The 56584-nt window shown below is 72.1% G+C and carries 54 protein-coding genes (1 of these 54 cut by a window edge); 21 read left to right on the top strand and 33 right to left on the bottom strand.

Annotation, left to right across the window (positions count from 1 at the left end; all coding sequences use genetic code 11):
* From ABZ193_RS19200 to infC, 4 genes are all read right to left on the bottom strand, one after another.
* On the bottom strand, positions 1-173 hold the 5' end (the start) of the coding sequence (locus ABZ193_RS19200; protein ID WP_354710845.1) for an RNA methyltransferase. It extends 646 nt beyond the left edge of the window; the window shows 173 of its 819 coding nt (coding positions 1-173); it begins with the start codon at positions 171-173; its stop codon lies off the left edge, out of view.
* A 14-nt stretch (positions 174-187) separates the two neighbouring features.
* Entirely contained in the window at positions 188-574 is a 387-nt protein-coding gene (gene rplT / locus ABZ193_RS19195; RefSeq protein ID WP_017981981.1) for a 50S ribosomal protein L20, read from the bottom strand.
* A gap of 72 nt (positions 575-646) precedes the next feature.
* Positions 647-841, bottom strand: coding sequence for a 50S ribosomal protein L35 (rpmI, locus tag ABZ193_RS19190; protein ID WP_020420415.1), 195 nt, complete (start codon positions 839-841; stop codon positions 647-649).
* A gap of 75 nt (positions 842-916) precedes the next feature.
* Positions 917-1531 carry a translation initiation factor IF-3 gene (gene infC / locus ABZ193_RS19185; RefSeq protein WP_017981979.1) on the bottom strand — a complete coding sequence of 205 codons (615 nt, stop codon included), beginning with the start codon at positions 1529-1531 and terminating at the stop codon, positions 917-919.
* 207 nt (positions 1532-1738) lie between these two features.
* Between infC and ABZ193_RS19180 the strand changes: the two genes are divergently transcribed.
* Positions 1739-2107, top strand: coding sequence for a DUF1844 domain-containing protein (locus ABZ193_RS19180; protein ID WP_027930669.1), 369 nt, complete (start codon positions 1739-1741; stop codon positions 2105-2107).
* A 97-nt stretch (positions 2108-2204) separates the two neighbouring features.
* Here the strand turns inward: ABZ193_RS19180 and ABZ193_RS19175 are convergent, their stop codons facing one another.
* Both ABZ193_RS19175 and ABZ193_RS19170 read right to left on the bottom strand, forming a co-directional pair.
* On the bottom strand, positions 2205-2585 hold the full coding sequence (locus ABZ193_RS19175) for a Rid family detoxifying hydrolase (protein ID WP_354710835.1): 381 nt from the start codon (positions 2583-2585) through the stop codon (positions 2205-2207).
* 15 nt (positions 2586-2600) lie between these two features.
* Positions 2601-3344: an IclR family transcriptional regulator gene (locus tag ABZ193_RS19170; RefSeq protein ID WP_020420412.1), complete on the bottom strand. Its 744-nt coding sequence runs from the start codon at positions 3342-3344 to the stop codon at positions 2601-2603.
* 91 nt (positions 3345-3435) lie between these two features.
* Here ABZ193_RS19170 and ABZ193_RS19165 point away from each other — a divergent pair, with 91 nt between their 5' ends.
* From ABZ193_RS19165 to ABZ193_RS19130, 8 genes are all read left to right on the top strand, one after another.
* The gene (locus tag ABZ193_RS19165; RefSeq protein WP_354710834.1) at positions 3436-4737 is read left to right on the top strand and encodes an amino acid deaminase; all 1302 of its coding nucleotides are present in this window, start codon (positions 3436-3438) and stop codon (positions 4735-4737) included.
* A 9-nt stretch (positions 4738-4746) separates the two neighbouring features.
* A complete protein-coding gene (locus ABZ193_RS19160; RefSeq protein ID WP_354710833.1) occupies positions 4747-6327 on the top strand; it encodes a D-aminoacylase in 1581 nt (526 codons plus the stop codon).
* Positions 6324-7706: a gluconate:H+ symporter gene (locus tag ABZ193_RS19155; protein ID WP_237338664.1), complete on the top strand. Its 1383-nt coding sequence runs from the start codon at positions 6324-6326 to the stop codon at positions 7704-7706. Before ABZ193_RS19160 ends, ABZ193_RS19155 begins: the two co-directional genes overlap by 4 nt.
* A 10-nt stretch (positions 7707-7716) precedes the next feature.
* Positions 7717-8760: a lactonase family protein gene (locus ABZ193_RS19150; RefSeq protein ID WP_354710832.1), complete on the top strand. Its 1044-nt coding sequence runs from the start codon at positions 7717-7719 to the stop codon at positions 8758-8760.
* Positions 8761-8870: 110 nt separating this feature from the next.
* Positions 8871-10157 (top strand): extracellular solute-binding protein, encoded by a 1287-nt coding sequence (locus tag ABZ193_RS19145; protein ID WP_354710831.1) that lies wholly within the window; start codon positions 8871-8873, stop codon positions 10155-10157.
* A 1-nt stretch (position 10158) separates the two neighbouring features.
* Positions 10159-11118, top strand: a complete 960-nt coding sequence (locus ABZ193_RS19140) for a sugar ABC transporter permease (RefSeq protein ID WP_020420406.1) — start codon at positions 10159-10161, stop codon at positions 11116-11118.
* Entirely contained in the window at positions 11115-11963 is an 849-nt protein-coding gene (locus tag ABZ193_RS19135) for a carbohydrate ABC transporter permease (RefSeq protein ID WP_354710829.1), read from the top strand. Before ABZ193_RS19140 ends, ABZ193_RS19135 begins: the two co-directional genes overlap by 4 nt.
* Positions 11960-13336 (top strand): beta-N-acetylhexosaminidase, encoded by a 1377-nt coding sequence (locus tag ABZ193_RS19130; RefSeq protein WP_354710828.1) that lies wholly within the window; start codon positions 11960-11962, stop codon positions 13334-13336. Before ABZ193_RS19135 ends, ABZ193_RS19130 begins: the two co-directional genes overlap by 4 nt.
* A gap of 21 nt (positions 13337-13357) precedes the next feature.
* Here the strand turns inward: ABZ193_RS19130 and ABZ193_RS19125 are convergent, their stop codons facing one another.
* The 3 genes from ABZ193_RS19125 to ABZ193_RS19115 are packed head-to-tail and all read right to left on the bottom strand — an operon-like array spanning position 13358 to position 16124.
* Positions 13358-13828, bottom strand: coding sequence for a YbjQ family protein (locus ABZ193_RS19125; RefSeq protein ID WP_354710827.1), 471 nt, complete (start codon positions 13826-13828; stop codon positions 13358-13360).
* A 20-nt stretch (positions 13829-13848) separates the two neighbouring features.
* Positions 13849-14520 carry a response regulator gene (locus tag ABZ193_RS19120; RefSeq protein ID WP_020420402.1) on the bottom strand — a complete coding sequence of 224 codons (672 nt, stop codon included), beginning with the start codon at positions 14518-14520 and terminating at the stop codon, positions 13849-13851.
* Complete coding sequence (locus ABZ193_RS19115) at positions 14517-16124, bottom strand: sensor histidine kinase (protein ID WP_354710825.1); 1608 nt, start codon at positions 16122-16124, stop codon at positions 14517-14519. The genes ABZ193_RS19120 and ABZ193_RS19115 overlap by 4 nt, the downstream gene beginning before the upstream one ends.
* A 202-nt stretch (positions 16125-16326) precedes the next feature.
* Here ABZ193_RS19115 and ABZ193_RS19110 point away from each other — a divergent pair, with 202 nt between their 5' ends.
* Together ABZ193_RS19110 and ABZ193_RS19105 are read left to right on the top strand one after the other, a co-directional pair.
* Positions 16327-17637 carry a C4-dicarboxylate transporter DctA gene (locus ABZ193_RS19110; protein WP_020420400.1) on the top strand — a complete coding sequence of 437 codons (1311 nt, stop codon included), beginning with the start codon at positions 16327-16329 and terminating at the stop codon, positions 17635-17637.
* Positions 17637-18563, top strand: a complete 927-nt coding sequence (locus ABZ193_RS19105) for a ferulic acid esterase (RefSeq protein ID WP_354710824.1) — start codon at positions 17637-17639, stop codon at positions 18561-18563. The genes ABZ193_RS19110 and ABZ193_RS19105 overlap by 1 nt, the downstream gene beginning before the upstream one ends.
* Here the strand turns inward: ABZ193_RS19105 and ABZ193_RS19100 are convergent.
* The 4 genes from ABZ193_RS19100 to ABZ193_RS19085 form a co-directional block, all read right to left on the bottom strand.
* Positions 18541-18996 (bottom strand): SRPBCC family protein, encoded by a 456-nt coding sequence (locus tag ABZ193_RS19100; RefSeq protein WP_020420398.1) that lies wholly within the window; start codon positions 18994-18996, stop codon positions 18541-18543. The two genes, ABZ193_RS19105 and ABZ193_RS19100, sit on opposite strands and share 23 nt — an antisense overlap.
* 21 nt (positions 18997-19017) lie before the next feature.
* Positions 19018-19479, bottom strand: a complete 462-nt coding sequence (locus ABZ193_RS19095) for a hypothetical protein (protein ID WP_354710822.1) — start codon at positions 19477-19479, stop codon at positions 19018-19020.
* Between the two features lie 347 nt (positions 19480-19826).
* Positions 19827-22682 carry an excinuclease ABC subunit UvrA gene (uvrA, locus tag ABZ193_RS19090; protein ID WP_354710821.1) on the bottom strand — a complete coding sequence of 952 codons (2856 nt, stop codon included), beginning with the start codon at positions 22680-22682 and terminating at the stop codon, positions 19827-19829.
* 54 nt (positions 22683-22736) lie between these two features.
* Positions 22737-23996, bottom strand: coding sequence for an acyltransferase (locus ABZ193_RS19085; RefSeq protein WP_354710820.1), 1260 nt, complete (start codon positions 23994-23996; stop codon positions 22737-22739).
* A 114-nt stretch (positions 23997-24110) separates the two neighbouring features.
* Between ABZ193_RS19085 and ABZ193_RS19080 the strand changes: the two genes are divergently transcribed.
* Both ABZ193_RS19080 and ABZ193_RS19075 read left to right on the top strand, forming a co-directional pair.
* Positions 24111-24788 carry an MBL fold metallo-hydrolase gene (locus ABZ193_RS19080; protein ID WP_237338654.1) on the top strand — a complete coding sequence of 226 codons (678 nt, stop codon included), beginning with the start codon at positions 24111-24113 and terminating at the stop codon, positions 24786-24788.
* 232 nt (positions 24789-25020) lie between these two features.
* On the top strand, positions 25021-27000 hold the full coding sequence (locus tag ABZ193_RS19075) for a UvrD-helicase domain-containing protein (RefSeq protein ID WP_354710819.1): 1980 nt from the start codon (positions 25021-25023) through the stop codon (positions 26998-27000).
* 27 nt (positions 27001-27027) lie between these two features.
* On the opposite strand, the gene ABZ193_RS19070 is transcribed toward ABZ193_RS19075, so the two are convergent.
* The 6 genes from ABZ193_RS19070 to ABZ193_RS19045 all read right to left on the bottom strand — a co-directional run bounded on the left by ABZ193_RS19070 (position 27028) and on the right by ABZ193_RS19045 (position 32750).
* Complete coding sequence (locus ABZ193_RS19070; RefSeq protein ID WP_020420393.1) at positions 27028-27528, bottom strand: flavin reductase family protein; 501 nt, start codon at positions 27526-27528, stop codon at positions 27028-27030.
* A complete protein-coding gene (locus ABZ193_RS19065) occupies positions 27525-27833 on the bottom strand; it encodes an EthD family reductase (RefSeq protein WP_020420392.1) in 309 nt (102 codons plus the stop codon). Before ABZ193_RS19065 ends, ABZ193_RS19070 begins: the two co-directional genes overlap by 4 nt.
* A gap of 16 nt (positions 27834-27849) precedes the next feature.
* Positions 27850-29073 carry a styrene monooxygenase/indole monooxygenase family protein gene (locus tag ABZ193_RS19060; protein ID WP_354710817.1) on the bottom strand — a complete coding sequence of 408 codons (1224 nt, stop codon included), beginning with the start codon at positions 29071-29073 and terminating at the stop codon, positions 27850-27852.
* A gap of 14 nt (positions 29074-29087) precedes the next feature.
* Positions 29088-30518, bottom strand: coding sequence for an aldehyde dehydrogenase family protein (locus ABZ193_RS19055; protein ID WP_354710816.1), 1431 nt, complete (start codon positions 30516-30518; stop codon positions 29088-29090).
* Between the two features lie 79 nt (positions 30519-30597).
* Positions 30598-31530, bottom strand: coding sequence for a helix-turn-helix domain-containing protein (locus ABZ193_RS19050; RefSeq protein ID WP_020420389.1), 933 nt, complete (start codon positions 31528-31530; stop codon positions 30598-30600).
* 20 nt (positions 31531-31550) lie between these two features.
* Positions 31551-32750 carry a styrene monooxygenase/indole monooxygenase family protein gene (locus ABZ193_RS19045; RefSeq protein WP_354710814.1) on the bottom strand — a complete coding sequence of 400 codons (1200 nt, stop codon included), beginning with the start codon at positions 32748-32750 and terminating at the stop codon, positions 31551-31553.
* A 65-nt stretch (positions 32751-32815) separates the two neighbouring features.
* Between ABZ193_RS19045 and ABZ193_RS19040 the strand changes: the two genes are divergently transcribed.
* Positions 32816-33496 (top strand): helix-turn-helix domain-containing protein, encoded by a 681-nt coding sequence (locus tag ABZ193_RS19040; protein WP_020420387.1) that lies wholly within the window; start codon positions 32816-32818, stop codon positions 33494-33496.
* Between the two features lie 114 nt (positions 33497-33610).
* Positions 33611-34072: an STAS domain-containing protein gene (locus ABZ193_RS19035; protein ID WP_235716219.1), complete on the top strand. Its 462-nt coding sequence runs from the start codon at positions 33611-33613 to the stop codon at positions 34070-34072.
* Between the two features lie 18 nt (positions 34073-34090).
* On the opposite strand, the gene ABZ193_RS19030 is transcribed toward ABZ193_RS19035, so the two are convergent.
* Together ABZ193_RS19030 and ABZ193_RS19025 are read right to left on the bottom strand one after the other, a co-directional pair.
* Positions 34091-35941: a DNA/RNA non-specific endonuclease gene (locus tag ABZ193_RS19030; RefSeq protein ID WP_354710811.1), complete on the bottom strand. Its 1851-nt coding sequence runs from the start codon at positions 35939-35941 to the stop codon at positions 34091-34093.
* A 1-nt stretch (position 35942) separates the two neighbouring features.
* Positions 35943-36713, bottom strand: coding sequence for a hypothetical protein (locus ABZ193_RS19025; RefSeq protein WP_354710810.1), 771 nt, complete (start codon positions 36711-36713; stop codon positions 35943-35945).
* A gap of 122 nt (positions 36714-36835) precedes the next feature.
* Between ABZ193_RS19025 and rnhA the strand changes: the two genes are divergently transcribed.
* Positions 36836-37294, top strand: a complete 459-nt coding sequence (gene rnhA, locus ABZ193_RS19020; protein ID WP_026153069.1) for a ribonuclease HI — start codon at positions 36836-36838, stop codon at positions 37292-37294.
* A gap of 413 nt (positions 37295-37707) precedes the next feature.
* On the opposite strand, the gene ABZ193_RS19015 is transcribed toward rnhA, so the two are convergent.
* Positions 37708-39894 carry a germacradienol/geosmin synthase gene (locus ABZ193_RS19015; RefSeq protein ID WP_237338646.1) on the bottom strand — a complete coding sequence of 729 codons (2187 nt, stop codon included), beginning with the start codon at positions 39892-39894 and terminating at the stop codon, positions 37708-37710.
* Between the two features lie 338 nt (positions 39895-40232).
* On the opposite strand from ABZ193_RS19015, the gene ABZ193_RS19010 reads away from it, so the two are divergent.
* The gene (locus tag ABZ193_RS19010) at positions 40233-40811 is read left to right on the top strand and encodes a hypothetical protein (protein ID WP_237338645.1); all 579 of its coding nucleotides are present in this window, start codon (positions 40233-40235) and stop codon (positions 40809-40811) included.
* Here the strand turns inward: ABZ193_RS19010 and ABZ193_RS19005 are convergent.
* The 6 genes from ABZ193_RS19005 to ABZ193_RS18980 form a co-directional block, all read right to left on the bottom strand.
* The gene (locus ABZ193_RS19005; protein WP_237338644.1) at positions 40808-41326 is read right to left on the bottom strand and encodes a DUF664 domain-containing protein; all 519 of its coding nucleotides are present in this window, start codon (positions 41324-41326) and stop codon (positions 40808-40810) included. The two genes, ABZ193_RS19010 and ABZ193_RS19005, sit on opposite strands and share 4 nt — an antisense overlap.
* 9 nt (positions 41327-41335) lie before the next feature.
* Positions 41336-42082, bottom strand: coding sequence for an ABC transporter permease (locus tag ABZ193_RS19000; RefSeq protein ID WP_237338643.1), 747 nt, complete (start codon positions 42080-42082; stop codon positions 41336-41338).
* Between the two features lie 46 nt (positions 42083-42128).
* Positions 42129-42623 carry an MmpS family transport accessory protein gene (locus ABZ193_RS18995; protein ID WP_237338642.1) on the bottom strand — a complete coding sequence of 165 codons (495 nt, stop codon included), beginning with the start codon at positions 42621-42623 and terminating at the stop codon, positions 42129-42131.
* 145 nt (positions 42624-42768) lie between these two features.
* Entirely contained in the window at positions 42769-43473 is a 705-nt protein-coding gene (locus ABZ193_RS18990) for an MgtC/SapB family protein (RefSeq protein ID WP_237338641.1), read from the bottom strand.
* 9 nt (positions 43474-43482) lie between these two features.
* Positions 43483-44973 (bottom strand): FGGY-family carbohydrate kinase, encoded by a 1491-nt coding sequence (locus tag ABZ193_RS18985; protein ID WP_237338640.1) that lies wholly within the window; start codon positions 44971-44973, stop codon positions 43483-43485.
* Positions 44966-46381 (bottom strand): L-fucose/L-arabinose isomerase family protein, encoded by a 1416-nt coding sequence (locus ABZ193_RS18980; RefSeq protein ID WP_020420375.1) that lies wholly within the window; start codon positions 46379-46381, stop codon positions 44966-44968. The genes ABZ193_RS18985 and ABZ193_RS18980 overlap by 8 nt, the downstream gene beginning before the upstream one ends.
* A 110-nt stretch (positions 46382-46491) precedes the next feature.
* Here ABZ193_RS18980 and ABZ193_RS18975 point away from each other — a divergent pair, with 110 nt between their 5' ends.
* Complete coding sequence (locus tag ABZ193_RS18975; RefSeq protein WP_020420374.1) at positions 46492-47472, top strand: LacI family DNA-binding transcriptional regulator; 981 nt, start codon at positions 46492-46494, stop codon at positions 47470-47472.
* 69 nt (positions 47473-47541) lie between these two features.
* On the opposite strand, the gene ABZ193_RS18970 is transcribed toward ABZ193_RS18975, so the two are convergent.
* Genes ABZ193_RS18970 through ABZ193_RS18960 form a run of 3 tightly spaced genes read right to left on the bottom strand, consistent with a single transcriptional unit; the run spans position 47542 to position 51132 of the window.
* Entirely contained in the window at positions 47542-48537 is a 996-nt protein-coding gene (locus tag ABZ193_RS18970; RefSeq protein WP_020420373.1) for a substrate-binding domain-containing protein, read from the bottom strand.
* A 16-nt stretch (positions 48538-48553) separates the two neighbouring features.
* A complete protein-coding gene (locus ABZ193_RS18965) occupies positions 48554-49579 on the bottom strand; it encodes an ABC transporter permease (protein WP_020420372.1) in 1026 nt (341 codons plus the stop codon).
* Positions 49576-51132 carry a sugar ABC transporter ATP-binding protein gene (locus ABZ193_RS18960; RefSeq protein WP_237338639.1) on the bottom strand — a complete coding sequence of 519 codons (1557 nt, stop codon included), beginning with the start codon at positions 51130-51132 and terminating at the stop codon, positions 49576-49578. The genes ABZ193_RS18965 and ABZ193_RS18960 overlap by 4 nt, the downstream gene beginning before the upstream one ends.
* A 153-nt stretch (positions 51133-51285) precedes the next feature.
* On the opposite strand from ABZ193_RS18960, the gene ABZ193_RS18955 reads away from it, so the two are divergent.
* Positions 51286-51870, top strand: coding sequence for a hypothetical protein (locus ABZ193_RS18955; protein WP_020420370.1), 585 nt, complete (start codon positions 51286-51288; stop codon positions 51868-51870).
* Positions 51871-51886: 16 nt separating this feature from the next.
* Entirely contained in the window at positions 51887-52543 is a 657-nt protein-coding gene (locus ABZ193_RS18950) for an RES family NAD+ phosphorylase (RefSeq protein WP_237338638.1), read from the top strand.
* A 355-nt stretch (positions 52544-52898) separates the two neighbouring features.
* On the opposite strand, the gene ABZ193_RS18945 is transcribed toward ABZ193_RS18950, so the two are convergent.
* Positions 52899-54827, bottom strand: coding sequence for a S9 family peptidase (locus ABZ193_RS18945; protein ID WP_354710809.1), 1929 nt, complete (start codon positions 54825-54827; stop codon positions 52899-52901).
* Between the two features lie 10 nt (positions 54828-54837).
* Positions 54838-55830 (bottom strand): TerC family protein, encoded by a 993-nt coding sequence (locus tag ABZ193_RS18940; protein ID WP_237338636.1) that lies wholly within the window; start codon positions 55828-55830, stop codon positions 54838-54840.
* Positions 55831-56127: 297 nt separating this feature from the next.
* On the opposite strand from ABZ193_RS18940, the gene ABZ193_RS18935 reads away from it, so the two are divergent.
* On the top strand, positions 56128-56584 hold a 457-nt coding region (locus tag ABZ193_RS18935), incomplete at its 3' end, for an alpha/beta fold hydrolase (RefSeq protein WP_354710808.1).

Below are 56584 nucleotides of genomic sequence, written 5' to 3'. Positions count from 1 at the left end.
ACGAACAGCTCGTGCACCGCGCCGGGATCGCGGGCCAGTGCCGCGCCGACGGCGTTGGCGCCTTCGGCGAGGAACCGGCCGGTCTTGTCGCGCTCGGCGCGGCGCGTCAGGCGCCGCGCAGCAACGACCCGGGGGGTCCGTTCGGTGAACGGAGCCGCCCCGGGCCGGGTCAGATCGGTGTGCTCGCTCAGGCCGACTTCTTCTCGTCGCTCGGCCCGGTCGTCACGTTCTGCTTCGCCAGCTCGGCCAGCGCGGTGAACGCCGCGGGGTCGTTGACGGCGAGGTCGGCGAGGATCTTGCGGTCGACCTCGACACCAGCGGCCTTGAGGCCCTGGATGAAGCGGTTGTAGGTCACGCCGTTCTGGCGGGCGGCCGCGTTGATGCGGGTGATCCACAGCTGGCGGAAGTCACCCTTGCGGGCACGGCGGTCCCGGTAGGCGTAGTTGAGCGAGTGGAGCATCTGCTCCTTCGCCTTGCGGTACAGCCGCGAGCGCTGGCCGCGGTAACCGCTGGCCAGTTCGAGAGTTGCGCGACGCTTCTTCTGGGCGTTGACCGCCCGCTTGACGCGTGCCACGGGTCCGTCCTGTCGATCTCAGGGGGCGCGGTCGGCGCCCCGGGGGGGGTTTACGGCGGAAGAGGAGAGGCGTCAGCGGCCGAGGAGCCGCTTGACCCGGCCGACGTCGTTCTTGGCGACCTCGCCGGTGCCCTCCAGGCGACGGGTGACCCGGCTCGACTTCTTCTCCATCAGGTGGCGGCGGCCGGCCTTCTGGCGGCGAAGCTTGCCGCTGCCGGTGACCCGAATCCGCTTCGAGGTCCCGCTGTGCGTCTTCATCTTCGGCATTTTGAGTGCTCTCTTTCATGGTGCAGCACACCGGAGATCCCGGTGTGCTGCGAACTGCGTCGGTCGCGGCGCCCGTCAGGAGTCGACGGGTTCCTTGGCGGCCTTCTGCTTGGGCTTGGCGTTCTTGTGCGGCGCCAGCACCATGATCATGTTGCGGCCGTCCTGCTTCGGGGACGCCTCCACATAACCGAGCTCGGCCACGTCCTCGGAGAGCTTCTGCAGCAGCCGGAAACCCAGCTCCGGCCTCGACTGCTCACGACCGCGGAACATGATGGTCACCTTGACCTTGTTCCCCGCGGCGAGGAAGCGGGACACGTGCCCCTTCTTCGTCTCGTAGTCGTGCTGGTCGATCTTGGGGCGCAGCTTCTGCTCTTTGATGACGGTGAGCTGCTGGTTACGGCGTGACTCGCGGGCCTTCTGCGCGCTCTCGTACTTGAACTTGCCGAAGTCCATGAGCTTGCAGACCGGCGGGCGCGCCTGCGGGGCGACCTCGACGAGGTCGAGATCCGCTTCCTGGGCGAGCCTGAGCGCATCCTCGATCCGGACGATGCCGACCTGTTCGCCGTTCGGTCCGACGAGCCGGACCTCGGGAACGCGGATGCGTTCGTTGATGCGTGTCTCGGCGCTGATGTGGCCTCCTTGGTCCGAGGTGTGTTGTCTAGCCTGCTCGACCTGGTGCCCACATACCACGGGCCCCGTCCCAGGCCTGATGGCCAGGATGCGGGGCCCTGCTTTCCGATCACGTCCGACGGCTACGACGAACGTTCCGCCGCCACGGGCAACGCCCGTTGGCGGGACCGGACCCGGCTGCCTCGTGCGGCGGCTCGGGTGGGAGCGGGGCTCCACTTGCCGCCCCCGATTCCTCGGGGACTGGTCGCACGTGGAAGGGTACCAGACGTGCTTGACGATGGTTCCAACGCGCCCGACCCGGGCGATATTTCCCCGCCCGTCCGCGACCTGCAGGACATCCCCAGCGTCGAGGTCATCAGCAGGGCCGCGGTGATGCTGCTGTCCGCGGCGGCCGAGCGGCTCGGGCTCGCCGACGAGGACCCGGACACCAGCCCGCACCGCGACCTCGACGAGGCCCGCAGGCTGATCACCGCGCTCGCCGGCCTGGTCACCGCCTCGGCCGAGTACCTCGGCGTGCACGCCGCTCCCCTGCGGGACGGGCTGCAGTCGCTGCAGAAGGCGTTCCGGGAGGCCTCGGCCGTGCCGGACGCGCCGGGCGAGGGCCCGGGCGAGAAGTACACCGGCCCCGTCTACTGACGAGTCGGCCCGCAGAACGACAAGGTCCGGACAACGCCCGGCAGGGGACTCCCTGCCGGGCGTTGTCGCGTCGACCCGGAAGCATTCCGGCCGGGAATCAGTCCACCACGGCCAGCAGGTCGATCTCCACCAGCAGGCCCTTCGGCAGCCCGACGTACACGGTGGTGCGGGCCGGGTACGGCTCCGGGATGAGCTGGTTGTAGACCTCGTTGAACTCGGCGAAGTGGCCGGTGTCGGTGAGGTACGCGCGCACCATCACGACGTCGTCCCAGCCGGCGCCGGCCTCGGTGAGCACCGCCTCCAGGTTGCGGAACACCTGGCGCGTCTGCTCACCCACGGAGGCGCCGACGACCTCCCCGGTCTTCGGGTCGAACGCGACCTGCCCGGCCAGCTGGAGGATGTTGCCCTTGCGCACGGCCGGCGAGTAGTTCGCCGCGGCCTTGGGGGCGTTCTCCGTGGTGATCGCGACCTTCGCCATGTAGGAGTTCCTTCCTCATCGGGTCCACCCGTTGTGGGTGGACGCGTCCTCGGCGGCGGCCCGCAGGTCCGGCAGCAGCGCCAGCAGGCCGTCGTAGTCCAGCAGCACCTTCGGCACCGACAGGGACACCGCCGCGAGCACCGCCCCACCCGGTCCGCGCACCGGCGCGGCCACGCAGTGGATGAAGTCCTCGTGCTCGGCGTTGTCCACCGCGTACCCGCGCTCCGCGACGCGCGCGAGCTCGGCCAGGTACTCGTCGGCCGTGGTGATCGTGTTCGCGGTCAGCCGCGGGTAGTCCAGGTCGCGCGCGACCTTCTCCCGCTGGGCCTCGGGCAGCGCGGCCACCAGGACCTTGCCGACCGCCGTGCAGTGCAGCGGCGCGCGTTTGCCCACGCGGGAGTACATCCGCACGCTGTGCCTGCCCTCGTACTTGTCGACGTAGACGACCTCGCCGTCTTCGTAGGTGGCCAGGTGCACGGTGTGCCCGGTGCGGTCGTTGAGCGCGGCCAGGGCGGGCGCGGACTCGCGCCGCACGTCCCGGCCCTCCAGCGCGCGGTTGGCCAGGTCGAACAGGGCGCTGCCGAGCCGGTAGTGCCGCGCGCCCTCGCGCTGCACGAAGTGCTGCGCCTCCAGGGTGCGCAGCAGCCGCAGCACCGTCGACTTGTGCACGCCGAGCGCGTCGGCGAGCTCGTCCAGGGTGGTCGCGCCGCCGGCGAGCGCGGTCAGCAGGCTCAGCCCGCGATCAAGACTCTGGCTCACGTTCGCTCCATTGACCTGCCACGAACCGGATGCTACACCTATCGCATTCATTTTGCGCAACGTGCGTTGCACAACACGCAACGGAGTTCGAATGGCTTCCTCCGAGTGCACCCTCGACCCGGCCGCGCTGGCGGCGATCGCGGGCGAACGGCTCGACTGGCGGTTCAAATCCCTCCCCGCCGACCTGTGGGGGCTCACCCTCGCCGAGGCCGCCGCGCGCCGGCCCGGCCTGTTCACCGGCGGTTTCGTCGGGCCGGTGGTGGTGCTGGAGGCGGACGCGCTGGAACACAACCTGCGGACCATGGCGGAGTGGTGCACCAAGGTCGGCGTCCGGCTCGCGCCGCACGGCAAGACCACGATGGCGCCGCAGCTGTTCGCGCGGCAGGCCGAGCACGGCGCGTGGGGCATCACCGCGGCCAATGCGAGCCAGCTGCGGATCTACCGCGCCTTCGGCGTGTCCCGGGTCCTGCTGGCCAACCAGCTCGTCGACCCCGCCGCACTGCGCTGGCTGGGCGCGGAGCTGGACGCGCACCCGGAGTTCGAGTTCAGCTGCTGGGTCGACTCGGTCGCGTCGGTCGAGCTGATGACCGAGGCGCTGCGCGGGACAGGCCGCCAGGTCGACGTGCTGGTCGAACTGGGCGGCGACGGCGGGCGCACCGGCGCGCGCGACCTGGACACCGCGCTGGCGGCCGCCGAAGCCGCGCACGCGAGCCCGGCCCTGCGGCTGGCCGGCACCGGCGGCTACGAGGGCGCCCTGGCCCACGACCCGGGCCCGGAATCGCGGCGAACGGTCGACACCTACCTCGGTCGCCTGCGCGAGCTCACCGCCGCGATCGGGCGTCGCGGCCTGTTCGCCGGGCTGGACCAGGTGATCGTCACGGCAGGCGGCAGCGCCTACTTCGACCAGGTCGCCGCCGCGCTCACCGGGGACTGGGACGGCCTGCCGGTGGTGCCGGTCCTGCGCAGCGGCGCCTACCTGACCCACGACGACGGCTTCTACCGCGGCATCTCCCCGCTCGGCGAGCAGCCGCGCATCGCCGGAACCCCGCAGTTCCGCTCCGCGCTGCGCGCCTGGGCCCAGGTGACCTCGCGTCCGACCGGCGACCTCGCCCTGCTGACCCTGGGCAAGCGGGACGCCTCCTTCGACGAGGGCCTGCCCGAGCCGCAGTGGCACCGGCGTCCGGGTGAGCCACCGGCGAAGCTGACCGGCCACACCGTCACCGCGCTCAACGACCAGCACGCCTTCGTCGCGCTGCCACCGGATTCGCCGCTGCGGATCGGCGACTGGGTCGGGCTCGGCCTGTCCCACCCGTGCACCGTGTTCGACAAGTGGCCGCTGCTGCCCGTGGTCGACGGCGACACCGTCGTGGACTTCGTCCGCACCTACTTCTAGGAGTCCACAATGGACCTCGTTCTGCGTGGCGCGCGGATCGCCGACGGCACCGGCGCTCCCCTGTTCCGGGCCGACGTCGGTGTCGAGCACGGCCGGATCGCGGACATCGGCCCGGGCCTGACGGGCACGCGGGCGATCGACGCGGACGGGCTGGTGCTCGCGCCTGGTTTCGTCGACATGCACTCGCACTCCGACCTGCAGCTGCTCGCCGCGCCGGACCACCTGGCGAAGGTGTCCCAGGGCGTGACCACCGAGGTGCTCGGCCAGGACGGGCTGTCCTACGCCCCGGTCGACGACACCACGCTGGCCGCGCTGCGTGAGCAGCTCGCCGGCTGGAACGACGACCCGCCCGGGTTCGACTGGAACTGGCGCTCGGTCGGCGAGTACCTGGACCGGCTGGACCGCGGCGTCGCCGTCAACGCCGCCTACCTGGTCCCGCAGGGCACCGTCCGGATGCTCGCCGTCGGGTTCGACGACCGGCCTGCCACGGAGTCCGAACTGGACCGGATGCGCGAGCTGGTCGCGACAGGCCTGGACGAGGGCGCGGTCGGCATGTCCTCGGGCCTGACCTACACCCCGGGCATGTACGCCGACGACGACGAACTGGTCGCGCTGTGCGAGGTCGTCGGCGCGCGCGGCGGCTACTACAGCCCGCACCACCGCAGCTACGGCGCGGGCGCGCTGGAGGCGTTCGCGGAGATGGTCGAGGTGTGCCGCCGCGCGAAGTGCCCGCTGCACCTGGCGCACGCCACCATGAACTTCTCCGTCAACAAGGGCCGGGCGCCGGATCTGCTGCGGCTGCTGGACGCCGCGCTCGACGACGGCGTGGACATCACCCTCGACACCTACCCGTACCTGCCCGGCGCGACGTACCTGTCCGCGTTGCTGCCGAGCTGGGCTGCCGAGGGCGGGATCGACGCGACACTGGAGCGGCTGGCCGACCCGGAGACGCGGGAGCGGATCCGCGCCGAAATCGAGGAAACCGGTTCCGACGGCGCGCACGGCGTGCCGATCGACTGGGAGTGCATCGAGATCAACGGCGTGCGCAAGGCCGAAAACGCCCACCTGGTCGGGCTTTCGGTGGCCGAGTCCGCCCGGCGCGCCGGGGTGCCCGCCGCGCGGCTGTACTTCGACGTGCTGGTCTCCGAACGGCTCGGCACGTCGTGCCTGATGCACGTCGGGCACGAGGAGAACGTGCAGGCGATCATGCGCCACCGCACGCACACCGGCGGCAGCGACGGCCTGCTCGTCGGCGACCGGCCGCACCCGCGGGCCTGGGGCACCTTCCCCCGCTACCTCGCGCGGTACGTGCGGGAGCTGGGCGTGCTGGACCTCGCCGACTGCGTCGCGCACCTGACCGGGCGGGCCGCACGACGGCTGCGGCTGACCGACCGCGGGCTGGTGAAGCCGGGGTACGCCGCCGACCTGGTGCTGTTCGACCCGGACACCGTGGCCGACACGGCCACCTTCGACGACCCGCGGCAGCAGGCCGCGGGCATCCCCTACGTCTTCGTCAACGGCGTCGCGGCCATCGACGACGGCAGGCCCACCGGCGCGCTCGCCGGCCGTTCACTCAGGAGGTCCGCTTGATCGACTGGCTGCAGCACTCCACCGGAGGGCTGCTCACGCTCGCGGCGGTGTCGATCGCCGTCCTGCTGGTCATGATCATCCGGTTCAAGACCGAACCGTTCATCGCCCTGATCATCGTCGGGCTGCTCACCGCCCTGGCGGCCGGGCTTCCCGTCGGCACGATCGTCGGCACCGCGCAGAAGACGTCGGACTCGTTGCTGGAAAAGGGTTTCGGCGGGATCCTCGGCCACATCGCCGCGATCATCGGTCTCGGCACGCTGCTCGGCGCGATCCTGGAGAAGTCCGGCGGGGCGCGGGTGCTGACCGGCGCGCTGCTGCGGGCCTTCGGCGAGAAGCGCGCGCCGCTCGCGATGGGCTTGGCCGGCCTGATCTTCGGCGTTCCGGTGTTCTTCGACATCGGCATCTTCGTGCTGGCGCCACTCGTGTACGTCGCCGCGCGGCAGGGCGGCCGGTCGCTGCTGCTGTACTGCCTGCCGCTGCTGGCCGGGCTGTCCATGACGCACGCGTTCATCCCGCCGCACCCTGGCCCGGTGGCCGCGGCCGGGCTGCTGCACGTCGACCTCGGCTGGATCATCCTGATGGGCGCGGTGTGCGGTCTGCCCGCGTGGTTCCTCGCCGGCGTGGTGTTCCCGTCGTGGATCGGCAAGCGGATGAACATCGAGGTCCCGGCGGAGATGATCGTCGACGAGGACGGCGAGGAGGGGCCCGGGCCGTCGCTGGGGCTGGTGTCGGCGATCATCGCGGTGCCGCTGGTGCTGATCCTGGCCGGCACGTTCGGCAGCATCTGGCTGCCGAAAAACTCCGCGGCCGCGGGGGTGGCGGCGTTCGTCGGCACGCCCGCGGTGGCGCTCACGATCGCCGTGCTGCTCGCGTCCTGGCTGCTGGGCACGCGCCGCGGGATGACCGGCAAGGAGCTGTCCGCGCTGTCGGCCGCCGCGCTGCGCCCGGTGGCGATGCTGCTGCTGGTGGTGGGCGCGGGCGCGTTCTTCGGCGCGGTGCTGTCGGCGACCGGGATCGGCAAGGCGGTGGCCGACTCGCTGCAGGCCGGTGGCCTGCCGGTGATCGCGGCCGCCTACGTGATCAGCTGCGGGCTGCGGCTCGCGCAGGGTTCGGCGACGGTCGCGATCGTGACCACCGGCGGCATCATCGCGCCGAGCCTGGCCGATGCCGGGTACTCGCAGGCGCAGCTGGCGCTGATCGTGGTCGCGATCGCCGCCGGGTCGATCATCGCCTCGCACGTCAACGACGGCGGGTTCTGGATCGTGTCGCGGTACTTCGGGCTGACCGTCGGCGAAACGCTCAAGACCTGGACCGTCCTGGAAACCATCCTGTCCGTGTCGGGGTTCGCGATGTCCGCGATCCTGATGGCGATCGTGTAGGAGGAGTGCCGTGCCGGACATCCGCCGCCGCACCTTTCTCGGCGCCACCGGCCTGCTGGCCGTTCCGGTGACCATCCCCTCGTCGCCGCCGCGGGTGGCTTTCGTGGGCAGTTACGCCGCAGGCCTGGACGTCGCCCTCGCCGGCGATGCGGGCCTGCGGCGCGGGTTCACCGTGCCGGGTGTGCCCGCCGCGTCGTGGTTCGCGTTGTCGGCTGACAAGAAGGTCCTGTACGCGACCAACGAGACCGAAGACGGCACGGTCACCGCGGTCGACGTGCGCGATCCGCTGAAGCCGGCGGTGCTCGGCAGCCGTTCGACGCTCGGGGCCGGTCCGACGCACCTGTCGGTGGCCGGGCGGCACCTGCTGACGGCGAACTACACGTCGGGATCGCTGGTGGTGCACCCGATCCGGCGCGACGGGACGCTCGGCGAGGCCACGGACCTGGTGCCGCACGAGGGCGCGCAACCGCACGCGCACCAGGTCCTGCCCGATCCGTCCGGCCGGTGGGTGCTGGCCGTGGACCTGGGCACGAACTCGGTGTACGTCTACCGGCTCGACGCGGGGAAGCTGGTCGCCCACCAGCAAGTCTCGCTGCCCGCGGGGACCGGGCCGCGGCACCTCGCGTTCCACCCGGGCGGGCGCGCGTTGTACGTGGCGTGCGAGCTGGACCCGGCGGTCGTGCCGGGCACCTGGGACCCGGTGCGCGGCGAGGTCCGGCTCGGCGACGCAGTGCCAGCGGGCGTGCGGGACCAGGACTACCCCGGCGAGATCGCGGTGTCCCCGGACGGCCGGTTCGTGTACGTCTCGGTGCGTGGCGCGAACACGATCGCGGCGCTGCGCACCGGTCGCGCGCTGACGCCGGTGCAGGCGGCGCCGACGGGCGGGAACTGGCCGCGCCACTTCACCTTCGACACGTCCGCGCGCCGGCTGTACGTGTCGAACCAGCGTTCCGGGACGGTCACCTGGCTGCCCCGCGATCCGGCGACCGGACGGCTCGGCGCGGCCGAGGGCGAACTGTCGGCGCCCGAAGTCGCCACCGTGTTGTTCCGCTGAGGGAGTTACGCAGTGGTAATGGTCTAGACCTTGTGGCGAGGTGAACGTCCGTTTTAGGCTCTGTTGCCAATAGCGAAACGCACATTGCGTGACACGCAACGGAGGCTGCGTTGAGAATCCGTCGTACCCTCGCCGCGCTCGCGGTCGTGGCCACCGCCGCGGCCTGCGCGCCGGCCCAGACCGGGCCTGCCGGGCCCGGTGGTGACGAGAAGACCGGAACCCTGCGGGTCTGGCTGTTCGACGAGGCGAACCGCGCGCCCAAGGAAGCGGTCGTGAAGGACGCGGTCGCGGAATTCGAAGCCGCGCACGCCGGAGTCAAGGTGGACGTCCAGTGGATCCCGGTGGAAGGCCGCGCGGACCGGTTCTCCGGCGCCTTCAACGATCCCGCCAGCGCGCCGGACGTCGCCGAGTTCGGCAACACCGACGTCGCGAGCTACGCCCAGACGGGCGCGCTCGCCGACCTCACCGAGGACATCCGCGCCTGGCCGGAAGGCGCCGGGCTGCAGGCGAGCGTCCTGGACACCGCGAAGGCGGACGGCAAGACCTACGGCATCCCCTGGTACACGGGCATCCGCGCGCTCTACTACCGCACCGACGTGTTCGCCGAACTCGGCCTGCGGCCGCCGGCGACGCTGGCCGAGCTGGCCGAGACCGCCCGCGCGATCCGCGCCGCGCGACCCGACCTGTACGGCATCTCGGTCGGCGGCAAGTACACCTACGCGCTGCTGCCGTTCGTGTGGGCCCACGGCGGCGAGGTCGCCCGGAACACCGGCGGCGCCTGGCGCGGCGACCTCACCTCGCCCGCCACCGCGGCCGGGGTCAGCGCCTACGCGAGCCTGCTCAGCGCAGGCATCTGCCCGCCGGAGCAGTGCGCGAACTCCACAGGCACCCAGAGCGTGCAGGCGTTCGCCGGGGGCAAGGCCGCGATGACGATCGGCGGCGATTTCAACCGCAAGGCCGTGGAAGCCGGCGCGGTGCGGGGCAAGTACGCGGTCGTGCCGCTGCCCGGCACGCAGCCGGGGTCGGTCGCGCCCGCGTTCGCCGGTGGCAACCTGCTCGGCGTCTTCCGCGCGACCACCCACCGCAGCCTGGCCACCGAGTTCGCCGAACTGCTCGCCGGGGCGAAGTACCAGGCGCGGATGTACGAGGCGATGGGCAACCTGCCGACCCTGACCGCGGTGCAGAACCAGGTGGCGGCGAGCGACCCGTTCCTGGAGCCGTTCGTGGCGACGCTCAAGGCGGGCACGAAGTTCGTGCCGCCCAGCCCGGCCTGGTCGCGCATCGACGCGCAGGGCGTGCTGCCGACCGCGGTGCAGCAGATCGCGACCGGGGAGAAGAGCCCGGACGCCGCGCTCGCGGCCGCGAACGAGGCGATGAACCAGGCCTTCGGCGGCTGACGTGGCCACCCCGAACCTGCTGGCGCCCGAGGCGCCGACAGCACCGCCCGCACCGTCCCCGCGCCGCCGCAGGCGCGGGGACGGCCCCGCCGCCGTCCGCTACCTCGCCCCCGCCGCGATCCTGCTGCTGGTGGTGCTGGCCTACCCGATCTACCAGCTCGTCGTCATCTCGTTCTACGACTACGGGCAGGCCGAGGCGGCGGGCAACGCGCCGCTGCGGTTCCTCGGGCTGGCGAACTACGTGGAACTGCTCGGCAGCGCCACGTTCTGGACCGTGCTCGCCAAGACCGTCGTGTTCGCGGCGGTGTGCGTGGTGGGCAGCCTGGTGGCGGGCACCGGGCTGGCGGTGCTGGCGAGCAAGGTCCGCGCGGTGCCCCGCACGCTGTTGTTCCTCGCCGCGCTCGGCGCGTGGGCGACACCCGCGGTGGCCGGGTCCTACATCTGGCTGTTCCTCTTCGACGCCGATTTCGGCCTGGTCAACGAGGCGCTGGCGTCACTCGGGTTCGGCGGCATGGCCGGGCACTCCTGGACCTTCGGCACCACCAGCGCGTTCGGGCTGGTGGCGCTGGAGGTGATCTGGTGCTCGTTCCCGTTCGTTCTGGTGACCATGTACGCCGGGATCCGCGCGGTGCCGGCCGAAGTGGTCGAGGCGGCCACTTTGGACGGTGCGGGCGCGTGGCGGACGACGACCTCGGTGCTGCTGCCGATGGTGCGGCCGATGCTGCTGATCGCGACCGTGCAGTCGATCATCTGGGACTTCAAGGTGTTCACGCAGATCTACGTGATGACCAGCGGCGGTGGCGTCGCGGGACGGAACCTGGTGCTCAACGTCTACGCCTACCAGCAGGCCTTCGCCGGTTCGCGCTACGGCCTCGGCGCGGCGATCGGGGTGGTGATGACCGTGCTGCTGCTGTCCGTCACCGGGCTGTACGTCCGGTCCCAGCGGGCGGGGCTGGCATGACGACGCTGGTGCGGAAACCGGGCCGCACGCTCGCCGAGATCGTCACCGTGCTCGTCGCCGCCGTGGTCGCGTTCCCGCTGTACTGGATGGTGCTGACCGCGCTGAAACCACCGGGCGAGGTGCAGTCGGCCGCGCCGTGGACGTTCGCGCCGTCGCTGGACTCCTTCCAACGAGTGCTGACCGTGTCCGGGTTCGGCCGGTACTTCCTCAACAGCCTGGCGGTCGCGCTCGTCGTGGTGGCGCTGTCGCTGCTGTTCGCCTTCCTGGCCGCGGTGGCGCTGACCCGGTTCCGCTTCCGCGGCCGCACGGTGCTGCTCGTGATGCTCCTGGTCGCGCAGATGGTGCCGGTGGAGGCGCTGACGATCCCGCTGTTCTTCCTGATGCGCTCGGTGGGGCAGGTGGCGCCCGCGTTCGGGCTCAACGAGCTGGGCTCGCTGGTGCTGGTGCACCTGGCGTTCAGCCTGCCGTTCGCGATCTGGATGCTGCGCGGTTTCGTCGCCGCGGTGCCCGCCGAACTCGAAGAGGCGGCGAAGGTGGACGGGGCGAGCCGGTTCCGGTTCGTGTGGCAGATCCTGTTCCCGCTCGTGACGCCCGGCCTCGTGGCGACGAGCGTGCTGTCGTTCATCCACGCGTGGAACGACTTCCTGTTCGCCAAGACGTTCATCATCTCCCGCTCGGAGAACCAGACGCTGCCGCAGGCGATCCTGGTGTTCTTCAAGCCGGAGGAGAACGACTGGGGCGCGATCATGGCGTCCTCGACGCTGATGACCGTGCCGGTGCTGGTGTTCTTCGTGCTCGTGCAGCGCAGGCTGGTCGGCGGCATGGCCGGGGCGGTGAAGGGGTGATCCCGCTGACCGCACTGCTCCCCCGGCCGGTGTCGGTCACCGCCGCGCCCGGGACGTGCCGGTGGCCGGCGCCGGTCGAGGTGCGGGCGGCGGACCTGCCCGCGGAGGGCTACCGGCTCACGATCCGGCCGGACGGGGTGCTGATCGAGGCGCCGGACGCCGCGGGCGAGTTCTACGCGCGGCAGACGCTGCGGCAGCTGATCGGGCCGGACGCGTTCCGCGCCGTGCCGCTGCGCGGGACGGCGGAGCTGGCGTGCGGGACGGTGGTGGACCATCCGCGGTTCGCCTGGCGCGGCTGCCTGCTCGACGTGGCGCGGCACTTCCGCACCAAGGCCGAGGTGCTGCGGTTCACCGACCTGCTCGCCGCGCACAAGCTGAACGTGCTGCACCTGCACCTCACCGACGACCAGGGCTGGCGCGTGGAGATCCCGGCGTTCCCGCGGTTGACCGAGGTGGGGTCGTGGCGGCGGGAGTCGATGGTCGGCCGCCACGACGGCCCGGAGCGCGACGGGCGGCCGCACGGCGGGTTCTACACCGGCGACGACCTGCGGGAGATCGTCGCCTACGCGGCGGCGCGGGCGATCACGGTGGTGCCCGAGATCGACGTGCCCGGCCACTCCCGCGCGGCGATCGCCGCGTACCCGGAACTGGGCGGCGGGCGCGAGCTCGACGTGTGGACGTCGTGGGGCGTCAGCACCGACCTCCTGGACCCGTCGGAGTCCACAGTGGAGTTCTTCCGCGCGGTCTTCGACGAGGTGCTGGACATCTTCCCGTCCGAGGTGATCGGCGTCGGCGGGGACGAGGCGCCGGGCGCCACACCGGAGCACGGCAAGTTCACCGCGCGGATGATCGAGCACCTGCACGCGCGCGGCCGGCGGGCGCACGCCTGGGACGAGGTCCTGGACGCCGGGACCGCCTTGCCCGCCGGCACCGTGATCGGCGCGTGGCGGGACGAAACCCAGGTGACACGGGCGATCGACGCCGGGTGCCAGGTCGTCGCGTGTCCCGAGCAGGCGGTGTACCTCGACCACCGGCAGGCCGACGGCGACGACGAGCCCATCCCGGTCGGGTTCGTGCGGACCCTGGCCGACGTCCACCGCTGGGAGCCGCCGCCCGGGGTGCTCGGGGCGCAGGCGCAGGTGTGGACCGAGCACCTGGACTCGGTGCGGCGGGTCGACTACGCGACGTTCCCGCGGTTGTGCGCCTTCGCCGAGGTCGTGTGGAGCCCGCCCGAACGCGATGGCGCGGAGTTCCACACGCGGCTGGCCGAGCACCACCTGCCGCGGCTGGACGCACTCGGCGTGGAGTACCGGCCCCTCGACGGGCCGCGCCCGTGGCAGCGGCGGCCGGGCGTGCCGGGCCGGCCGCGATGACGGCCGGGCCGGCGCCCGCGGTCACTGCTGCGGCGCGAAGCCCTGCTGGAACTGGCCCTGTCCCTGCTGCCCCTGTGCCTGCGGCTGCTGCTGGTACTGCTGCTGCGCGGCCTGCTGCTGCGCGCCTGCGTCCGTGCCGTCGGGCACCACGTACACGGCCGTGCCGTAGGCGGCGATCTCGCTCGCGGTCTGGGCGATCTCGTTGCAGTCGAAGCGCATGCTCAGCACCGCGTTCGCCCCGAAGGCCATCGCCTCCTGGCAGAGCCGCCCCAGCGCCTCGTACCGCGAATCGGACAGCAGCTTCGACAGGCCCTTCAGCTCGCCGCCCGCCATCGCCTTGAAGCCGGCGCCGAGGTTGGAGAACATGTTCCGGCTGCGCACCGTCAGCCCGAACACCTCGCCGTACACGCGCACGACCCGGTAGCCGGGCAAATCGTTCATAGTGGACAGCAGGATCGGGAACCGGGGCTGCTGCTGGTAAGGCTGGCTCATGCCGCGGATCGTAGCGTCCTTCACGTCACGGCCCGGTACCAAACCTCCGGCCGCCCGACCTGTCCGTATCGCGGCTCTCGTCGCGCGAGTCCGTTGTCCGCGAGGTATTCCAGGTACCGCCGCGCGGTAACCCGGGACACCCCGGTCGCGGTGGCGGCCGCGCCCGCGGACAGCCCGTCCGGTTCGTCCCGCAGCGCCGAGACCACCGCGTCCAGGGTCTGCCCGCTCATCCCCTTGGGCAGGGCCGTCGCCACCGGCGAGCGCAGCGCCGCGAACGCCCGGTCCACCTCGGACTGCCCGACCTCGCCGGTTTCCCCGAAACTTTCCCGGAACTTCGCGTACCGGTCGAGCTTGTCCCGCAGCGAGGCGAAGGTGAACGGCTTGATGAGGTACTGCACGATCCCGACCGACACCGCGGCCTTCACCACCGCCAGGTCCCGCGCCGAGGTCACCGCGATGACGTCCACCAGATTGCCCGCGGCCCGCAACGCCCGGCACACCGCGAGGCCGTGCGTGTCGGGCAGGTAGAAGTCGAGCAGCACCAGGTCGGCGGTGTCGCGCTCGAAGAACCGCAGCGCCTCCGCGCCGGAGTGGACGACCGCGGCGACGGTGAACCCGGCGACCCGCTCCACGTAGGTCCGGTGCGCCTCGGCGGCGACCGGGTCGTCCTCGACCACGAGCACCCGGATCACCGCGGCACCTCCTGCCGCACCGGCAGCCGCACGGTGAACACCGCGCCCTCGCCGGAGGCCACGTCCACCCGTCCGCCGTTGCGCCGCACCACCTGCCCGACCAGCGCCAGGCCCAGCCCGTGACCGTCCGGTTTGGTCGTCCAGCCGCGCTCGAACACGCGCCGCCGCGCCTCGTCCGGCACGCCCCGGCCGTTGTCGGCGACCCGCAACAGCAGCTCCTCCCCCTCGATCTTCGCGGTCACCGTGACCCGCGGCCGCTCCGGCCGCTCACCCGCGGCCTCGATGGCGGCGTCGATCGCGTTGTCGATCAGGTTGCCCAGCACGGTGATCAGGTCGCGTGGCTCGATGCCGGTGTCGGTGTCCTCGATGGCGGTGTCCTCGGTCAGCACCAGTTCGGCGCCGCGCTCGCTGGCCTCGGCGGTCTTGCCGAGCAGCAGCGCGGCCAGCACCGGTTCGGACACCGCGCCGACCACCTGGTCGGTGAGCCGCTGCGCGATCTCCAGCTCCGCCGTGGCGAACTCGACCGCTTCCTGGGTGCGGCCCATCTCCACCAGGGACACCACCGTGTGCAGGCGGTTGGCCGCCTCGTGCGCCTGCGACCGCAGCGACTCGGCGAGCCCGCGCGCGGTGGTCAGCTCGCCGGTGAGCAGCTGCAGGTCGGTGTGGTCGCGCAGGGTGACGACGGTGCCGTGGTCCTTCGCGCGGGCGCGGGACCGCACCGGCGCGGTGCTCACCACCAGCACCCGCACGTCGGTCAGGTGGATCTCGTCGCGCCGCGGCTCCTGGCCCCGCAGCGCTCCGACCAGGCTCGGTGGCAGCCCCAGCTCGGTGACCGGTTTGCCGGTCGGGTCCGCGCCGAGGCCGAGCAGCTCGCGGGCGGCGTCGTTGCACAGCACCACCCGCTCGTCCGCGCCGACCAGCACGAGCCCCTCGCGCACCGCGTGCAGGGTCGCCTCGTAGTAGGCGAAGATGCTGCTCAGCTCGGCCGGGGCGAGACCGCGGGTCTGCCGCCGCAGCCTGCTGCTGACCAGGTAGCTGCCCGCGATGCCCACCACCAGGGCCGCGCCGGCCACCGCGGCGAGCGTCCAGATCCGCTGCGCCAGCGCCGCCGAGATGGCGTCGACCTTGATGCCTGCCGACACCAGCGCGACCACGCGCCGCTCCGCGTCGAACACCGGCACCACCGCGCGCATCGACGGGCCGAGCGTCCCGGTGTAGGTCTCGGTGTAGACCCGGCCCTGCCGCGCGACGTCGATCGTGCCGAGGAACCGCTGCCCGATCAGCTCCGGGTTCGGGTGGGTGTAGCGGATGCCGTCCGGGTCCATGATCGTGATGAAGTCGACCCCGGTGTCGCGCCGCACCTGCTCGGCGAAGGGTTGCAGTTCGGTGCTCGGATTGGGCAGTCTCAGCGCGGAGAGCACCGTCGGCGAGTCGGCGAGGGTGCTCGCGATGGCGACCACCTTGTCCTGCGCGCGGGCCTCCACGGCGCGGGCGGCGTCGAAGTAGGCCAGCAGCGCCCCGACCGCGACCAGCACGGCCACTCCCGCCACCTGCAGCAGGAGCAGCTGCCGCGCGAGGCTCCAGCGCCTGCTCGTGATCCGCACCCCGCCATCCCAGCACACCGGCCGGGCCGGCCGCCCGGGGACGCCGGTCGCGCCGCGAACTCTATGAACACAACGGTGACCGCGGTCATACCCGTGGCCGATAGTTCCACGCGAACTGCGCCGGACTGGGCGCGTCACGTCCCCACAGGAGGCAACGTTGCCTACGGCACCACCGGCCGGCGCGAAGCCGCGCCGCGACCGGATGCACTACCTCTACCTCGCGGTCATCGCCGCGGTCGTCCTCGGTGTCGCGGTCGGGATCCTGTTCCCCGGCTTCGGCAAGAGCCTCGCCTGGCTCGGCACCGGGTTCGTGAACCTGATCAAGATGATGATCTCCCCCATCATCTTCTGCACGATCGTGCTCGGCATCGGGTCGGTCGCCAAGGCCGCGAAGGTCGGCAAGGTCGGCCTGATGGCCATCGGCTACTTCCTGGTGATGTCCACGTTCGCGCTGGCCATCGGCCTGATCGTGGGCAACCTGCTGCACCCGGGCAGCGGCCTGCACCTGGACCCGTCGTCGATCGCGAAGGCGCAGGAACAGGCCAGCAAGGGCAGCGAGGGCACCACCGACTTCGTGCTCGGCATCATCCCGACCTCGCTGGTGTCGTCGTTCACCGAGGGTTCGGTGCTGCAGACGCTGCTGGTCGCGCTGCTCGCCGGTTTCGCGCTGCAGAAGATGGGTGAGGCGGGCAAGCCGATCCTGCGCGGCATCGAGCACATCCAGAAGCTCGTGTTCCGCATCCTGTCGATGATCATGTGGGCGGCGCCGGTGGGCGCGTTCGGCGCGATCGCCGCGGTGGTGGGCGCGACCGGGTGGAACGCGCTGAAGAGCCTCGCGGTGGTGATGGTCGGGTTCTACGTCACGTGCGCGTTGTTCGTGGTGATCGTGCTCGGCGCGATCCTGTGGCTGGGCGCGCGGATCAACATCTTCAGCCTGCTGCGGTACCTCACCCGCGAGTTCATCCTGATCGTGTCGACGTCGTCGTCGGAGTCGGCGCTGCCGCGGCTGATCGCGAAGATGGAGCACCTGGGCGTGTCCAAGCCGGTCGTCGGCATCACGGTGCCGACCGGGTACTCGTTCAACCTGGACGGCACCGCGATCTACCTGACGATGGCGACGCTGTTCATCGCCACCGCGCAGGGCAGCCCGCTGTCCGTCGGCGAGCAGATCTCCCTGCTGGTGTTCATGATCATCGCGTCGAAGGGCGCGGCCGGTGTGAGCGGCGCGGGCCTGGCGACCCTGGCGGGCGGGCTGCAGTCGCACCGGCCGGATCTGGTCGGCGGCGTCGGGTTCATCCTCGGCATCGACCGGTTCATGTCCGAGGCGCGCGCGGTGACCAACTTCGCGGGCAACGCCGTGGCGACGGTCGTCATCGGGTCCTGGACCAAGGAGTTCGACCGGTCGCGGGCCCAGCGGGTGCTGTCCGGGCAGGACCCGTTCAACGAGACCACGCTGGTGGACGACCACCCCGCGGCCGAGCCGGCGCGGGAGCCCGTGAAGGCCGGCGTCTGATGCGCGCCCGGCGGCTGGTGATCGCGGTGGTCGCCGCGATCACCGGCACCCTCCTGGCCGCGCCGGCCGCCACCGCGTCGGGGATCGTCGGCTTCCCCGTGCCTTCCGCCGGCTGCGGCCACCCCGCACCGGTGCCGGCGGGACAGAGCGTGACCCGCACCGTCACCTCGGGCGGGCTCACGCGCAGCTATCTGCTGCACGTTCCGGCGGACTACCGGCCCGACCGGCCGGATCCGCTGGTCCTGTCCTTCCACGGGCACGGCCGCACCGCCGAGTACCAGGAGGAGCTGTCCGGCTTCTCCGGCCGGTCGGTGATCGCGGTCTACCCGCAGGGTCTGATCGGGACCGACGGGAAGAGCGCGTGGACGGGCGCGCCGTACTCGGCCGCCGCGGACGACGTGCTGTTCACCAGCGACCTGCTGAACCAGGTGCAGCGAGAGCTGTGCGTCGACCCGCGGCGCGTGTTCGCGGCGGGCAAGTCCAACGGCGGCGGGTTCACCGGGGTGCTGGCCTGCCGGCTGAGCGGGCGGATCGCGGCGTTCGCGCCGGTGTCCGGGGCGTTCTACCCGCAGGGCGGCGAGTGCCACCCGTCGCGGCCGGCGCCGGTGCTGGACTTCCACGGCACCGCGGACACGACAATTCCTTACGCCGGCGATCCGGCGCGCGGGCTGCCGTCCATTCCGGACTGGCTGGCGGGCTGGGCGTCGCGCGACGGGTGCGCCCCGGAACCCGTGGTGCGTGACCTCGGCGACGGGGTGCGGGTCGAGCGGTGGCGGTCCTGTGATGCGGACGTCGTGCACTACCGGGTCGAGGGCCTGGGCCACGACTGGCCGAGCACCGCGCCCAACCCGGATTCGGACGTCCCGTCGGTGATCGACGCGACGCCGGTGATCCTGCGGTTCTTCAGCGCGCACCCGCTGCGCTGAGGTGGTGCTGGAGTCCGCGCCGGCCACGCCGCATCATCAGGGCGTGGTTGGCGCGGAACACCGGCCGGGCCAGCGGGGAGAGGGTGCGCAGCAGCGGTTTCGTGGCGAGGACCCGCTGGGTGATCTCCAGACGGGTGCCGCCCGGCCTGCCGAGGACGACCGCCGCGAGCGAGCCTTCGAGGTCGCCGGTCAGGTGGACGCGCAGGCGGCCGCGATCGGGATCCTGCTCGGCCCGGCGCATGCGAACGACGAGCGCGTACGGCAGCGCGGCGCGGCAGACGAGCTGAGCGGTGTCCTCGTCGACCCGGGTGACCTCCCGCACGTCCGGCCACCAGAGCGGATACCCGGCGACATCGGTGACCACCTCGAAGACGGCGCGCGCGGGCGCGGAGAGCAGCCAGGTGTCCCGGAAGTGGTAGGCGTTGACCCGCATGGCATCGAGTATCCGCCAAGATCAATAGCCGGACCCGCCGTCGGCGGGGGTGGCGGTCACCTTCGCCCCGGACGGGGCGACCACGAACCAGGTGCCGTCGACGCCCTGGCCGTTGACCTGGCCGGGTGCGGTGTCGTTGGCGTAGCGGTACAGCGGCCGGCCCCCGAGCGTGAGCTGCCGCACGCCGTCCGGGCGGACGAGAACCCCGGCGAGCGCGCGGTCGATCCCGTCGGTGGTCGGCGCGGCGGCACCGGCGGCTGCCGGCGGCCACAGGGTCGCGCAGGCGCCGGCGCAGTTGCTCGCCGGTGGTGACGCGCTGTCCAGCTCGAAGCGGTAGAGCGTGCGGCCCTGGTCGTCGGCGACGACCTCCCCGAGCCCGCTGATGACGGCGACGCGCAGATCGGCGGGCGGGCGCTCCGGCGCAGCCGGGCCGCACGCGGACGCGAACACCGCCACGATCACGGCGACGAGCAGGCGGGTCATCGGGCACCTCCCGCGGTGCGAGCCCGGTGCACGGCGACCGGGTCATCCCATTGACACGAGAGGGCGTGCTCCGCGGTTCACCGGCCCGGCACGCTTGGCCGCGTGCCGGGAGCGCCGGCAGGCGGATGCGCGAGGCGCGACACCGTGCCGGACCGCGCCGCCGGGCTTTTCGGCAGCTCCGAACCGGCCCGCACCGCCTGGCGTACGGCGGTGTCCGGCGAGCCAGGAGCGGATCGCCGCCCACGACGGTCACCAGCCGGGCGCGGTGCCGGTGCGCCCGGCACCGCACTGTCCGGACGCGGCCGGGACCGCGCCGCGCGGCTGGCCGGCCGCGCGGCGGGCCCGAATCAGTTCAGCAGTTCCTGCAGGAACTTGCCCGTGTAGCTGCCTTCGACCGTGGCGACGTGCTCCGGTGTGCCCTCGGCGACGATGGTGCCTCCGCCGGAGCCGCCTTCCGGGCCCAGGTCGATGACCCAGTCGGAGGTCTTGATCACGTCGAGGTTGTGCTCGATCACGATCACGCTGTTGCCCTTGTCCACCAGGCCGTTGATGACGCCGAGCAGCTTGCGGATGTCCTCGAAGTGCAGGCCGGTGGTCGGCTCGTCGAGGATGTACACCGTCTTGCCGGTCGAGCGCTTCTGCAGCTCGGACGCGAGCTTCACGCGCTGCGCCTCGCCGCCGGACAGCGTCGGCGCGGGCTGGCCCAGCCGGACGTAGCCGAGGCCGACGTCGACCAGCGTCTGCAGGTGCCGGTGGATCGCCTTGATCGGCTCGAAGAACTCGGCGGCCTCCTCGATCGGCATGTCGAGGACGTCGGAGACCGTCTTGCCCTTGTAGTGCACCTCGAGCGTCTCGCGGTTGTACCGGGCGCCCTTGCAGACCTCGCACGGCACGTACACGTCGGGCAGGAAGTTCATCTCGATCTTGATCGTGCCGTCGCCCGCGCACGCCTCGCAGCGGCCGCCCTTGACGTTGAACGAGAACCGGCCCGGCTGGTAGCCGCGCACCTTCGCCTCGGTGGTGGCCGCGAACAGCTTGCGCACGTGGTCCCACACCCCCGTGTAGGTCGCCGGGTTGGACCGCGGCGTGCGGCCGATCGGCGACTGGTCGACGCGCACCAGCTTGTCCACGTGGTCCAGGCCGCGCACGCGGGTGTGCCGTCCCGGCACCTGGCGGGCGCCGTTGAGCTTGTTCGCCAGCACCGTCGCGAGGATGTCGTTGACCAGCGTCGACTTGCCCGACCCGGACACGCCGGTGACCGACACCAGGCAGCCCAGCGGGAACGACACGTCCACGCCGCGCAGGTTGTGCTCCCGCGCGCCGACCACGGTCAGCTGCCGCTTCTTGTTCGCCGGCCGCCGGATCGCCGGCACCGGGATGACCTCCTGCCCGGACAGGTACTGGCCGGTCAGCGACTTCTTGTTCTTGAGCAGCTTCGCGAACGGTCCGCTGTGGACGATGTGCCCACCGTGCTCGCCCGCGCCGGGGCCGATGTCGACCACCCAGTCGCTGGCGCGGATGGTGTCCTCGTCGTGCTCGACGACGATCAGCGTGTTGCCCAGGTCGCGCAGCCTGGTCAGCGTGTCGATCAGGCGGCGGTTGTCGCGCTGGTGCAGGCCGATCGACGGCTCGTCCAGCACGTACAGCACGCCGACCAGCCCGGACCCGATCTGGGTGGCCAGCCGGATGCGCTGGGCCTCACCACCGGACAGCGTGGCCGACGCGCGGTCCAGCGACAGGTAGTTCAGGCCGACGTCGAGCAGGAAGCGCAGCCGCGCCTGGATCTCCTTCAGCACCGCGCCGGCGATCATCGCCTCGCGCTGCCCCAGCTTGAGGCCGTCGAGGAACTCCGAGGCCTCCTCGATGGACAGGGCGCACACCTCGGCGATCGACCGCTCGCCGCGCTCGGCGTGCGCCAGGGTGACCGCGAGGATCTCCGGCTTGAGCCTGCTGCCCTGGCACGCCGGGCACGGCACCTCGCGCATGTAGCCCTCGTACCGCTCGCGCATGTACTCGGACTCGGTCTGGTCCAGCCGCCGCTCGAGGAACGGGATGACGCCCTCGAAGCTCGCGTAGTAGCTGCGCTGGCGGCCGTAGCGGTTGCGGTAGCGGACGTGGACCTGCTCGTCGACGCCGTGCAGGACCGCCTTCTGCGCCTTCGCGGGCAGCTTGCGCCACGGCGTGTCCATGCGGAAGCCGATGGTCTCCGACAGCGACTCCAGCAGCCGCTGGAAGTACTCGGCGCTCTGCCCGCCCGACCAGGGCGCGATCGCGCCTTCGGCCAGCGACAGCTCGTCGTCGGGCACCACCAGCTCCGGGTCGACCTCCTTGCGGATGCCGATGCCGGTGCACTCCGGGCACGCGCCGTAGGGCGAGTTGAACGAGAACGAGCGCGGCTCGAGGTCCTCGATGGCCAGCGGGTGGCCGTTCGGGCAGGCGAGGTTCTCGGAGAACCCGCGGATGCGGTGCGGGTCGCCCTCCGGCAGGTCGACGAACTCCAGCTCGACCAGCCCGTCCGCCAGGCGCAGCGCGGTCTCGACCGAGTCGGTCAGCCGCTGCTTCGCCGAGGACTTGACCGTCAGCCGGTCGACCACGACGCCGATGTGGTGCTTCTCCTGCTTCTTCAGCTTCGGCGGGTCGGTGAGCTGGTACACCTGCCCGTCGATGCGCGCCCGCGAGTAGCCCTGCTGCTGGAGGTTGCTGAACAGGTCGAGGTACTCGCCCTTGCGGCCGCGCACGACCGGCGCGAGCACCTGGAACCGGGTGCCCTGCTCCATGGCCAGCACCTGGTCGACGATCTGCTGCGGGGTCTGCTTGCTGATCGGCTCACCGCACTGCGGGCAGTGCGGCTTGCCCGCGCGCGCGTAGAGGAGCCGGAGGTAGTCGTAGACCTCGGTGATGGTGCCCACGGTGGAGCGCGGGTTGCGCGAGGTGGACTTCTGGTCGATCGACACCGCGGGCGACAGGCCCTCGATGAAGTCGACGTCCGGCTTGTCCATCTGCCCCAGGAACTGCCGGGCGTACGCCGACAGCGACTCCACGTACCGCCGCTGCCCCTCGGCGAAGATCGTGTCGAAGGCCAGGCTCGACTTGCCCGACCCGGACAGGCCGGTGAACACGATCAGGCTGTCCCGGGGCAGGTCGAGGTCGACGCCGCGGAGGTTGTGCTCGCGCGCACCGCGAACAACGAGGCGATCAGCCACGGATGAGGTCCCTTCCCTGGAATGTGACGGCCGGATCAGCCAGCCGCATCCATGCTAGGACGACCCACCGACAGAAACCGGAGCCGGACCGGTCGGCTCCTCGCGGACGAGGTCGTCCGGAGCCCTCCGGGGCGGCGGCGCGGTGGCGCCGCGCGGCGTGGTCAGCCAGCGGTGGGCCGGCCGTTCGACGAACTTCGTGAGCAGCCATCCGGCGCCGATCGCCGCCCCCAGCACGAGCGGCAGCCGCGCCCAGCCCGGCAGTCCCGCGAGTTGCAGCGCCTTGGCCAGGATGTAGCCCAGCTCCTGGTGCAACAGGTACACGCCGTAGGAAATTCCGGCGAACCAGCCGATGACCGGCGCCAGCGGGCGCAGGAACGTCCAGTCCGGGCCCTTCGCCGCGGCGCACACCAGGACGAGCACCAGCGCGAACCCGATGATGGAGGGCAGCCGCGACGGGTCCGTGGGCAACGCCACGTGGAACGGGTAGAGGTGCAGGTCCTGCGCGGCGACGACGGCGGCGAGCAGCAGCGCCAGGTGCGGCGTGGACAACCGGTCGCGCGACCAGAGCCACACCGCGACGCCGGCGGCGAACGCGTGCAGCCGGTGCAGCCCGAACCCGAAGACGACGGCGAACGCCCACGGTGAGGGGTTCGTGACGCCGAACACCCAGAACCGCAGGACGAGCGGGACGACGACCATCGCCCAGGCGAGCAGCTTCGCGTGCCGCGCGGCGTGCGGCGACCGGAACCAGGGGGTGCGCGACCACAGCAGCGCGGCGCCGGCGAAGACCATCAGCTGGACCGGCAGGGTCCAGTAGGAGCCGTCGAGCCAGATGAACCCCTGGTGCCAGCCCTGGATCATGGTCAGGTTGACGAGGAGGTCCCAGCCGACGGGCACGTACCAGGAGCTCGCCCAGGCGACGCCGTCGGTGGTGGGGCCGAACAGCTTGTCCCACCAGTGGCTGCCGAACTCCTGGCCGTTGAACGAGGCGTCCGCCCAGCGCATCGCGAAGTAGGTCAGCAGCACCGCGACCAGGTACGGCGGGACGAGCCGGGCGGCCTTCTTCCACATCCACCGCCCGCTGTCGCCGCGCCGGACGGTCTGGCACACGAAGAACGCGGAGACGACCATCAGGATCGCGGCGCCGAACTGGGCGGTGACCTTGACCGGGTAGTCGTTCAGCTCGGTGTGGGCCAGCGGGCCCTGGTGGGTGATGTGACCCAGCATCACGGCCAGGACCGCCAGGACGCGGACGGCGTCCCAGCTGATGCGGCGGGTGCTGGCGCGGGGGTTCTCGGGGAGGAAGCTCGGCACGTCTCGGGGCGTCTCGCAAGATCGGGTTCGGGGACGCTCGGAGCCTACGTTACCGATCCGAGACCAACCTGAACGGGTGGAACGCGATGTGGCGCGGCGACTACGGTTGGCGGCGTGAACGTCGTAGAGGACTACACCGGCCACGTGGAGCCGGGCGGGGACGCGGCCCGGCGCGTGCTGGACCGGCTGGCCATCACCAAGCTGTCGGTCGGCCCCATGGACAACAACGCCTACCTGCTGGTTTGCCGCAGGCAGAACGAGGCGCTGCTGATCGACGCCGCGGCGGACCCGGAGCGGATCTCGGACCTCATCGGTCACGGGCCCGACCGTCCCGCGCTGCGCACGATCGTGACCACCCACCAGCACGCCGACCACTGGCAGGCGCTGGGCGCGGTGGCGGGCGCGTACGGAGCGAACACGGCGGCTCACCCGTTGGACGCTTCGGTGCTGCCGGTCCCCCCGGACTTCCTGGTCGAGGACGGCGACACCCTCACGGTGGGTGACTGCACGCTCGAGGTGATTCACCTGAGGGGGCACACTCCGGGCTCGATCGCGTTGTTGTACCGCGACACGGACGGCAGCACGCACCTCTTCACGGGCGATTCGCTGTTCCCCGGCGGCGTCGGGAAGACGAACTCGCCGGAGGACTTCCAGTCCCTGCTGGGCGACGTGGAGACGCGGGTGTTCGGCCGGCTGCCGGACGAGACGTGGTTCTACCCGGGCCACGGGGACGACTCGACGCTCGGCGCGGAGCGGCCGAAGCTGGCGGAGTGGCGCGAGCGCGGTTGGTGATCGCCCGACCGCTCTTCATCGGACAGATGAGGGGCGCGTCCCCGTCGGCGCGCCCCTCGTCCCCACGGTGGGCCGCGCCCAGCCGGCAAGCGGCCGACTTCGCCCGCCCGGAACGTCCGCGCTCAACCCGGACATTCTCCTGCGCCATCCGAGTGAAGCCTCGGAATTCGAGCGCTGACCAGCGCGCAGCGTAATAGCGTGCATGCGGTAAGTGGCGACTTCGGGAGAACGCGTGAACCTGAGCAAGCACGCCGAACGCCGCGTGTATCAGGAATCGGTCCGGTTGCTGGAGTCGAGCTTCCCCCGGCTCGATTCCCTGCCACGCAGGGTCCTCGGCGCGCTACTGGCCCGCACGGTGGGAAACGCGCACCTCTTCGTCCGCGAAGACCTGCACGAACGTGCCGGGAACAGGCCCGACGCGTTCCTCGTCAACGCCAACGGCATCTTTGCCCTGATCATCACTGAAGAGCGCGTGCGCGAGCAGACCGCGCGGACGGTGTTCCGCTACGCCGAAGAACGCTGCGCGGGCATTACAGACCAACGTGGACGAGTCGTGCCGGTCAGCGCGATTCATCGCGTCATCGTCGGCCCTGGGACGGGCGCGGGGCGAACGGCCCGGGCGGCCGGCCGGCACTGGTCGCTGCCGGAGACCGACCTCGCGCGGTTGTTCCGCCGCGAAGACGCCCACCTCACCCGGCGTCAGGTGGACGTCGTCGCACGGCAGGCGGGGGATCTCCTCTCCGGTTACGCGCGCCTGGCGGTGGAGCCGCCCGAGGCGCGGCCCGAGACCGCCGGTCTGCTCGATGCGGCGAGCCTCGCGGAGAATGAGGTCGAAGCGGCGCAAGCACGCCCCTTCGACAGCTGGCTGACGTTCCTGCACCCGCACCAGCACGCGATCGTGGCTCGCGACTACAACGGGCCGGCCAGAATCAGCGGTCCGGCCGGAACCGGGAAGACGGTGGTGGTGCTGCACAGGTTGCGCCGCCTCGCCCGGAACAGCACCGGGCCGCTCCTGTTCACCACGTTCGTCCGGAACCTTCCCACCGTGCACGCGGCGTCCTTCCGGCGGCTCGCGCCCGAAGTCGCCGAACGCGTCGAGTTCCTGCATCTGCACGCCTGGCTTCGACGCTTCCTCCAGTCCCGTGGACGTGCGGTCCGGGTCAGCACCCGCGGCATCAACACGGCCTTCGCCCGTGCCTGGACCGTGCACCGCGCGAGCCTGCGGGAGCTCGAACCGTCGATCGACTACTGGCGGGCGGAGGTCGATCGCGTCATCAAAGGCCGAGGGCTGACCACGTTCGAGGAATACCTCCACGCTCCCCGGCGAGGCCGGAAACTGCGGCTGGACGCACGCCACAAGGAGCTCGTCTGGGAGCTCTACGAGACCTATCAGGCCAAGCTCGCCGAGCGCGACCTGCACGACTACAACGACATGATCCAGCTCGGGGACGTCGAACTCCGCCGGGAGCCCCTGGCCCAGGGCTACGCCGCGATCGCCGTCGACGAGGTGCAGGACATCACCCTGACCGGGCTCCGGCTGTTGCGACGTCTGGCCGGTGATGGACCGAACCGCTTGTTGCTCGTCGGCGACGGGCAACAGCAGGTCTACCCGGGCGGCTGGCGGCTCTCCGACGCCGGCATCCCGGTTCAAGGACGAGGTGAGGTCCTCCGGGTCAACTACCGCAACCGCAGGGGCGTGCTCGACTTCGCGCGGGGTCTGGACGCGACCAACGAGGTCGACGATCTCGACGGCGGGCCGGGAGTCGTTCTCGGCCAGGTCGAGGCGATCAACGGCGGAGGTGAGTGCCGGTCCTGGTCCGGCCCCGCCGCCGAGCTTCCCGCCGCGCTACTGGATCAGATCGCGACCATGCCCGCGCCGCTCGGGCAGACCGCCCTGATCGTGTTCCACCACCGGGACCTTGTTCGGTGCCGGAAACTCCTGCACGAGGCCGGAATCGCGACCCTGCCCCTCGAGGACTACACCGGAGCCCCCGACGACCGGCTGAAGATCGGCACCGTGCACCGCGCGAAAGGACTCGAGTTCCGCGCAGTCCTGGTGGTGCAGTTCGACGGCGGGGACAGGCCGAGCAGCGCTGCGCGAGAGGAATCCACCGAGTTGCGGAACAGGCAGCGTCTTGTGGCCGCCACGCGGGCACGGGATTTCGTGTGGTGGGGCAGCGTCTGCGAACCCACCGCCGGAACCGCCGGCTGAAACGTCAAGCCCAGCCGGCGGTCTCGCTCAGTAGAAGAACACGTCCTCCGTCAGGCCGGCGTGCAGTGTCCGGTACGAGCCGGTGTAGAAGAGCAGCGGCGCGCCGTCCCGGTAGGCCAGGTGCTCGACCTCCCCGAGGAACAGCGTGTGGTCCCCGGCGGGGTGGCGGTCCACGATCCGGCAGCCGATGAACGCCAGGCCGCCGGGGACGAAGTCGTACGCGCCCTCCGACGTGAACTCCACCGACAGGGACGGGCGCCCGCCGAAGTGGCGGGACACCTCCTCCTGCTCCGCGGACAGCACGGTCACCGCGTACCGGTCGCCCGCCTCGAGGTGCCGCGCCATCGTGCACGCGCCGAGCGACACCAGGATCAGCGGCGGGTCCAGCGACACCGACAGGAACCCGTTCGCGGTCATGCCGTGCACGTGCCCCTCGGCGGTCCGCGTCGTGATCACCGTGACCCCGGTGGCGAACCGGCCCATCGCCGTGCGGAACCGGCGCGGGTCGGTCGCCACGCCCACGGTCACGAGCCTTCGACGGGCGCGTAGTGCAGGATCTGCGCCCCGCCCGTCGCGTAGTTCGGCACGTCCCCGGCCACAGCCTGGCCCTGCTCCGACGACATCGCCGCGGCCATCGCCTCCGCCGAGTCGAATTCGCCCTCCCAGATCGCGAAGTACGGGCTCTCCCCGCCCATCGCGGCCACGTCGAAGCTGTACCGCATGGCCCGCAGGCCGGGCAGCTGCGCCGCGAGCGGCAGGTGCGTGCTGACGTAGTACTGCTTGAAGTGCTCCGGGTCCGCGGGCGGCGGGTACAACACGGTCAGCCGGTACATGAGAAAACTCCCTTCCTCAGGCCTTCGCGTGGCGGGCCAGGAACTCGTTCGTGCGCTCGGCGGTGGCGAGGATGCGCCACTGCCGGTCCGGGTAGTCGAAGTTGTTGGTGAACTCGTCGGCGATCGCCTTGTCCGCGTGCATCGCGCCGAACAGGCGCAGCAGGTGCTCCGGCGGCGGGCCGATCATCAGGTTGGTCCAGTTCGCCGCGCCCAGCACGACGTCGGCGCGGCGCGCGGCCACGTCCTGGCAGAACAGCTCGTCGAACCCGTAGTCCTCCAGGATCGCCTGCCCGGTCACCCACGCGGAGTGCGACGCCGAGTTCGCGCCCTGCCCGACGACCGGGTCGACCACGGTGTGCACGTCGCCGATCGCCAGCGCGAACTTGCCGTTCGGCAGCTTCGCGTAGTCCTGCCGCACGGTCGGCGTCAGCGCGCCCTGCAGGATGTCCAGCGGGCCGGTCAGCGCGAAGCTCGCCGGGTCGACGCGTTCGAACGTCTGCGGGTGGTGCTTGGCGAGCTTGTCCAGCACAAGCCGCTCGTACGCCTTCGGGTCGGCGTCGTAGGACTGGCGGCCGAGGATCTCCAGGTCGCCGCCCGGCACGTTCTCGAACAGCAGCGCGGTGGTGAACCCGTCCTTGCCGTACATCGGGATCTCCAGCAGCTCGCCGTGCCCGGGCGAGGCGCTGATGGTGACGCCCTTCGGCTCCGAGTAGGTGATGCCCTGGTAAAGGCCGACGGACAGGATCCGCTGCGGCCCGTCATACGGGCTCAGCTCCGGGCGGCGCGGGAACAACGCGGCGAACGCGCCCCGACCGGCGGCGACGACGAGCAGGTCGTGCCGGTCGGCGATCGGCTCGATGTCCTCGGCCTGCAGCGTCCGGACCTCCAGCCGCCCGCCGCGCTCCTCGAACGCCTCGGTGAGCTTGGGCAGGTAGAGGCGGTAGTCGACGGCGCTGGACCACTCGGCGAAGTCGCCGCGCCAGGACATCGGCTCGGGACCACCGACGTAGTGGTGGTGGCAGGAGTAGCCGTACTCCTCCACCGGCCAGAAGTCGATGCCCAGCTCGCGCTCGCGCTTCAGCGTCGGCGCGTGGTGGGCGACGCTGTTGAGCAGCCGCCCGCCGGCCAGCTGGGCCGCGGTCTTGTCGGTGTAGATCGTCACCGGGACGTCGTGCTTGCGCAGCAGCAGTCCCAGCTGCAGGCCGGCGATCCCGGCGCCGATGATGCCGATGTCCGGCATGGTCGCTCCTCTCCTCACAGGTGGGTCCAGACGCTCTTGATCTCGGTGTACAGCTCGATGGCGTGCCTGCCCATCTCGCGGCCCCACCCGCTGGACTTGAACCCGCCCCACGGCGCCGCCGCGTCGACGGGGTTGGGCATGTTGATGAAGACGGTGCCGGCGCGGATGGCGTCGGCGAGCCGGTGCGCGGCGCTGACGTCGCGGGTCCACACGGACGCGGCGAGGCCGTATTCGGTGTCGTTGGCGCGGTGCACCACTTCGTCGGTGTCGTCGAACGGCAGCACCGCGAGCACCGGGCCGAAGATCTCGTCGCGGGCGACGGCCATGTCGTCGGTGACTCCGGTGAGGACGGTCGGGCGGTAGAAGTAGCCGTCGCTGCCGGTGGTTTCGCCGCCGGTGGCGATGCGGGCGCCCTCGGCCGCGGCCTTGCGCACGGCCGTGTCCACAGCGGACAGGTGGTCGGCCGAGACGAGCGGGCCCAGCTGGGTCGTGGGGTCCAGGCCGGGGCCGATGACCATCTTCTCGGCGGCCCGCGCGAGCCGGTCGCCGAACTCGTCCACCAGGGAGCTGTGCACGTAGAACCGCGTGTAGGCCGCGCACACCTGGCCGGAGTTGAGCAGCGCGCCCTGCAGGCAGCCCTGGACCGCGGCGGGCAGGTCGGCGTCGGGCAGGACGACGGCGGGCGCCTTGCCGCCGAGTTCCAGCGACACCCGCTTGAGGTTGCCCGCGCTGCCGCGGACGATCTCGCGGCCGACGTCGGTGGAGCCGGTGAACGACACCTTGTCCACGTCCGGGTGGTCCACCAGTGCGCGGCCGGTCTCCGGGCCGCCGGTGAGGACGTTGAGCACGCCGGCCGGGACACCGGCGTCGACCATCAGCCGCGCCAGGCGCAACGTGGTGAGCGGGGTTTGCTCGGCGGGCTTGACGACGACGGTGTTGCCGCAGGCGAGCGCCGGGGCGAGCTTCCAGGACGCGATCATCAGCGGGAAGTTCCACGGCGTGATGAGCGCGCACACGCCGACCGGCTCGCGGCGGGTGTACTGGAGGACGTCCGGGACGGACACCGGCGACGTCTCGCCCTCGATCTTGGTGACCCAGCCCGCGTAGTAGCGGAAGTGCTCGGCGGCCGCGGCGACCGACACGTTCCGCGCGATGCCGATCGGCTGCCCCTGGTCGCGGGTCTCCAGCGCGGCCAGTTCGTCGGCGTGCTCGTCGATCAGGTCGCCGACGCGCCACAGGATGCGCGCGCGGGCGGCGGGGCTGAGGCGGCGCCACGGTTCGAACGCGGCGCGGGCGGCGGCGACGGCACTGTCCACATCGGCCTGTCGCGCGTCGGCGACCGTGCCGATGGGCCGCGCGGTGGCCGGGTCGACGGTCTCGAATACGCCTCCGCCCGCTGCGGCCGTCCACTCGCCGCCGATGAGCAGTTGCCCGGTCAGGTTCATGGGACCATCCTGCGCGGCGCGGCCCCACCGGTCTTTCCCTCAGGCGAACGCTTCTTGACGATTCGCGAACGGCCGGGCGTCAGGACAGCGCCTGGGCGCGGAACTCCCGAGGGCTGAGCCCGTACGCGGCCTTGAAGGCGCGGCTGAAGTGCGCCGCGTCCGGCAGGCCCCACGCGGCGCCCACCGCGCTCACCGGGCGGGTCAGCTCCGGCCGGGACAGGTCGCGGCGGCACTGCTCCAGCCGCCGGGTGCGGATCCAGCTCGCGACACCGGTGCCCTGCTCGGCGAACAGCTTTTGCAAGTACCGGGTGGAGATGTGCAGCGCGGCGGCGACCGAATCCGGGCACAGGTCCGGATCGGACAGGTGCGTGTCGATGTAGGACTGGGCCTGCAGGACGAGCGAATCCGGCGCCGCGCCCGCTTGTTCGGTCAGCAGCGCGGCCAGCAGGTCCAGCACGGCGTCGGCCAGCGGGATCGGCGACGCGGCGCCGCCCAGCTGGCGCACCAGCCGGCGGAACAGCGGCGACAGCAGCGAACCCGGCTCGTCGTCGCCGCGGATCGGCTGCCCGAGGACCTGCCGCGCTCCCCCGGCGCCGAGGCGAAGCCGCTCGCGCGGGAACATGAACACCGCCATCGAGGTCGGCTCGCCGAAGGCCAGCGTGTAGGGCCGGTCGGTGTCGTACAACGCGAAGTCGCCTGGCCCGAGCAGCGCCTCGCGGCCGTCCTGCACGAGCAGGCAGCTGCCCCGCACCTGCAGGCCCAGCTTGTAGTAGCCGCGTTCGCTCGCGCCGATCATCGCCTTCGTGCGGCGGACGCGGTGCGGCCCGGCGTCCACTCTGGACACCAAGGTCGAGCCGAGGCGGTCGATGCGCACCTCGCCGCGGAACGACGGCTCCGGCGCGGCCGCCTCCAGCGGCACGAACGCGTCGGAGATGACGTGCCGCCAGTAGTCGACGCTCTCGCCGCCGGGCGCCGCCCGCGTGCTCAGGATCTTCGTCGCTGTGTGGACCACGTTGTCCTCCGCTCTCCCGGTCAGCTTCCGTCGAGGAACGCCCGCACCCGGCGCCGGGTGGCCAGCGCGCGCCACTGCCGGTCCGGGTGGTCGAAGTTGTCGGTGAACTCGTCCGCGCGGCGCGGGTCGTCCGCCAGGCCCCGCCACAGCTCGCCGAGCCACGGCGGCGGGTCCAGCACCAGGTTCGTCCACGCCGACGCGCCCAGCAGAACCTCCTCGCGCGCCCGCGCGACCCGGCGGCAGAACACCTCGTCGTAGACGGTTTCGGCGGCGATCTCCGCGGCGACCACGGCCGCGCTGTAGGCGGCGATGTTCGCGCCCTGCCCCATCACCGGATCGACGACGACGTGGGCGTCGCCGAGCGCGAGGGCGAACCTGTCGTCGCCCAGCGGCAGGAAGTCCTCCCGCACCGCGGGCGTGACCGCGCCCTGCAGCAGGTCGCGCGGATCGGTGAGGGCGAAGTCGCCGAGCACGCGCTCGGCCGTCGCGGGGTGGTGCTCGTGCAGCTTCTCCACCACGGTCTTGCGGAACAGCGCCGGATCGTCCGCCGGGGACAGCTCGTTCAGCACCGCGAGGTCGCCGCCCGGCACGTTCTCGAACAGCAGCGCGGTGACCCGGCCGTGCCGGGACACCAGCGGGATCTCCAGCAGCTCGCCCTGGCCCGGCGCGACGCCGATGGTGACCGCGGCCGGTTCGGCAGGCGCGATGCCGGTGTACAGACCGGCGCACACCAGCCGGCGTGGCGCGTCGTGCGGGCTGTGCTCGGGGCGGCGCGGGAACAGGCCGCTCAGCGCGCCCCGGCCGGACGCGACGACGAGCAGCTCGTGCCGCCGGGCCAGCGCGCCCAGGTCGCGCGGGCCGGCCTCGCGCACCTCGACGTGCCCACCGCGCGCGGCCAGGTCCTCGGCCAGCCGCGGCAGGTAGAGGCGGTGGTCGACGGCGCACGACGGGTGGGTGAACCGGCCGGTGAAGCGGAGGCCGCCGATCCAGTGGTGGTGCGCCCGGTATCCGAACTCCGCCGCGGGCCAGTGGTGCACGCCGAGCGCCCGCTCGCGTTCCAGCAGCGGGTGGTGGTGGGCGACCGTGTTGAGCAGCGGGCCGGCGGCCAGCTCGTCGAAGGGCCGGTCGGCGTACAGCGTGACCGGGACGTCGGCGGCACGCAGGGCCAGGCCGAGGTGCAGCCCGGCGATGCCCGCCCCGACGATGCCGACCGTGGTCACGACGCTGTCCTTACTCTATTATCGAGCAGAGAGTTCTATTTCTGAGAGAACAGTACGAGGGCGGCATGGCAGAAGGCAAGGTCGTCGGCGGCGCGGGGCTGCAAACACTCGAACGGGGACTGGCCGTGCTCGAGGCCGTCGCCGAGCACGCCCCGTGCACGACGGCGACGATCGCCGAGGTCACCGGCCTGCACCGGTCGATCGCCTACCGCGTCCTGTGCACGCTGGAGGCGCACGGCTACCTGCAGCGCGACGCGGCGGGCCGCTACGAGGTGGGCCTGGCCGTGCTCACCGTCGCCTCCGCCGTGCGCTCGGACCTGCAGTCGCTGGCGCACTCCGCGCTCACGCCGGTCGCCGAGGCCACCGGGACCGTCGCGTTCCTCGCCGTCCCCCACGGCGAGGAGGCGCTCACGCTGGTCACCGTCGAACCGCCGGCCGCGGCAGGCCCGGTGTCCTACCGGCCGGGTGTGCGCCACCCGATCACGCGCGGCGCGCCCGGTCTCGCCCTGCTCGCCGCGCTCCCGCCGCGCCCGAACGAACGGCCCGAGGTCACCCTGGCCCGCGAGCTGGGCCACGTGCGCACCACCGGCGAGGTGCTGCCCGGCATCGGCGCGCTCGCGGTGCCCGTCTCGCTGCGGGCCGGCCGCGTGGCGAGCGCGTGCGTGCTGTTCGTGCCCGGCCGCCTCGACGAGGAGGCCGCGCTGACCGGCCTGCACGCCGCGGCCGCCCAGCTCGCCGGCCGCTGACCTGGGCGCCTCGCAGAAGTGGTGCCGCGGGGGTAGCATCGGGCCTGCGGTTGAGCAGGTAGCCGTCTTGACGTATCCGACAGGCGCTCGCCGCGCAGTGTGGAGGCCGTGCTCATGGCTTCTCCGGAAACCCGCTCCGCCCCCGTCACGCAGGGGGCCATTCCGGTTCCCCGATCGACCCAGGCCCCGGACGCCGGCGCGTTCACGGTCGACGTGTCCCAGCCCGCGCCGCACACCCTCCTCGTCGAGGTCGGCGGCGACGTCGACCTGGCCACCGCGCCCGAACTGTCGGCGGTCATCGGGCACCGCTTGCGCGGCCCGGTGACGCTGCTCGTGCTGGACCTGTCCGAGGTCACCTTCCTCGGCACGGCCGGGCTGACGGTGCTCGTCGAGACCCAGCAGGCCGCCGCGCGCCGCGGCGCCGCCCTGCGGGTCACCGGCACCGGCGCCCGCCCGGTCGAACGCGCGCTGCGCGCGGCGGGGATGCTGCACAGCCTGCCCGCCGCCGACGAGCCCGCCGAGGACATCGTCCTGCGGCACGTCGCGGAGCAGAACGTCGGGCGGGCGCCCTGGTGACGCCGCGGGCGTGACGCCCTAGAGGACCAGGTCCGCGGGCCCGCCGACCTCCTTCGCGGTCGTCGCCGATTCCTGCTGCCCCAGTGGATCCGCGTCGCGTAGCGGGCCGAACGACAGCCCGGTCAGGTCCTCGATGCGCCGGACCGGCACCTGGAACGTGCGGTAGGCGCCGTAGGAGAACTCGGCCGCGGCCTCCAGGCCCTGCAACAGCTGTTCCTGGCTGAGCAGGTAGCCGGTGGCCGACAGGCTGCCGTCCTGCCGGACCATCGCCACCACCTTGAAGAACTGCCGCGGCAGCTGCACGCCCCGGTACTGGTCGTCGTCGGCGGCGAACACCGGGCCGGTGACGACGCTGACCCGCAGGTCCCGGTTGTCGGCGTTCTCCAGGACGTAGTCCTCCAGCCCCGCCCACGTCGTGCGGTTCTGGTTGAAGTCCTCATGCTGCGGCGTGCAGTTGGTGAAGTGGAAGGTGTCGTCGTTGGCCGACTTCGCCGCTTCCCGCGACGGCCCCCACGCCGGGTCGAGCCGGCGCACCAGGTGCCCGCGGTCGAGCGGGTTGTCCGCGTAGACCGGCTCACCGGTCTGCTCCTCCTCCGGCACCCGCGGATCCAGCGACCACTTGTCCTTCTCGCGGCGCAACCGGACGCTCGTGGCGCCGTCGATGTTGACCGCGGTGAAGAACGCGAGCCGGCGCTGCTTGTTCAGCACCACGCTGAAGTGGTGGTAGGGCAGCACGTGCCTCGGCTCGCTCGTGGCCTGCCGGTTCACCGCGGCCAGCGGCGCCAGGTCCGGGGACAGCTCGGGCAGCGGAACCCGGTGCCCGGCCAGGAAATCCGGGTCGTAACCGGACCGGTTGCCGTAGTCCGGGTCGATGCGGATGGCCTCGGTGACGGGCGCGGCCACCACCGGCGACGGCTCGCCGAACACGCCGGCCAGCAGGGCCTGCTGCTCGGGCGGGAACGTGCGGGCGCGCAGGGCGGCCAGCAGGCGGCTGACGCGCACCCCTTCGTTGACGACGCCGCCCAGTTCGCCCTGCCGCGGCGCGGCGACGCTGGCGTGGTGCAGCGCCACGATCTCCCACTGGTCGTTGAAGACCGGCGAGCCCGACGAGCCCGGTTCGGTGTCCGTCTCGTAGTGCAGGAAACGCTCCAGCACGTCGACGATCCGGTTCTCCCGCAACGCGATCTGCTTCCGCTCGCCGTTCGGGTGCTGCACGATCGTCACGTAGTCGCCGACGATCGCCTTGCCCTCGGCCTCGACGAGCCGGTTGAACCCGAACGCGGCGAGTTCCGCGGCGGTGGCCCGGACCGCGACGAGCGCGAAGTCCAGGCCCTGGTCGGCCGCGAAGAACCGCTTCGGGTCCAGCGCGAACAGCCGCACCGGCAACGGCAGGCCGTCGGCGCCGTCCTGGTAGTCGAACTCGACGACGCTGCACGCGGCGGTCGCGGCGTCGGCGAGCACGTGGTGGTTGGTGAGCAGCAGCTCCGGGGACACCAGCGATCCGGTGCCGTAGCCGCGCAGGCGGCCGCGGTCGTCGCGGATGGAGATGCGGCCCACCGCCTTCGCCGCGCGCACCCCGCCTTCGAGGTAGCCGACACCGAGCAGGTCGTCGGTGCGGATGATCCGCTCCAGCACGGTGCCCGCGTCGCGCAGCGCGCCCTCCTCCCCCTCCGCGATCGCGACCGGGTCGACCGGGCGGACGTCCGGGCGGGACCGGCTCAGCCGGTCGATGCGGGTGGCGACCCGGCCGGGGTCGTCGGCCTTCGCGAGCCCGAACGGCTCGGCCAGGATGGCGATCTTGCGCAGGCGTTCGTCCTCGCGCTCGTGCACGCGCTTCTCGACCGCGTCGCGGTCCGGGTAGGCGGTCATGTCAGTGGTCCGTCGGGATCGCGACTTCGCCGTCTTCGCCGATGAGCCGGTCGAGGACTTCGTCGGGCATCCACACCCGGTGCGGGTAGTTGCCGCCCCAGGAGTTGAGGATCGGCACGGCGTTCAGCTCGTCGGCGCGCGCGTTGGCGAGCACCTGGTGCACCTCCGCGGCGGAGGTCGCCCAGCGGAACGCGAGGATCCCGTCGGCCACGTCCGGCTCGTAGCCGGCGCGCTCGCCCGAGTCGTCCCTGGCGAAGTCCTCCTGCCAGTCCACGTGACCGGCGGCGACGAGCACTTCGGCGGCGGCGCGGACGGAGGTGCCCTCGTCGTCGCCGGGGTTGGTCTGCGGCCACTCGTCGCGTTCCTTGGCGCGGTCCCACAGCCAGCGCGCGGCATACAGGCCCTTGTTCAGCAGGGTCATGCAGCGCGACCAGCCGAAACCGACGCACGCGCCCTCGCTGCCCTGGTCGTAGAAGCGGTACCAGTCGTCGGTGTCGGGGCTGCCGCCCGGTTCCAGGCAGACGCAGTGCCCGCCCCGGATGGCGCCGAGGTCGCGGCGGTGGCCGATGAAGATCTCGCCGGACCGCTCGTCGCGTTCCGGCTCGTCGAACGCCTCGTACCAGTTGACGCCGATCACCACGGGCACGGCGCTGGGGCGGTCCACCTCCGGCAGCGCGGTGATCGGGTAGTTCTCCAGGTGGCGCCAGTCGTCCGGGATGTAGCGGCCGAGCCGCCCGTCCAGGGGATCGCTGCCGATGGGCCGGTAACGCATGATCCACTCCCGCGGGTGAGTCCGGAGGGCCTCCTCCTGGAGTCGCGCCCGGGGCGCGGAAGTTACTTGATCGGGTGTGGCCGTGGGGTGAACGATTCGTTGCCGCTGCTACGCTTCCGCGCGTGCAGGAGGACGGGCCGGTCGTGGACATCTACACCGACGGCGCGTGCAGCGGGAACCCCGGGCCGGGCGGCTGGGGCGCGGTGCTGCGCTACGGACGGCACGAGAAGGAGCTCTACGGCGGCGAACCCGGCACGACGACGAACAACCGCATGGAGCTGATGGCGCCGATCCGCGCGCTGGAGGCGCTGACGCGGCCCTCGGTGGTGCGGGTGTACACGGACTCGAGCTACGTGCGCAACGGCGTCACGCAGTGGATGCCGCGCTGGAAGACGAACGGCTGGCAGACGGCGAGCCGCGAGCCGGTGAAGAACGCGGACCTGTGGCAACGCCTGGACGCGGCGATCGGCGCGCACGAGGTGCAGTGGCACTGGGTCAAGGGGCACGCCGGACACCCCGAGAACGAACGCGCGGACAAACTCGCCGTGCGCGGCGCGAAGGAAGCCGCCGGGCGCGGGTGATTTCCCCGGCGAAGTGATCCCCCGGCGGAGGGGTGACTCTCCCGGCGCGGTGATTTCCCGGCGCGGGTGATTTCCCGGCGCGGGTGGATTCCCGGCGCGGGTGATTTCCCGGCGCGGGTGGATTCCCGGCGCGGGTGGATTCCCGGCGCGGGTGGATTCCCGGCGCGGGTGGATTCCCGGCGCGGGTGGATTCCCGGCGCGGGTGGATTCCCGGCGGGGGTGATTCCCGGCGGGGGTGACTTCTCCGGGGGTGATCTTGCTCGGGAGCTGCCGCTCGGCGTGAACGGTCTCCCGGACGGAGGCTGCTCGCCACTGCCCCCGCCGCGCCAGGCGCGAACCGCGCCGCCCTCGGCAACTGATCGCCCCGGCCTGAACCACCCGCCGCTCACCCCCGCCCGTGGCCGCGCGGGGCGTCAGGCCGAGGCGGCCCGGAAGCGGTCGGCCAGCCGGAGGGCGGACATGCCGAGCCCGGCGGGGAACGCCGGCGCCGCGGGCGTGGTCAGGCGCTTCAGCTCCGGCTCGGTGTAGCGCACGCACTGGCGGTGCCACTCGAGGATGCCCGACATCCAGTCCTTCAGCTCGTCGGCGTGGCGGAGGAGCGCGTCGCGGGCGGGCTGGTCCAGTTCGGCGTCCTCGAAGAGCTGGGGCAGGTCCGTGGCGAGGATGTGCTCGAACTGCCGCATCCGCGCCGTCATCAGGTCGTTCACCACGTCCCGCGCAGCGAGCCGGTCCAGGCCGAGGAAGTGCTCCACCACCAGCACCATGTTGTGCAGCTCGCCCTCGAACTCGATCTCCTTCTGGTAGGAGAACAGGTCGTTGGCGAAGCACGCGTAGTCCTGCGCCGCGGTCTCCAGCTCACGCAGCGTCCTCGTGCCGAACAGCTCCGGCGGCACCTCGGTCAGGTGCGTGATCCGCGCCAGGCTCATCGTCATGTCCGAGCCGAACGTGCGCCGCCGCATTTCGACGTAGTCGATCGGGTCCGGAATGCGGTTCTGCGCCTGGTTGGCCAGCTCCCACACCCAGCTCGCGGTCATGTCCTCGACCGCCTTCCGGAACACCCGCCGCGCGTCGCCGCTCAGCGGGGTCGCCGTACGCCGCCACAGGTCCTGCAGGCCGCGCTCCAGCGGGGTCAGCGGCTCCGGCGTCTCCCCCGCGTCCAGCGGCATGAACAGCGACAGCCGGTCGTTGGTCACCTTCGCGGCGGGCACGTTGCGGCCCGCGCCGAACACCGCCGGGAAGTAGTCGTCGCCATAGGTGCCCCACGCCAGCCACGCCGTGGACAGGTGCAGCTCGTCCGGGTCGGCGTCGGCGTGGATCATCGACGCGCAGTGCGCCAGGTCGATCCCGCGCAGCCGCTCCTCGTCCCACACCCCGCCGGCCTCCACACCCGGCACCGAATCGTAGAAACCCATCTCCCGGCACCACTGCGCGTTCTGCTCGCGCGCCTCCTCCAGGTGCGGGCTCATACGGAACGCGTACGGCATGTAGATCTCCGGCAGCGGCAGGTGCCCGACCTTGGTGAACGGCACGTGGTCACGCTGCTGCCTCCGGGTGCGCAGGACCGGCCCGGCGGTGAGCCGGCTGGAGCCGCCCTCGGCCGCGCCCTCGTTCATGTACCGGCTGGACCGCGCGTGCCACTCGTGACCGCCGGACTGCCAGTCCTGCAGCCCCTTCACGTACGCCCCGACGGCGATCTGCTCGTGCGGCAGGGCCGCGTGCTCGGCCAGCAGCGCGGGCACCTCGACCAGCGCGGTGTCCTCGAACTGCTGCAGGCGCGAGGTCAGCAGGTCGTTGACCAGCTCGGCCGCCTCCTGCGTGGAACAGCCGAGGAACCGTTCGAGCACCAGCACGGCATTGGAGTTCTCGCCCTCCTCCTGCACCTCGCGCTGGTAGGAGAACAGGTCGTTGCGCAGGTGCACGGCGTCGGCGAACGTGTCGGACAGGACCTCGATGGTCCGCGTCGCCGACAGCCGGTCCGGCACCTCGGCCCGCACGGCGTACTCGACCAGGTTCGCCGACCACGGCGCACCGCCGACCCGCCGCCGCATCTGGATGTACTCGATGGGGTTGGCGATGCGGCCCAGGTCGATGTTCGCCAGCTCCCACATCGACTCGACCATCAGGTTGTGGGTGCTCAGCGTGAACCGCCGCCGCCACCCCTCCGACATCGCCGGGATCGTGCGTGCCCACAGGTCCTTCAGCCCGGCCTCGGCGGGGTTCGCCGGCTCCGGCGGCTCCTGGCCGGGCGCGGTCATGAACAACTCGAGGCGGTCCAGGTACTCCTTCGCGCCCGCCATGTCGCGGGAGTACTTGAACTGCTCGAGGAAGTGGTCGTCGAAGAAGAACACCCAGACGTACCAGTCGGTGATCAGGTCGAGGGCCGGACCCTCGCAGTCCGGGTGCGTGTAGGCGCACATGAGGGCGTAGTCCATCTTGGCCAGCGCCGCCTCGGTCCACACCACACCTCCGCCGGGCTTGGCCGCGTCGAGCATGCCCATGCGGCGCGCCCAGTCCATGCTGTGCGCGCGGGTGCCCTCCAGGTTCGGGTTGATCCTGGCCGGATGGGGGACGTAGAACTCGGGCAGAGTGAAGGCCTGCATGTCTTCGACGGTGCCACCGGTGATCGGGTGGCGGCAACGGCCAGGTGAGCGATCCGGGGTCCTGTTCGGATGAACCGGCGAGAACACCCTCGGTTGCTTGCTTGTCCTGTTTGGACAGTGCCGGTTTTGTCAGTCGCGACCAGCGGTTCTTTCGGGGATACCGGGAGCATGTGAAATCTCGCCGGAATTCGGGACTGGGCCATTCGAGCGATTTCGCGCGAAACGAAGCCACCGATGGAGTGGTGTGGCAAATATTCCCCGGCATGGCACCGGACGGATATATCACGGATCCGCAGGGGCGGATCAGACCGAGGCACAACCGGAAGGGCGGGAAGGCGGTGGTCGCTGCCCTTGCGGTCGGGGCGCTCGCGGCGGGCGGGACCGGCCTGACGACCGGGGGTGGCACCGCAGGTGGTTCCGCCACCTCCGCCCACGGCAAGTCCGCCGGCAAGGACGCCGCCCGCAAGGGGCAGCGCGGCGAGGCCTGGAAGCGCATCGGCCTGCGTCAGCTGCGGCAGACCGCTCACGCCGCGACGGCCTGCGGCTCCCACTCCTACGGCCAGGTCCAGCAGTTCTTCCGGAAGCACCCGTGCCGCAAGCTGGACCGGCTCCTCCTCGCCATCGGCGACACGCGCGGCAACACCGTCGTCGTGTCGATCGCGTGGGTGCGCATGCCCACCGCGAGCACCGCGGCCGAGCTCAAGGAGCTCGCCGACACCGACGGCACGGGCAACGTCGAGCCCCTCGCGGCCGGCGCGCTCGGCCTCGCCGGCGTCGAGTTCACCGGGCAGTACTACGGGTCGCGGCGGGACGGCTCGCTCGTCGTCATCGCCGAGGCCGCTCCCGGTGGCGGGCGGCCGGACCCGGCGGCGATGGACGACGCCGCCGAGGTCGCGGCCGAGTTCCCGCCGCCCTAGCAGTACACCTGGCGCCGCTCCAGGACGCCGCGGATGAACGCCGCCTGCCCGGCGTGCTGGAGGTCGTCGGACAGGATGCTGACCAGCCGGACCCCGAGGGTGACCGGCGGGTCCCACGCCTCGTCGACCACGTCGTCCAGCCGGTCCTCGCGCAGCGAGCCCAGCCACGCGACCGTCGAGTCGTGCACTGCGTCGTGGTAGCCGGTGAGCAGCTTGGCCTCCGCGCGCACCGCGGCGACGTCCTTGGAGCGGTGCCCATAGCCGGTCGCCGACGGCCGGAACGGCAGCCCGAACCGCTCGTGCCACCCCTGCTCGGTCCACACCTGCGGCGTGCCGGCCAGGTCCGCGATGTGGTCGTCCTGCACGCGCGTGAGGTGCCAGACCAGCCACGCGATCGAGTTGGCGTCCTCGTCGAGGCGCTCGGCCAGCTGGTCCTCGGTCAGCCCGTCGACGGCCTCGTGCACGACCTCCTGGATGCGGCCGAACCCGTCGATCACCAAGTCCGCAACAGTCATGCCCCCACGCTAACCGCGATCGACGAGTCCCGCCGCCACGAGCTGGACCGCCACGAGCACGGCGATCGCCTCGGCGGCCAGCAGCCCGATCAGGACCAGCACCTGCGTCACCCCGGCCTGCACCGGGCTGGCCCCGCCGAGCAGCACGCCGACGTACGCGCCGGGCAGGGTCACCAGGCCGACCGTGCGGGTCTGGTCGAGCGCGGGGATCAGCGCCTGCCCGGCGCTGGGACGGCAGATCTCCAGCGCGGCCGCCCGCGGCAGGAAACCGAGCGCGAGGGCGGCTTCGTACTCGCCGTGCCGTGTGGCCAGCTCGTCGAGGGCGCGGCGGGCGGCCTGGGACGTCGCGCTCATGGCGCCGCCGATGACGATCCCGGCGATCGGCACCACCGCGATCGGCTCCAGCGGCACCACGCCCGACCCGAGCACCAGCGCGAGCACCGGGAGGACACCGCCGGCCAGCGGGACGGCGATCCACGGCGCGCGGCGCAGCGGGAGCCCGACGCGGCGGGCCGAGGTGACCGCGGCGACGGTGAACATGAGCAGCACGAACAGCCCGGTCAGCCAGCCGGACCGGAGCACGGCGGTGATCAGCAGCGAAACCGCGCCCAGCTGGACGATCGCGCGACCGGCCGCCGTCGCGACCGCCCACCCGGGGCCGAGCCGGCCGAGCCACACCGCGAGGGCGCCCACCGCGACGAGCGCGGCGAGGACGACGGCCAGCACCGGACCGGTCTGCAGGGTCGCACCGTTCACGTGGTGATCGTGCCCCACGGCGATCGCGGGAGGCGGCCCGGACGGGTCAGGGCAGCGACTTGGAGCAGCGCACCATGCCCTGCGGCGCCGACACGGACCGCTCGCTCACCACGACCCCGTCGACGATGATGCGGCACGTCAGGGTGCCGCCGCCGGCGTTCTGCGCCGTCAGGCTGAAGTACTGGTCCGAGCCCTGCGGCCCGGTGCGCTCGATCGACACCGACCACGGGGTGTCCGTTTCGAGGACCTGCGCGATGTCGGCGCCCTTCGCCACGTACGTCACGTTCAGCGCCCCGGCGCCGCCCGTCAGCTCGTACGTCACGGCGTAGGACACCTGCGGCACGGGCGCGACCGGCGCCACGACCGGCGCGCTGGCCCCGCTGAGCGACCCCACCGACGGGTCGGCGGACCGCTGCCCGGCGACGAGCAGCGAGGTGAGGCCGACCGTCAGGACCACCCCGAGGGCGGCGAACACCGCCATCGAACTGGCCAGCGGCCGCCGCGGTCCCGGCCCGGGACCCGCGGTGGGAACAACACCCATGGCGTCGTCTTCTCTCGGCTCACCGCGCTTCCACCGAGCGCGTCAACCATTCCTCGCAAGCCGAGCGTCAATCGTTACCTGGCGGGTACATCACCGTCCGCTTTTCACCCGCTCGGGGTAGTGCAACCCCGCTGACCTGCGACTTCTACTCGCTCGTGTCGTCGATCGCGCCGGTCTCGACGGCGAGGATCCCGGGCTGCTCGGCCAGCCTGGCGAGCAGGTCGTCGACGCCGCGCGGCCCGAGCAGCCGCATGCTCAGGTCGATCACGCCGCCGGAGTCGCGGCGGTTGGTCAGGGCCCGCTGGACCGAGTAGCCGGAGCGGGTCGCCAGTTCCAGGATCCGGCGCAGCGCCCCCTCGCCGTCCCGGTAGGCCAGCCGGACCGTCGTCGTCGCGGGGCGCCGGCGCGTCAGCAGCCGCACCAGCGGCGGGTAGCCGTAGACCACCACGAAGTGCGCCGCGGTGACGACCACCGCCAGGAGCGGCAGCCCGGCCGCGCACGCGCAGCCCACCGCCACGCTCATCCACACCACCGCCGCGGTGGTCAGGCCGCGCACCACGTCGCGCCGCACGAAGATCAGCCCGCCGCCGATGAACCCGATCCCGGACACGATCTGTGCCGCCACCCGCGACGGGTCCAGCACGATCCGCCCCGGTTCGAGCACGTCGGTGAAGCCGTACTTGCTCACCAGGAGGAACAGCGCCGCGCCCACCCCGACCAGCGTGTGCGTGCGCAGACCGGCGCTCTTCTGCTTCAGTTCGCGTTCCAGGCCGATCAGCGAGCACAGCACCAGCGCGAGCACGAGTTCGCCGACCTGCTGCCAGCCCTGGCCCGAGGGTTCGGAAAACACCCGGCCAGGCTAGTGCCCGCTCTCGCGCTGACGCTCGGCCAGAAAGTGCGTTATGTCCTTTGTGGAGGGGTAGAGTTCGCGGTACCGCGTATAAAACCGGTCATAGGTGTCCACCGCGGCCGGATCCGGGCGAACCGTGCTCGCCACCGGGTTCCAGCGCGTGACGTCCGGTTCCGCGCCGATCGCGACGGCCGCCAGCAGCGCGTCGCCGAACGCCGCGCCGATCGTCTCCGCGGGCACCTGCTGGTCGGCGCCCGTCACGTCGCTGACGATCTGCGTCCACAGCCCGCCCTGGGTGCCGCCGCCGACCGCGACCAGCCTGCCCGCCGCGCCGCCGGAGTCGCGCATGGCCTCCAGGTTGTGCCGCACGCCGTAGGCGATGCCCTCCAGCGCGGCGCGGTAGATCTCGCCGATGCCGTGCGAGGTGGTCAGCCCCGCCAGCACGCCGCGGGCGTCCGGGTCGAACAGCGGCGTGCGCTCGCCCGCGAAGTAGGGCAGCATCAGCAGGCCCCGGCTGCCGGGCGGCACCTTCGCGGCCTCGTCGACCAGGGTCGCGAAGTCGCCGCCGACGAGCCGGCGCAGCCAGTCGGTGATCGCGCCGGAGGTCGCCATCCCGGCCGCCAGCGAGTACGTGCCGGGGAAGGCGCCGCACGTCGTCCACAGGCCGGTGTGCGGGCGCGGGTCGGCCAGCACCTGGATGAGGAACATCGTGGTGCCGTACATGACCATCGTGTCGCCCGGCTCGGCCACGCCGACGCTGGCGGCCTCGGCCCACGCGTCGACCGTCCCGGCCGTGACCGGGAGGCCCTGCGGCAGACCGGTTTCCGCTGCCGCGGCCGCGCTCACCACACCGGCCACCTCGGTCGGCCACACCAGCCGCGGCATCTCGACCCCGGGCGCGCACAGCGCCGCCCAGTCCGCGGCCCAGTCCCCCGCGCGCAGGTCGTACATCGGGTCGCACTGGCTGGCCGAGTGGTGGTCCAGGACGTACTCGCCGGTCAGCCGGTGCACCAGGTAGGAACTGCACATCAGGAACAGCCGGGTGCGCCGGAACACCTCCGGCTCGTGCCGGGCGAGCCAGCGCCACTTCGGGCCGACCGCCTGCGACGACAGCGCCGTGCCCGCGCGCTCCACAATGGATTCCGCGCCGAGCTCCGCGGTCAGCTCTTCGATCTCCCGGGAGGCGCGGGTGTCCACGCCGTACAGGATGGCCGGCCGCAGCGGGGTGCCGTCGGAGTCGGCGGGCAGCAGCACCGGCCCGATGCCGCTCACGGCCAGCGCCGCCGGCTTCCGGTCGCCGGCCGCCGCCACCAGTTCCCGGGTCAGCGCCAGGAAGTCCTGCCACCACACGGTTTCCGCGTCGTGCTCGACCCAGCCCGGGTGCGGGCACGAGGTGTCGTGCGCCCGCGACGCGCGGGCCACGATCTCGCCGTCGCGGGTGACCAGGACGCCCTTCGAGCTGGACGTCCCGATGTCGATGCCGAGCAGCAGGTCAGTCACGGGACCACTCGTGCACGTCGACGCCCAGCAGGCCGGCCGCGGCACGCAGCTCGGCGCGGCGGTCGCCCGGGATGGCGTGGATGTGGTTGGCCCCGAACCGCGACAGGAACGTCTCGGCGGGCGCGTCCAGGCGCGCCCACGCGTGCGGCCACTCCGGCGTGGACTGGCGCATCAGGGACTCGTTGGTCTCGTCGTCGTAGTTCTCGAATTCGCCCAGCATCAGCTGCAGACGGTACTCCCCCGCCTGCCGGGTGAGCCGTCCCAGCGTCATCTGCCCGGGCGCGGCGATGTGCTGGACCGACGCGCCGCCCGCGGGGAAGAAGAACACCTCCGGGTAGAAGTGGACCTTCGCCAGGTTCTCCGCCGGGTCGTCGCTGCGCGCGGCGTACCAGGTGGCGTGCTGGCCGGAGTTGCACAGATCCCAGATGTCGCGGTCGGCGTGGTAGTGGCGGACGTCGGCGAACAGCACCGGGTCGCCGGAGATCTTGTGCATGAGCTGCATGGTCAGCGCGCCGTCCATGTCCGCCTCGGTGGCGGTGACGTGCACCGGCTTGGGGCCGTTCCAGTCGTAGGGGTCGTTGAGGAACGCCTCCGTGACGTCCATCGTGGCGAAGTGCTCGGTCAGCTCCGGCTGGCCCTTGATGCCGGAGAAGTCGAGCTTGCGCTCGTCGATGATGTCGCGGATCGCCAGGTACGACCGGATCTGCCGCTCCAGCAGCTCGGGCGTGAGCTTCTGGCCGTCGTAGTGGACCCCGGCCGCGTGCTCCTCGATCCAGCGGCGCGCCTTGGCCGCTTCGCCGACGTCGGCCTTCTCCGCGCGCAGCACCAGCTCGTACTGGTCGATCTCCTCGACGTCGACGCCGAACTGGCGCATCCACTGGTCGGTGTTGGCGACCGCGGTGTTCATGCCCATCGGGCGGCCGCCGAAGCGGCCGAAGGTGGACCCGCGCAGCGACGCGACCGCGGCGGCGGCCCGCGCATGCGCGCCGACCCGGCCGGCCAGGTCCGCGTCGTCCGGCGCGCCCCACAACCGGGTGTGGGCGCGGCCGATCTGGTCCAGTGCGCCGCCCGCGGCGAGCATGCCGACCAGACCCGGCTCGGTCGGGTCGGTGCTGGCGACCAGGATCAGCGGGCTGCGCGTGGCGTCCGCGGCGAGCATCGTGAAGTGCGGGAAGCTCCACACCGCGTAGTAGAAGATCGTGACGTCCACCCCGGCGGCGGCGACCTCGCGCGCCACCGACGTGGCCAGCGTGTTGGTCGCGACCAGGTCCCGGCCCGCGACCACCTCGTGCCCCGCCGCGGTCAGCGACCGCACGAGCTCGTCCTGTTTGGACTGGATGAACCGGGCGTTGCGCGCGTGCACATGGTCACGCCCGTCGGAAATGCTGATCACGCCGATGCGGGCCACGCTGCCTCCTAGGGCGGGTAATCGATTACTCAAGACGCTATTCTGGACCCCGGACGGTGTCAATAGCCGCCCGTCCACCGCGTGAGCGGCGAGGAAGACGGGAGGTCGCGGTGGCGACCATCAGCGATGTGGCGCGGCGCGCCGGGGTGTCCACGGCCACCGTGTCGCGGGCGCTGAACGGCGTGTCCACAGTGGATCCGGCGCTGGTCGCCAGGGTGCGCGCGGCCGCGGAAGAGCTGGGCTACCAGCCCAACGGGCTCGCGCGGAACCTGCGCAGGCAGGAGACCGCGGTCCTGGCGCTGATCATCTCCGATGTGGAGAACCCGTTCTTCACCGCGATCGCCCGCGGCGTGGAGGACGTGGCGCAGACGGCCGGTTACTCCGTGGTGCTGTGCAATTCCGACGAGAGCGCCGAGAAGGAGCGCCGCTACATCGACGTGGCGCTGCAGGAGCGGGTGGCCGGGGTGGTGATCTCGCCGACCGACGAGTGGGCCGGGGTCGAGATGCTGCTGGGGCGCGGGACGCCGGTCGTCGCGGTGGACCGGCCGCTGCGCGCGGGCACCGGTGATCAGGTGCTGGTCGACAGCCGGGCCGCGGCCAGGGCGGCGGCCGAGCACCTGCTGGCGGCCGGTTACCAGCGGGTCGGGTGCGTGACCGGGCCGGCGGGGGTGCGCACGGCCGACGACCGGCTGGCGGGGTACCGGGACGCGCTCGGGCGGCGGAAGCGGCGCGAGCGGCGGGCCGAGTACCGGGCGTCCGGCGGCGAGGCGGCGACGCGTGCGCTGCTGGCCGAGGCGGAGCCGCCGGACGCGCTGCTGGTTGCCAACAGCGCGATGGCGATCGGCGTGCTGGAGGCGCTGCGGGCGGCCGGTCTGCGGCTGGGGCGGGACGTCGGGGTGGTCGCCTTCGACGACGTCCCGTGGGCGACGCTCATCGACCCACCGCTGACCGTCGTGGCCCAGCCGGCGTACGAGATCGGCGCGGAGGCGGCGCGGCTGCTGCTGGCCCGGATAGCCGATGGCTCGCTGCCCCCGACCGCGACGACGCTGGAGGCGCAGCTCATCGAGCGGGGCAGCAGCCACCGCGCCTGACGGGGTTCGTTTCCGGCGGCGATCCGGGGCCGTCCCGCCGCCGGGGCGACGGGACGGCGCGCGAAACGGTCAGGACCCGCTGTTCAGCTCCGCGTACGTGGCAGCCGCGTTGTCCTTCGTCACCAGCTTCGTCGGCAGCGTCTGCGTTTTCGGCACCTGGCGGCAGTCCACCAGGATGCTCTTCGCCGCGGCGATCGCCTCCTGCCCGCCCGTCGGGTAGATGAACGTCGCCGACAGGCGGCCCGCCTCGACGGCCTTCAGCCCGCCCGACTCGATGGGCAACCCGTCGATCCCGGTGATCGGCAGGTCGGGCCGCCCGGCGTTCGTCGCGGCGATGCGGGCTCCCTCGCCCATCGGGTCGTTGTGCGAGTAGATCGCCTGGATGTCCGGGTTCGCCTTGAGGATCGCGTCGGCCTGCTGCTGGCCCTTGTCCCGCAGCCAGTCGCCGTCCTGCGCGGCCACGATTTCGATCTTGGACCCCTGGATGCCCTGCATGAAGCCGTCGTGCCGCTCCCGCGCCGGGGTCGACCCGGCCAGCCCGCGCAGCTCGCCGATCTTGCCGCCGTTCGGCAGCAAGGTCGTCTTGAAGTACTCGCCGGCCTGCCGCCCGATGTCGACGTTGTCCGCGCCGATGAACGACGTGTAGGCGTCGCCGTCGACCTTGCGGTCCAGCACCAGCACCGGGATCCCCTTGTCGTAGGCGCGTTTCACCGGCGCGGTCAGCGGCGTCGCCTCGTTGGGGCTGATGATGAGCAGGTCGACCTGCTGGGTGATGAAGTTGTCGACCTGCTCGACCTGCTTTGAGTTGTCCTGCGCGGCGTCGGCGAAGTTGACGGTGAACTGCGGCACCGACGCGGCCGCGGCGCGGATGTCGTCGTCCATCCGCTGCCGGTACGGCTCGGCGACGTTGGCCTGGCTCATCCCGATCGTGTACTGCCCGTCGGCGCCGCAGCGCTCCGGCGCACCCTGCGCGCCGCCGCCGCTGCCCGAGTTCTCGTTCGTGGTGCCGCAGGCCGCGAGCAGCAGGCACGCGCCCACCGCCGCCAGGCCACGGGACTTCCGCATGATTCTTCCCCTCTCGTCAGGAAACCGATGCCGGGCGCAGCCGCTGCAGCCCCGCGGCGAGCACGATGACCAGGCCGATCACGAGCAACTGGACGTTGGAGTCCACGTTGTTCAGGCCCAGGATGTTGCGCAGCACGCCGACCAGCAGCGCGCCGGCCACCGTGCCGACCACCGAGCCGCGCCCGCCCATCAGGCTGGTGCCGCCGATGACCACGGCGGCGATCGCGTCCAGCTCGTACATCGCGCCGTCGTTGGGTCCGCCAAAGTTGAGCTGCCCGGCGTGCACGATCCCGGCCAGCGCCGCCAGCAGCCCGCACAGGCCGAACACGATGATCTTCACCCGCTTGACCGGCACGCCGGACAGGCGCGCGGCCTTCTCGTTGCCGCCGATGGCGTAGATGTGCCGGGAGAACGCGCTGACCCGCAGCAGCACCACCGCCAGTGCGGCGACCACCAGGAAGATCAGCGCGGGGATCGGCACCAGCCCGTTGAAGGTGCGCTCCCCCAGCAGCGAAAACGTCTCCGGCGCCTGCCCCGGCCCCTCGCCGTAGGTGATCGACACGCCCTGCCCGCCGGACCAGATCCGCGCCAGGCCGCGCGCGATCTGCATGCCGGCCAGGGTCACGATGAACGCCTGGATGCCGAACGAGGTGATCGCGAACCCCTGCAGCAGCCCGAACCCGAGCCCGATCGCGAGCACCAGCGCCACCGCCGGCACCAGCCCGAGGTCGTTCTCGGTGAGCAGGACCGCCACCCCGACGCTGGCCAGGCCGAGCACCGACCCGACGGACAGGTCGATGCCGCCGATGAGGATCACCAGCGTCATCCCGACGGCGAGGATCCCGATCTCCGACATCGAGCGCACGACGTTGAACAGGTTGCCCGAGTCCAGGAACACGAGCTCGCCGTTCTTGCTCGGCGAGTACACCACCGCGGCGATGAACACCAGCACCAGGCCGAACAGGCTCTGGAACCGGAACAGCGTCGCCAGCAGCCCGCCGCCGGGGCGGGCGAGGTCGGGCAACGCGGCCACCTTGGTCATGACGTCCCTTCCGCCACCAGGTCCTCGACGGCCCCCTCGCCCATCGAGAACGCCAGCAGCTCCGCTTCGGTGGTGTTCGCTGTGTCCAGTTCCCGCACGCTGCGGCCGTCCCGCAGCACGACCACGCGGTGGCAGACGCCGATCAGCTCGGCGGGCTCCGACGACGCGAGCAGGACCCCCACGCCCCTGCTCGCCGCCTCGCCGAGGAGCCGGTAGATCTCGGCCTTCGCGCCGACGTCCACCCCGCGGGTCGGCTCGTCCAGCAGCAGCAGCGCGGGTTCGGTGAGCAGGCCGCGCCCCAGCACGACCTTCTGCTGGTTGCCGCCGGACAGCGAGCCTGCCGGGTCCCGCAGCGACGCGAGCTTCACGCCGAGGCGGTCGACCATCTCCTGCGCCGCGCCGCGTTCCCGCCGCCGCGGCACCACCCCGGCCCGCGCGATGCGGTCCACTATGGACAGCACCGTGTTGGCGAGCACCGAGTGCTCCAGCGCCAGGCCCGCGACGCGCCGGTCCTCGGGCACGAACGCGATGCCCAGGCGCAGCGCCCCGCGGGGGCCGCGCGGGCGGATCTCCTCGCCGCGCAGCAGGATCCGCCCGGACCAGCGTCCCCCGACGCCGTAGATCGTCTCGAGCAGCTCCGTGCGACCGGCGCCGAGGAGCCCGGCGACACCGACGATCTCGCCGCGCCCGACCCGCAGGCTGATGCCGGCCGGATCACGGCGGCCGGGGCGCCGCGACTGCACGACCAGGTCCTCGACGCGCAGCAGCTCCTCCCCCGCGCCCGCGCCGTCGCCGGTGCGGAACATCGACTCGACCGGCCTGCCGACCATCGCCTCGGACGCCTGCTGCGCGGTCATCGCCCGCGCGTCGAACTCCGCCACCACCTCGCCGTTGCGGAGCACGGTCGCGCGGTCGGCGACGCGGCCGATCTCGTCCATGCGGTGCGAGATGTAGACGACGCCGGCGCCGGCGCGGCGCAGTTCGGCGATCACGGCGAACAGCCGGTCGATCTCCGGCGCGGACAGCGCGGAGGTCGGCTCGTCCATGACGATGATCCGGGCGTCCAGCGACAGCGCCTTCGCGATGGTGACCAGCTGCTGCTCGCCGGTGCGCAGCTCCTCCACCGGACGGCGCGGGTCGAGCGCGACGCCGATGCGGTCCAGAAGGCGCGCGGTCTCACGCACCATCCGGCGGCGATCGATCGTGCCGAAGCGGGTGCGGGGCTCGCGGCCGAGGAACACGTTCTCGGCGATCGGCAGCGCCGGGACGAGGTCGAGTTCCTGGTGGATCATCGCGACCCCGGCGCGCTGCGCGTCGGCGGGCCGGGCGAACCGGACGGGCTCGCCGTCGATGCGGATTTCCCCGCGGTGGCCGCCCACCTCACCGGAGAGGATCTTCATCAGAGTGGACTTGCCCGCGCCGTTTTCCCCGAGCAGCGCGTGGACTTCTCCGGCACACACAGTGAAATCGACGTCACGCACCGCATGAACTCCGCCGTAGGACTTGCTCACCCCGGCCAGCTCGACCAGGGGCGACCGTGGCTCCGCGTCCATGCTGGCCCCCCTCGCCACGCTGCGAGAAATCGATTACTCGGCCGAACCTAGAGTGACCCGCCACACATGTCAAGAGTGGACAAGATCGTGTCCTCTGCGGACAGTTTCCCCTAGGGCGCACGAACCCGCACGCCGAGCGCTATGCTGAGGCTCATGACGGTCGCGCTGGAGAACGTCCTCGCCAAGGCAGGCCTCCGGATCGACGCCGCGGATTTCCTCTCGCTGGTCGAGGACGCCGCGCGCCGCCTCGCCCCGCCGAACCCGGACCCGGTGTCCTTCTTCTCCGAGGGGCAGCGGGCCGCGCTCGCCGAGGCGGGGCTCGATCTGTCGCCCCGGCGCGACGACGAGCCGGACAGCCGCGCGCCGTCGGTGGCGGCGCACGCGGTGCTGGCCGAGTCCGCCCTCACGGTCGCCGAGGCCGCGCGGCGGCTGGGCGTGGACCCGAGCCGGATCCGGCACAAGCTGGCCGACCGGCGCCTGACCGGCTGGAAGGACCAGGGCGGCTGGCGGCTGCCGTCGTGGCAGTTCGGCGAGCGGGGCGCGCTGCCCGGGCTGGAAGCCGTGCTGGCCGCCGTGCCGGACGACCAGCCCGCGCTGGTCGTGGCCGCGTTCATGAACACCGAGCAGGCCGACCTGCAGATCGGCGGGCGGCCCGCCACCCCGCGGCAGTGGCTGCTGGCCGGGGGCGACCCCGAGCCGGTCGCCGCGCTCGCCGCCACGCTCGGCACCCCGTTCTGAGGCCGCCCCGCATCTCATGGCCCGTTTGCCACTCCCGCCGTCGCGGGCTGAGCTCCTCGCTGCCCTGCGCGCCGACGTCGACATCGTGACCGTGCCGTCCACGCGGCGGCTGGTGCGGATCTTCACCGCGGGCGGCAACCACCCGCAGCAGTGGAACACGTTCCGCTACACCGGCCCGCTGCCGCACGGCCGCTTCGACCCGCAGCCGCCCAGCCGGGACGGGCGCGCCGTCACCGATCCGGGGCACGGGGTGCTGTACTTCGGGCTGACCGTGCGGACGAGCGTGGCGGAGGTGTTCCAGACGACGTCGCTGGTCGACCGCAGGACGCGGCTCCCGAGGCTGGTCGTGGTGCGCCCGTCGCGGCCGCTGAGGCTGCTCGACCTGACCGGCCTGTGGCCGACGCGGGTCGGGGCGTCGCAGGAGATTTCGAGCGGGCCGAAGAAGATCACGCAGGCGTGGGCGCGGGCGATCCGCGCGGCCTTCCCGGAGCTGGACGGACTGTGGTACCGCTCGTCGATGGACGGCGGGCACCCCGCGCTGTGCCTGTGGGACCCACCGGCCGGCAAGGCGCTGCCGCTGGCGCCGGACGTGCTGCTGCCGCTCGACCACCCCGGCCTGGACGTGCCGCTGGGCCGGGTGTGCGAGGAGCTGAACTACGTGCTGCTGAACTGAAGCGCGCGGGGACAGCGGATTTCCGGGGGGGACGGGCGCCGGTGCTCCCGGCACACCTGGATCAACGCGTGGCGAGACCCCGCCGCCAGCCCGCCTACTGCTCTGCGGAGCGCCGGCACCGGAGCCGGGAAACCCCCGCGCCCGCCGTGCCACGACGCCGCCTCGCCGGGGGCGCGCCGGGGCAACCGGTCCGGGACGCACCGCGGTGCGGCCGGCTCCGTTACCCAGCCGGCTCCGAGGCCGGGGAGGCCGGGAGCGGAAGCGCTCGGCCCGCAAGCTGTCCCGGGTGCGCGGGCGGAGCGCCAGCCCTCGACGTTGATCCGGGCCGGCGTCTCCGCCTCGGCAACCCGGCGAGTCACGCCAGGTGGCGCGACCACCAGTCCAGGATCGCGTCGAAGCGTTGCACCCGGTGGCGCGGCTTGCCGGACCGGCTCAGTTCGTGGCCCTCGCCGGGGAAGAGGAGCATCTCGACCTCCGTGCCGTTGCGCTTGAGCTCCACGAACAGCCGCTGGGCCTGCTCCACCGGGCAGCGCCAGTCGTGCTCGGAGTGGACCACCGCGAACGGGATCCGGATCTGCGCGGCGTAGGTCAGCGGGCTGCGCTCGCGCTGCACCACCGGGTCCGCGCCGACGTAGGCCTCGGTGAAGAACCAGCCGATGTCCGAGCTGCCGGTGAACCAGCCCCACGCGTTGACGGCCCGCTCGCTCCACGCGGCGCGGAATCGCGAACCGTGGTGGGCGGCCAGCCACGTCGTCATGAAACCGCCGTACGAGCCGCCCATCACGCCGACCCGCGAGGAGTCCAGGTCGTCGCGCTCCAGGGCCGCGTCCAGCAGCGCCAGCACGTCGTCGACGTCGACCGTGCCCAGTCCGTGCACGATCGCCTGCCCGTGGCTCTCGCCGTAGCCCGCCGAACCGCGCGGGTTGCCCATCACCACGGCGTACCCGGCCGCGGCGTACACCTGCGCCTCGTCGAACAGGCCCCAGTCGTAGGCCGCGAACGGGCCGCCGTGCACCACGAGCAGCACCGGGTGCGGCCCCTCGCCCTCGGGCAGCACCAGCCAGCCGTGCACCGGGTAGCCGTCCGGCGCCGTGGCGGTCAGCTCCTCGACCGGGCGGATCCCCTTCTCCCGCACCGGCTTCGAGAAGTCGGTGAGCACGAACTGGTCCGGGCCGTCGAGCAGCACCACGTCACCCGAGCTGTCCGGCCGCGCCACGACCGCGGCGATCCGCTCCCCGTCCACCGCGAACGACCGCACCGCGCCGCGGTCACCGAGCAGCCTGCTCAGGCCGTCCAGCGGCGCCCGGTCGGCGTCGCGCGGCACGGCCCGCAGCTCGATCGCGCCGCGGTTGAGCACGGTCACCAGGACCTCGTCGCGGAACTGCGCGGGCGGCACGTCGGACATGCAGTACACGGACTCCGCGTCGGTCAGGCGGCGCGGCTTCGCCGGCTCGCCGTCGGCGGGCAGCTCGGCCGCCCACAGACCCGGGTTGCGGGCCACGACGTGCGGCCACGTGTACTCCTGGCCGTAGAAGAGGATCGTGCCGTCGACCGTCACCGACGGCTTGGCGGCGCTGCCCGCACTGCGCACCGCGAGCACCGGCTCGCCGCCCTCGGCAGGCACCAGGTAGAGGTCGCTCTCCTCGGTGTCGGTGGCGCCCCACTCGCGGGGCGCGACGACCAGCACGGCCGAACCGTCCGGCAGCCACGCCGGGTCGGAGACGTCGGCCTGGTCGTCGGTCAGCGGCTCCGGTTCACCCGGGTCGGTGACGTCGAGGACGAACAGCCGCCGCGGGCGGTCCCGCAGGAAGCCGACGTTGTCGAGCCGGTAGTCGTAGCGGGTGATCCGGCGGGGCGCCTCCGCGGCCGGTTCGAGGACTTCGCCGTCGGGGTCCGGCGCACCGTAGCGGCCGGCTTCGGGCACCCGCGCGGTGAAGGCGACGCGGCGCGAGTCCGGCGCCCACACCGGGGCGCCGGCGCCGAGCGGCAGTTCGGTGAGGCGCCGGGCGTCGCCGCCGTCGGCGGGCATCACGTGCAGCTGCGGCTTGTCGCCGTCCGCGCGGAGGAAGGCCACCCAGCGGCCGTCCGGGGAGATCGCGGGATCGGTGTCCCGCTCGCCGTGGGTCCACTGCCGGGCCGCCCCGCCGTCGGGGGCGGCCCGCCACAGCGAACTGCGATAGGTGTTGCCGCCGAGGTCGGGGGTGGTGACCGCGGTCAGCAGCAGGGTGCCGTGCAGCGCGGGAGTGCCGGGCACGGCGAGGAGTTCGAGATCCGAGGGACGCATGCCCCCGAACCTACCGGATTTCGTTAGCCTCGCTAAGAGCCTGAGACTCCGACTTCTTCTTCTCGTCCCGCTTGGCCTTGGCCAGGCTGAGGACGGTGGTGACGGTCAGGACGACCACGATCACGCCCAGCGAGAGCCAGTTGTTGATGTCCAGCCAGTCCGGCACCGCGTGGTACTCGTGCAGCGCGTGCAGGATCAGCTTCGCGCCGATGAAGGCGAGGATGACCGCCAGGCCGTAGGACAGGTAGACCAGCTTGTTCACCAGACCGCCGAGCAGGAAGTACAGCTGCCGCAGCCCCATCAGCGCGAACGCGTTGGCGGTGAACACCAGGAAGGCTTCCTGGGTGATGCCGAAGATCGCCGGGATCGAGTCGACCGCGAAGAGCAGGTCGGCGCTGCCGATGGCCACGATCACCACGAACATCGGCGTAAGCCAGCGCTTGCCGTCCCGCTTGATCGTCATCTTGTGGCCGTGGAAGTCGTCGGTGACCGGGTAGACCTTGCGGATCCACCGCACGACCGCGTTCTCGTGGTACTCCTCGTCGTGGTCGTTGCCGCGCACCATGCTGATGGCCGTCCACACCAGGACCGCGCCGAACAGGAAGAACACCCACACGAACTGGGCGATCAGGGCCGCACCGACCGCGATGAACACGCTGCGCATGGCCAGCGCGAGCAGGATGCCGATCAGCAGCACGCGGTGCTGGTGGATCGCGGGCACCCGGAACGAGGCCATGATGATCATGAAGATGAACAGGTTGTCCACCGACAGCGAGTACTCGGTGATGTACCCGGTGAAGAACTGGACGCCGTAGTCGTGCCCGGCGAGGACCCAGACGCCGATGCCGAACAACACGGCGCAGGTGATGTAGAAGACGACCCACTTGGCCGCTTCCTTGGTGGTGACTTCATGTGGCTTCCGGTCGACGATCACGAGGTCGATCGCGATCAGCACGAGCAGGCCTGCAACCGTGGCAGCCCACAGCCACACGGGGACATTCATCTACGCAATACCTCCGGTTAGCGCGCAGCAGCAGCTAGCCGGAGGTCTCTTCCGCCGGTGGATCCGGCCGACGGTGCCGGGTGCCCCGAAGGACCGCCGTGCTGACGACACCGCCGCGAAGGAATACTCCCCTCCACGTCGTATCCATCTTTCCTGATCAACCGGACGAACACCACCTTAGGTAACCCTCATCACCCGGATTCCAAGATCAGGACCCGCGCTGACGCGTTCTCAGGAAAGCTCCCATACGGTTTCGGTGTGCCCCGAATCGCGCTCCCGCACACACGCCGTTCCCGGATGGTGATCCTCGCGGTCGTCGTCCTGCTGGTGGCGGCCGTCGTGCTCGTCTGGACCCGCTCGTCGAGCGAGCCCGCCGCGGTACCGACGCAGGACGCCATCCTCGACGTGCCCGCGGCGCCCGGCTCCGCGGCGAAGGTCAGCCTGGACACCACGCTCTACCTGCCGGAGCGCACGCCCGCCCCGGCGGTGCTGCTGCCGCACGGGTTCGGCGGGGACAAGAACAGCGTCGCCGGCGACGCGCAGGAGCTGGCCCGGCGCGGGTTCGTGGTGCTCACCTACTCGGCGCGCGGCTTCGGCCGCAGCACCGGCGAGATCGGGCTCAACGACCCGGACTTCGAGGTCGCGGACGCCGCCCGCCTGGTCGACTGGCTCGCCACCCGCCCGGAGGTCCGCCTGGACGGCCCCGGCGACCCGCGGGTCGGCGTGCTGGGCGCCTCCTACGGCGGCGCGCTGG

Origin of the sequence: Amycolatopsis sp. NPDC006125 (assembly GCF_040614195.1) — a bacterium.
Lineage (GTDB): Bacteria > Actinomycetota > Actinomycetes > Mycobacteriales > Pseudonocardiaceae > Amycolatopsis_E > Amycolatopsis_E tucumanensis.
Note: the sequence above shows the minus strand (reverse complement) of the source record. Positions and strands in the feature narration are given on the sequence as shown.

Coding starts and splice junctions, on each gene's coding strand:
- rpmI (WP_020420415.1), bottom strand. CDS start 841: ATGCCGAAGATGAAGACGCACAGCGGGACCTCGAAGCGGATTCGGGTC.
- ABZ193_RS19175 (WP_354710835.1), bottom strand. CDS start 2,585: ATGGCGAAGGTCGCGATCACCACGGAGAACGCCCCCAAGGCCGCGGCG.
- ABZ193_RS19165 (WP_354710834.1), top strand. CDS start 3,436: ATGGCTTCCTCCGAGTGCACCCTCGACCCGGCCGCGCTGGCGGCGATC.
- ABZ193_RS19160 (WP_354710833.1), top strand. CDS start 4,747: ATGGACCTCGTTCTGCGTGGCGCGCGGATCGCCGACGGCACCGGCGCT.
- ABZ193_RS19135 (WP_354710829.1), top strand. CDS start 11,115: ATGACGACGCTGGTGCGGAAACCGGGCCGCACGCTCGCCGAGATCGTC.
- ABZ193_RS19125 (WP_354710827.1), bottom strand. CDS start 13,828: ATGAGCCAGCCTTACCAGCAGCAGCCCCGGTTCCCGATCCTGCTGTCC.
- ABZ193_RS19110 (WP_020420400.1), top strand. CDS start 16,327: ATGCACTACCTCTACCTCGCGGTCATCGCCGCGGTCGTCCTCGGTGTC.
- ABZ193_RS19105 (WP_354710824.1), top strand. CDS start 17,637: ATGCGCGCCCGGCGGCTGGTGATCGCGGTGGTCGCCGCGATCACCGGC.
- ABZ193_RS19100 (WP_020420398.1), bottom strand. CDS start 18,996: ATGCGGGTCAACGCCTACCACTTCCGGGACACCTGGCTGCTCTCCGCG.
- ABZ193_RS19095 (WP_354710822.1), bottom strand. CDS start 19,479: ATGACCCGCCTGCTCGTCGCCGTGATCGTGGCGGTGTTCGCGTCCGCG.
- ABZ193_RS19065 (WP_020420392.1), bottom strand. CDS start 27,833: ATGTACCGGCTGACCGTGTTGTACCCGCCGCCCGCGGACCCGGAGCAC.
- ABZ193_RS19060 (WP_354710817.1), bottom strand. CDS start 29,073: ATGCCGGACATCGGCATCATCGGCGCCGGGATCGCCGGCCTGCAGCTG.
- ABZ193_RS19055 (WP_354710816.1), bottom strand. CDS start 30,518: ATGAACCTGACCGGGCAACTGCTCATCGGCGGCGAGTGGACGGCCGCA.
- ABZ193_RS19040 (WP_020420387.1), top strand. CDS start 32,816: ATGGCAGAAGGCAAGGTCGTCGGCGGCGCGGGGCTGCAAACACTCGAA.
- ABZ193_RS19035 (WP_235716219.1), top strand. CDS start 33,611: ATGGCTTCTCCGGAAACCCGCTCCGCCCCCGTCACGCAGGGGGCCATT.
- ABZ193_RS19030 (WP_354710811.1), bottom strand. CDS start 35,941: ATGACCGCCTACCCGGACCGCGACGCGGTCGAGAAGCGCGTGCACGAG.
- ABZ193_RS19025 (WP_354710810.1), bottom strand. CDS start 36,713: ATGCGTTACCGGCCCATCGGCAGCGATCCCCTGGACGGGCGGCTCGGC.
- ABZ193_RS19015 (WP_237338646.1), bottom strand. CDS start 39,894: ATGCAGGCCTTCACTCTGCCCGAGTTCTACGTCCCCCATCCGGCCAGG.
- ABZ193_RS19005 (WP_237338644.1), bottom strand. CDS start 41,326: ATGACTGTTGCGGACTTGGTGATCGACGGGTTCGGCCGCATCCAGGAG.
- ABZ193_RS18995 (WP_237338642.1), bottom strand. CDS start 42,623: ATGGGTGTTGTTCCCACCGCGGGTCCCGGGCCGGGACCGCGGCGGCCG.
- ABZ193_RS18970 (WP_020420373.1), bottom strand. CDS start 48,537: ATGCGGAAGTCCCGTGGCCTGGCGGCGGTGGGCGCGTGCCTGCTGCTC.
- ABZ193_RS18965 (WP_020420372.1), bottom strand. CDS start 49,579: ATGACCAAGGTGGCCGCGTTGCCCGACCTCGCCCGCCCCGGCGGCGGG.
- ABZ193_RS18960 (WP_237338639.1), bottom strand. CDS start 51,132: ATGGACGCGGAGCCACGGTCGCCCCTGGTCGAGCTGGCCGGGGTGAGC.
- ABZ193_RS18955 (WP_020420370.1), top strand. CDS start 51,286: ATGACGGTCGCGCTGGAGAACGTCCTCGCCAAGGCAGGCCTCCGGATC.
- ABZ193_RS18950 (WP_237338638.1), top strand. CDS start 51,887: ATGGCCCGTTTGCCACTCCCGCCGTCGCGGGCTGAGCTCCTCGCTGCC.
- ABZ193_RS18945 (WP_354710809.1), bottom strand. CDS start 54,827: ATGCGTCCCTCGGATCTCGAACTCCTCGCCGTGCCCGGCACTCCCGCG.
- ABZ193_RS18940 (WP_237338636.1), bottom strand. CDS start 55,830: ATGAATGTCCCCGTGTGGCTGTGGGCTGCCACGGTTGCAGGCCTGCTC.